The sequence below is a fragment of the Methanogenium sp. S4BF genome, assembly GCF_029633965.1.
Taxonomy (GTDB): Archaea; Halobacteriota; Methanomicrobia; order Methanomicrobiales; family Methanomicrobiaceae; genus Methanogenium.
This window is the reverse complement of sequence record NZ_CP091277.1, coordinates 576,717-634,387: the sequence shown is the minus strand read 5'-3', so window position 1 is coordinate 634,387 and position 57,671 is coordinate 576,717. Positions and strand designations below refer to the sequence as shown.

Genomic DNA, 57,671 nt, shown 5'->3' with positions numbered 1-57,671 from the left:
TTTCGCATAAATTTAATGATAACCTATTATGATGGCGGCATTTGATATGTCCTATTGTCAATCATTAGACAACACATTTATATAATGATGGATGTAATGAGAGCCTGAACACAAGGAGGAATAGTACCCACATGGTGTTGAACAAAACAACATACCCGGGAAATTCTCCGGCCATTTTGGGGGGAGGGGGATTATTAGTGAACAGCGATTCGCAAGAGAACATCACAAAAATCAGACCTGAATCAATTTAGTAATAGTAATAATGAGGGCAGGACAATGATTGAAATAAAAAATACGTCAACAGCGAATGTAAAAATTCCATTATTTAAGTTAATTATCACCCTGATTATAATTAGCTTAGCAGTACCAGCAATTGCATCAGCAGCATCGCATCCGAATCTCCTGTTTTCCGACATTACCGAAGTTCCCGGCTATCAGTATAGTTCAACTGCACCGTGGAACACATGGAAGGCAGTCATCATCAATTCAGCAGATGTGTCGCTCTCACGTGACTTCTCGGACCCAAACTGGGCAACCTACAACAGGATCTCATACCGGAGCGGGTTTGCAAGTGATCTCGCCCTTGCCTACCAGATAACAAAGGACCAGAAATACCTTGATAAAGCGCGTCAGGCACTTCTCAACCTCGATGTCGGGGATGCTCCGTATGACATGGACAGGGCAGTATCACTGAACGGTTATTCCCTTGCCTATGACTGGGCACAGCCGGGCCTCACTTCTGCGGATGACACAATCATACGTGACAAACTTGCGATACTTGCAGACCGTACGTACCGCGACCTGAATGGCGACGGAACGAAAAAGACCTATGTCACATTTGCTGACTACCATGGACAGGCATATCCAAGTGTTGCGATCGCAGGACTCGCACTTGAGGACTACACCAATCCAAACAACATTCCGTTAAATTCCGGCCCCGAGGACTGGATTAAAGCCGGAACAGATTATCTCTTCGTTAACGATGAACTTCACACATATAACAGGCCCCTCATATCGTTTGGATTTGATGAGGCATCAGGAAAGCACCTGCTTGGAGCATACAAGACATATGTGATTGATGATCTTCTCTGGTGGTTCCAGGTATACAGCAACCACTATGACAGGAATATACTCGATGACTATCCGGTGGCAAAAAAGATCGTAACGTCTGAACTCTGGGAGACCATGCCCAACGGATACATGAACAATTATGTAACGGCGGGAAATACACTTGAAACGTACCAAAGGGCCATTCTCAGTCTCCTGAATGATCAGGAGAAAGGAGAGGTGCTCAGATACCTTGACCAGACCAAAGGAGATAATCTCCTGCCGTATTCCAGGGAAAATGACCTTGCACCAACCAAACTGCTCTTCTGTGTCTATGGCAATTACAACAGCATCAGCCGCGACTCACCGGACTGGACCAGTCGCCTGGATGAAGATGCCATCTATCAGGTATTCAGGGAAGACTGGCAGGAAGATTCAGACTGGCTGTCGCTTGTCACCTTTAATGTGCAGACAAACAGCAACCGGGACATGGCACACCATGACCAGCTGAGCATTGAATATTACGGCAACGGAGATCTTCTCCTGGCAGACGCAGGCGAAACAAAGCATGTCCTTGACAACTATTACGGACAATATGGCGTCCACCACAACAGTATTGAAATCGAAGACCCGCAGACCCCATTTACGACATCCTCATGGGCAGACAGCCAGGCAAGAGGAGTATACAAAGGGTACGCAGCTGGCATCAGCACCCCGGTTACCGTTGAGACAGTCATTCAGACCCCATGGATGGAGGGGATCGCTGCCTCGGAAACCATTACAAAAGTGATTGGCGATACATGGTCGGCCTCCAAAAGTATTTCATCACCTATTGACTACAGCCGGACGATTATGTATCCTGAGGATGACTATTTCGTAGTTTTCGACCGGTTTGACGGAAGCGAGGAGTGGACATACCGGAACGTTTTCCGCCCGACCAGTCTCAGTATCACACCAACTGAGTCAGGTGTGATTGGTAATGTCAAAGGAGATCTCACGATAGGCGGAACAGCATACAACTGGCTATCACTTCCGTATAAGGATGAAACAACGACCGGCATTACAACAAACTCCCTGAAATGGGACACAACAAATCCATATGGAGACAAAGTTACTTTAACCATCTATTCCTCACCGGCATCAGAAGTAATTGTAACAAAGCATGCGGGGAGAATAGCAGGCTATGATTCTCCATCTGAGGTATATTCACCCGTCGTGTACCTGAAAGACGGATCAGAAACAGATCTGTACCGGATAACCGTTCTCACATCAGACTACCTGAACGAAGAAAAGAAGAGTTCTCAGGAAATACCTGTCAGTGGAAACGGGAATGCAATACGAGTCAGTGCAACAGCACATACTGATACTATCTATTCAGGAGCGGGAAGCAGCACCTTTGGAGCATTCTCGACAAATGCTGAGATGGCATTCATCAGGACACCTGCGTCATCATCGGATTACAGCTATACACTCATCAAAGGCACATACCTGAACAAAAATAGTGCACCCCTCATCGCGACCTCCGGAACGAATAGTGTTTCGCTCAATAAAGAAGGGAATTCAGTTGCCCTTGTGGTTGACGCAGCATCAACAGGTCAGGTCTCATTATACCAGCTAAACACAGACATAGGAAAGGTGCTGAAGGATGGTGCAATATATACCGGCTGGAAGCTTTCCGAAGACAAATCAGCCATAATCATCACAACAGCTCCCGGAAGTCATGAATACACATTCCTCACTTCCGGAGAAGTGATGCCCGTACCTACCATTACTGAAGCGGAATTCAGCGCAAGTCCGACAACAGGCACAGCACCACTTTCCGTTCAGTTCACCGATATCAGCACAAATGCAGTCTCCTCATCATGGAGCTTTGGAGACGGAGCACAATCAAGTGAACAGAACCCATCACACACCTATTCAGAACCAGGAACCTATACTGTAGTTTTGACAGCAACAGGTGAAAGTGGTTCAGATTCCGAAACAAAAACCGATTACATCACCGTAACATCCGGCGGTACAACCAATCCATCAGCGCCGGTTGCAGCGTTCACGACGGATGTTACATCCGGTCAGGCGCCCCTTAGCGTTCAGTTTACGGACACCAGTATAAACAGTCCCCAATTGTGGGCATGGAACTTTGGTGACGGGACAACTGCAGTCGAAGAAAACCCCGGACATATCTACACACAGCCAGGTACATACACCGTTACCCTGAAAGTCACAAATGATGACGGAACAGATACCGAGACAAAGACAGGTTACATATCTGTAACAGATGGTCAGGTACCATCTGTTACAGCTAAACCAACAGCAGCGTTCACTGCTGACAACGTTTACGGTCCGGCACCAATGCAGGTAACATTTACCGATCAAAGCGAGGGAGTGCCCACATCCTGGACTTGGTACTTTGGAGACGGAGAAACCTCATACGAACAGAACCCGGCACATTCCTACACAAAACCCGGCACATACTCAGTAACCCTCAGAGCGATCAACGCAGAGGGCATTGACTTTGAGGTTAAACAAGGATACATCACGGTTACCGATGAAGACACACCCGCTCCGGTCACAAACCCGCCGGTGGCAGGGTTCAGTGCTGATGTAGTATCCGGTACTGCACCCCTGGCAGTGACATTCACAGATGAAAGTTCAAACAGCCCGAATTCATGGTCGTGGAACTTTGGTGACGAATGGCTGGCAAATACCCAGAACCCGTCACATACCTACGCGCAGCCAGGCACATACACAGTCACCCTGAAAGTCACAAATGATGACGGAACGGATACCGAAACAAAGACAGGCTACATATCCGTCGCCCCCCAGCTCCCGGCCGAACCCGCGCAACTTGTAGCAGCGTTCACTGCTGACAGCGTAAGCGGACCTGCGCCCATGGAGGTAACATTTACCGATCAAAGCGAGGGTGTGCCCATGTCATGGACATGGTACTTTGGAGACGGGGAAACCTCATACGAACAGAACCCGGCACATTCCTACACAGAACCAGGCACATACTCAGTAACCCTCAGAGCGATTAATACTGAAGGCATTGACTTTGAGGTTAAACAGGGATACATTACGGTTACCGCTGAAGACACCCCCGCTCCGGTCACAAACCCGCCGGTGGCAGCATTCAGTGCAGATAAAGTATCGGGCATCCTCCCACTGAAGGTTACCTTCACGGATGAAAGTACGAACAACCCGGATTCATACGTATGGAGTTTTGGTGACGGGACAACTGCATATGAAGAAAGCCCTGAACATATCTATACACAAACAGGCACATACACCGTTACCCTTGAAGTAACAAATGCTGATGGAACGGATACGGAGACAAAGACAAACTACATATCCGTAACCGCTGCCCAGATATCTACCGGACCGGTAGCAGCGTTCACTGCTGACAACGTAAGCGGACCTGCGCCAATGCAGGTATCATTTACTGACCAAAGCCAGGGAGTACCCACGTCATGGACATGGTACTTTGGAGACGGGGAAACCTCATACGAACAGAACCCGGCACATTCATACACAGAACCAGGCACATACTCAGTAACCCTCAGAGCAATTAACACTGAAGGCATAGACTTTGAAGTTAAACAAGGATTCATCACTGTAACCAATGAGGAAATGCCCGTTCCGGTCACAAACCCCCCTGTGTCAGCATTCAGTGCGGATAAAGTATCGGGCATTGTTCCACTAAAGGTAACCTTCACGGATGAAAGCACAAACAGCCCTGATTCATATACATGGAACTTTGGTGACGGTACAACTGCGACAGAAGAAAACCCGGAACATGTTTATACTCAGCCAGGCACATACACGGTTGCCCTGAAGGTCACAAATACAGATGGAACAGATACGGAGACTAAGACAAGCTACATATCTGTAAATGCTGCACAGGTTCCTTCCGAAACAACAATTCCAGTGGCGGCGTTCACTGCTGACATCGTTCGTGGTCCTGCACCGCTGCAGGTGTTCTTTACCGATCAAAGTCAGGGAAACCCCACCTCATGGACATGGTACTTTGGAGACGGAATAACCACATCTGAAAAGTACACGGGACATACCTACGCAAAACCAGGTACATACTCTGTAACCCTGAGGGTGATCAATAAAGAAGGCATTGACTTTGAAACAAAAAAAGGATACATCACAGTTCTTTAGAGAATATATCCCCATTTTTTATTTCCCGTTCATTCATTTTTATTACCGGTGTTTTTCGACTCTCAAACAGAATTTTTCTATTCATAGACCCACTGAGATTCAATGTTCCTCTGGCAAACGCCCGCCAGGTACATGACCGGGCATGCAAACATTGTTTGCATGGGACCATTTTGGATTTCGGGAGTATATTAAGCGGTATTTTGAAAAAATGAAGATTCAGCTCATTCGGGTTTTTTAGCACCACCACCTATATATTTAAACAATATTGTACCATCATATGTTTGAATGAATATGGATGACGGATGCAATACGACAGAATTCTACTCAATCATTAAGACTGCAGCAATCATCGCCATAATTATTGCAATTGCGATAACAGGATATCTGTTTATTTTTACCGAAGAACAGCATTCATCACTATATATAATCCCTGAGTCATATCAGAATCAGGCAGTAACTGACAGAATATCTTTTACCTATGGGGTTACCTGTTCTGAACAAAAAGCCACGGATTACGAAATTCAAATAAATTTAAATGATAAAATCATGGCTACAGAACAATTCCAACTGGACAACAATGAAAACTATGAAAAAAATGAAGAGTTGCTTCTGACAGAAAATATATCATATCCTGCAAAGATACAGGTACTTCTCACCAATAAAAACAATATGAACACAGAAGAAGTCCATTTCTGGATTGAATGAATACCTAAACCATTCCCCCCTATTTTTTATCATTATGTGATAAAACGCAGCTCAGATATATGACCCCGTATGATCCTTGGACCATTTGTTCAGATTTGATCGAATCAGAGACATTTCGTTTTTTTCTCTTGCTGAGATTACCCGTCAAATGGGAAAATGTCACTCTCAAAGAGAAGCACGGGGGCCGTTGCAGATTACTAAGCGGAACGACCCTTCGATTCACAAGATATGATGCCATTTCCGAATAAACCAGTTACAGTCGACAAATAACATGCACCACGCTATTATCTCTCCGGCTTCTTCAGCCGGATAATATTTCGAGGCTGTTGATTCTGCAGCACAGTACAATCCCAAAATGATGAGCAGTGATATTTCTGCAGCAGAAGTACCGGACCATCAAATATCAGATATGCCCGAACCAGAATTCATAATCGGAGATTTCAATTGGTATTGAAGTTTTTAAAATAGTGATTTTTTTATTTGACCGCCATTTCTGTGATGTTCCTGTTTTGTTTTCATGAAGAAAAAACAGATCCAAAAATTTCTTCGAAGAATGACAGATAGCTGTTTACATTGATATTACGCATCTCTTTACGGTAACCTGCCTTTTCCACAGTCAGCTCATATGAACCCCGTCTCAGATACAAAGAAACATTGCCATATTCATTCGTAGTATAGGGCATATCATCAATAATTATCCGGGCTTTGTTAACCGGCTGACCCATCTCATCACGTACAACAATATTTATGGTCCCTTCTTTAAGGGAACCCGGGATTTCAACAGAGAGCTGCTTTTTTGCAAGACCAGGCCGAATAGTGATCGTTTTTGACTGCTGTGGTTCCAGATCAACAGCCACATAGATTATATTCTGATCAATATACTTATCCGTCTTTTTTATTTCACCATTATTATCAACAACATAGACATCCCGGTCCAGCATTGGCATTCGCACAACAAAAGTTACGCCCTCTACCGGGACAGCATTTTTATTCATAACAGTTATTGTCGCTTCATCCATCTCAAAGGAAGAATTATAGGCAATCTGCTGCAGATTGCTGAAATGATTGGCAATAACCTCCGGCTCAGTGAGTGTAAGGCCGGACTCCTTTGCATATGAAAGAATGTCCAGAAAATCCTGAGAATAAACAGGATTTTCCACATCTTTCGGCCGCATCAGAAAGAGCGCCATGTCATCGTTTGCAGAAACACTACGGATCACATTTTCCCAGTCATTAAAGAATTCCTGGCGGGTTTTCCGGCTTGACAGCATCTCCGTTCTGGGTTCAGATTCCGGCAGAATAACTGTTCCTGTTGGTTTTCCATTATACATTGCCATCTGGGGCTGACGCAATCCTTCACAGTACAGGATGTTGTTGTAAGGAGGGGAGACCCCAATAGAAATTATGTAAGGAATATTCCTTTCGCCATCAGTTGAGACGGAATTAAGAGTATTTTTAAGCCGTAAAACACCTGAAACGTCTGTATATTCTACATTCTGATCCCCTATTGCAAAGGTATCAAGCCTTCCGTATCTCATGGTATTACCACCACAGTCATAACCACAAAGGATCAGCGGAGTAATCCCATCGGGATACGGATGTAATGATATCCGGTTTTCATTTAGGATATGTTGTTTTGCAAGATCCTCACTCCCAACGGATATGTACTGCGTAATGTGAAGAGATGCACCTGGCTGTATTATTTCAAAATTGCCGACACTAAAGGAACTATAATCATATACCGTTGAACCTTTATATGAAATATAATTGGGATAAGGGGCAGTATCATCATATTTGATATATATACCTGAATCACCGCCTGAAAAATAAAATTCCTCATAAACATCATTGATATCTACTGCATCCTCTGAAGGGTATATGTCCTTTTCAATCCTGCTAAAGGATTTTTTCAGAACAAAAGTGGATGCGGGCATAAAGAGATTTGTTGAGAAATATGTTCTCATTATGGGTGCTTCACTTGTGGAAAGCCTGTCATTTGAAATAATAAATTCTCTTTTAATCGTTTCAGGAAGGAATGTATACACTACAGCAACCGATGACCAGGTGTTTATCCCACGATCGTCTTTAAGGACAGTGCGATAAATGAGTTGATTTTCAGATTCTTCACGGGTAAACTCCTCATCAAAGAAGGTATATGCCCCCAGATCATCACTATTTCCAAGCCAGGATATCCGGGCCATCTCATACATTGAACCTTCCTGAAGGCAATTCTGCGAAGGGGTTCCGAGATATTTTATCGTTGGTGTATCCTGATCAATAACCACTTTATATATTTTTGTCTGAATTTCGACATTAGACCCAACATCGTCAATTGAAACCAGATCGTTCGTAAAATAATTGCCGGCAGGATTGATTGATAGCTGCAGGAAAGCATATATTCCAAAATCTCTGCTCGAAAATATTTTATCCAGGTACATATCCGAATCAATAACCACCTCTTCATTGTCACTGTTGAGGTTATCGATCAATTTGTCAGAAATTAACACATATTTGGCACCGAACAGAGAATAGAAATCCATCACCTGATTTCCATTATTTTTGAAGTATATGCCTTTTAGGAGTTCGATAAAAGTACGGGTCTGTGTACCGGACGCAAGGCCATATGATGCGTCCATCTTTCCGCTGTACACAGGTACGGTACGATACCCGTATCCTGCGACTTTTTCATTCTGGTTGCCTGTTCCTGACAACCACTGCATTCCTTCGATGATATAATCGTCGCCGGAAATCGAAGGCAGATAATACCCATTCCCAACTACCGGTGTGACAATAATTACCGTAAAGATCAAAACAAACAACAGCGTGATTATCGCATGGCTGTTTTTGGTTTTCTTCCTTATAACCGGGATAATATACCAGAGACCCAAAACAGCAGCAACAGGGATTATCAGGAAGAGGTATGAGATTTCTCTGAGTGCGCCGGTAGCCCCCGTTATTCCTTCTGAAGCCTGCATCATTGCCGGTACAACAGTTGTCAGAACAACGGTTACCGCTAAACATTTACCCTTCAAATCAAGCCGGAAAAATCCGATGACACCAAGAATTGCATGCATCGGTCCAATCCAGAATGGGGTTGTCAAAAAGGAATGAGACATGCCTGATAAAGGAAGAAAAGCGTGTTTTCTCTCATTCTCGAATCGTGAATATTGCTGAAAAATCTGTTCCCCCACAAAAACCAGCAAACTTCCTACTGCAAAAACAAATGCTGACCAGATAATCACATACACAAACTGATGATTTATGAAGAGATTTTCATACAGCACAGAACTCAGATCGTCAGCAAAAAAGATATGGAATTTACCTGAAAGGAAATTACCCGGTGTCAAAAAGAGTGCAGACTTCGCTGCATACTGTTGATAGAGATGAGGAAAAAATTTTACCGCAATCCAGAAGAAAAGAAACGTGCTTGATGCCAATAAAAAAAGCGAACGGGAAAATTTCCTTGCAAATAGGCAATAAATCCAGAAAAAAGCAATAGAAAATATCATCAGGTAAATAAGAGTTCCCGTGTGGGTCAGCGCTATAGCAAATACCGCCAATGCCATAAGAAAAAGGTTTTTTAAATTAATTTCTTCAGAATATGTAGCATATATCGCAAACAATAAAAATGGCAGAACGAATGTTGACGGACGATAATTGTTCACGGTCAGTACAACATTTGGCATAGAAAATAAAAACAAAACTGCAAACAATCTCTGGGATTTCGTCTTGACAAAAAGCCCTGCATAGACGAAATATGAAATTGCGACAATTCCCAAAAACACCACACTAAAGATAAAGGCAGTGAAATCTGGTTCAAGATTGATCACCTTTGCAAGAACAGCAATAAACAACCATGAACCAAAGGGGTAATTAAACATATTATCCTCGAGAGCAGGATTCAATACCTGTTTCCCCAATTCGTCATAAAAATCGAACAGTGAATTCGTCCCATACATCTCCTGCACGTGAAAAATATGGGTATACGTATCTGTTCCAAAAGGACGGCCAAAATAGAAGGCAGGAATAAGATATCCAATTAGAAGGACTGCAATAAGAAAAAGCAACAATATAAAGAACGATCTGTCTTTTGCATAATATGCATGAATTCGCCCAAAGTAATCCATCTTTTTCAGCCAGTTTGAGCTTATTAACCCCATAATTACCGAATTTTATTCTTTATTTAGATTTTAGAAATTAATCGTCAGTCGCTCTTTCAAAACGTAAACCCAGTCCTTCTGTGATGCATGTTTCTCTACCACACCAATCTGATACCTCATCTATTATTGTAATATATTAATGTGATCCACAAAATTTTCCCGAAACCCAAATATTAAATAAATTATTATATCAGGAACGGATGAATAAAAGCATGAATGAGACCCTCGCTATAATATCAGGCATTAATACAAAAAAGTATTTATATGCACTCATTCTCATATCAATGACTGTATGCTGCTCGTTCCCATCAGCAGCATCGCATCCGAATCTCCTGTTTTCAGACATTACCGAAGTGCCCGGCTATCAGTATAGTTCATCTGCACCATGGAACACCTGGAATGCAGGCATTCTCCGATCTGCAGATGCATCACTCTCACGTGATTTCTCGAATCCAAACTGGGCGACCTATAACAGGGTATCATACCGAAGCGGATTTGCAGGTGATCTCGCCCTTGCCTACCAGATAACAAAGGACCAGAAATACCTTGATAAAGCGCGTCAGGCACTTCTCAACCTCGATGTCGGGGATGCTCCGTATGACATGGACAGGGCAGTATCACTGAACGGTTATTCCCTTGCCTATGACTGGGCACAGCCGGGCCTCACTTCTGCGGATGACACAATCATACGTGACAAACTTGCGATACTTGCAGACCGTACGTACCGCGACCTGAATGGCGACGGAACGAAAAAGACCTATGTCACATTTGCTGACTACCATGGACAGGCATATCCAGGTGTTGCGATCGCAGGACTCGCACTTGAGGACTACACCAATCCAAACAACATTCCGTTAAATTCCGGCCCCGAGGACTGGATTAAAGCCGGAACAGATTATCTCTTCGTTAACGATGAACTTCACACATATAACAGGCCCCTCATATCGTTTGGATTTGATGAGGCATCAGGAAAGCACCTGCTTGGAGCATACAAGACATATGTGATTGATGATCTTCTCTGGTGGTTCCAGGTATACAGCAACCACTATGACAGGAATATACTCGATGACTATCCGGTGGCAAAAAAGATCGTAACGTCTGAACTCTGGGAGACCATGCCCAACGGATACATGAACAATTATGTAACGGCGGGAAATACACTTGAAACGTACCAAAGGGCCATTCTCAGTCTCCTGAATGATCAGGAGAAAGGAGAGGTGCTCAGATACCTTGACCAGACCAAAGGAGATAATCTCCTGCCGTATTCCAGGGAAAATGACCTTGCACCAACCAAACTGCTCTTCTGTGTCTATGGCAATTACAACAGCATCAGCCGCGACTCACCGGACTGGACCAGTCGCCTGGATGAAGATGCCATCTATCAGGTATTCAGGGAAGACTGGCAGGAAGATTCAGACTGGCTGTCGCTTGTCACCTTTAATGTGCAGACAAACAGCAACCGGGACATGGCACACCATGACCAGCTGAGCATTGAATATTACGGCAACGGAGATCTTCTCCTGGCAGACGCAGGCGAAACAAAGCACGTCCTTGACACCTATTACGGACAATATGGCGTACACCACAACAGTATTGAAATCGAAGACCCGCAGACCCCGTTTACGACATCCTCGTGGGCAGACAGCCAGGCAAGAGGGATATATAAAGGAGATGCTGGCGGGATTGATACCCCGGTTACTGTTGAAACAGTGATTCAGACCCCATGGATGGAGGGGATCGCTGCCTCAGAAACGATCAGCACAGTGATTGACAATGACTGGTCAACAAGTGTTGCGCTCACGTCACCAATACAGTATACCCGGACGATTCTGTATCCCGATGATGATTATTTCGTGGTATTTGACAGTCTGACAAGTGATCAGGAGTGGATATACCGAAACGTATTGCGCCCGTCCAGTCTTGAAATTATACCGACAGAGGATAAAAACGGGGATAATGAATATGTGGAAGCAGAAATCGGACATGTCAAAGGGAGTCTTACAATAAACGGGGATTCATACAACTGGCTTTCTCTCCCTTATAAGCAGGAAACCGAAACCGGTATCAGAACGAATTCAATCAGCTGGGAAACATCAAATCCGTATAAAAATCAGGTTCTGCTGAGCATCTTTTCGGTTCCTTCATCAGAGATTATTATCACAAAGCATGTTGGCCGAATTGCAGGGTATGATGCTGCATCAGAGGTTTTTACACCAATTGTCTATCTGAGGAGTAGACCTGCAGAAGAACTCTCCCGCATCACTGTTCTCATGTCAGGATACCTGTATGAAGAACGGAAACAAGCGGTTGAACTTCCTGTCACCGGAACAGGAAATGCGTTGCAAATTAATTCAGCATCCAATACTGACACCATTTACTCCGGAAAAGGAGATGTATCTTTTGATGTATTTGAAACAGATGCAGCGATGCTGTTTTACCGCCAGCCAGCAAATTCAGCAGATTATTACTGTATGATCTCAGGAGGCACCTACCTCAGGATGAATGGGAGGGAACAGATCGCCATTTCGCAAACTGATCCCGGGATGGAAGCAACCGTTAATATTCCTCAGAATACAATCCGGCAGATAAACAGAGATGGAATGCCATATACCGGATTTGAAGAGACGAATAACGGATCTGCAGTCAAAATTTTTTCCGATAAAAATAATTCTGCATTTGAGATTCAGTCAAAGGGACAAACAGCTCACATCATTCTCCTGAATGAATTCACATCACCCGATTCATCTCAGACATTCTCCATCGCTGATGATATACCAGAAAAAACAACGGAAATATTTCCAGCTGAGCAAAAAACAGGAAGTATAGCCACCAGCCTTATGACAGGGATTATCGTTCTCACGGGCATCGGTTGGTGCGCCAGGAGAAACAAACGATAACACCCCCCCGATATGTTCGGTTTCGTAATTCTGCACAAACTATTAATCATAGCGAACCCACTCCATTCTATCGTATGAACGGCATGGAAGCAGTTATTGCAGGTGCAATTCAGGGAACCATTGAATGGCTCCCGATAAGCAGTGAAGCACAGACCATGCTCTATTTGCTTAATTCCCTCCACATGAATCCTCAAACGGCTCTTTCCTATGCATTTTATCTTCACTTCGGCACAATGATAGCAGTGATAATCCGTTTCAGGGAGGAGTTCATCCAGATTTTAAGAAACCTTCGCCTGGACTATAAACCAACAAGAATCATCCTGATCGCATCTCTTTCAACGGCTGTAACCGCCCTGCCCCTATATTTTTTATTAAAATCAATATCCCCCGGACAAAATTCATCCACCTTTACGCTTTTAATTGGGGGTATGCTGATCCTTACCGGCATAATTATGAAAGCCTCGGGAACCTCAGGAAAGAAGGAAATGGATCAAATGACTGACAAAGATACCATCATTACAGGTTTAGCTCAGGGGTTTGCCATTCTTCCGGGGATTTCACGGTCCGGCATTACCATGGCAGCGCTTCTTGCACAAAAAATAAATCAGGAAACAGCACTGGTGATCTCTTTTCTGATGAGTGTCCCTGCAGCATTATCAATTTTCCTCATTGATTTTGGGACGATTCGACTTATACCACTCCAGACTGCATTCATTTTAACTGTGTCATCCCTTTTTTTTGGTTACATATCAATGAATGTCCTCCTGAAGATAGCGAAACGGACACCATTCTGGATATTCTGTATCATCCTTGGTGCTGTTACGATCTTATTTGTCTTACTTCTGTAGAAATGAAATCAGAATATTCATTACAACAAGTCTCTCGGGCAGTCCTGGTGCATTGCTTATACAACCCGCTTTCGAAATTACCAGAAAATTCGCAATTTGATTAGATTGCCTTATTATATGCACATTTTAAGGACTAAATCCAAATATAATCCGCATTTTTAAATATATTAAATTGTATTTCGAATAAACAAAGAATCATCCAGCCACTGCCCGGCATAAATCTAAATAGTGATTTACAACATTCAGGGCTTGTTAGCAAACGGAGATTGGGTGAACAACAATGGCCAGCACATCCGGATATCTCTCATAAATTGATGTCCGCATATGTGCCCACGCCAGTAAGAGTCTTTCAAATGAAAGATCACCGGAAAGGCAGCACCAGGGAGGTTCCGGAATGCTGCCTGAATCTCTGTATGAAAATAACGGAGTGATTTAAATGGATGTTGGAGTCATTGGAACAGGAGTAATGGGGAAGAATCATGCCCGTGTGTATTCCGAACTGAAAAGTGTCGGAGATGTGATTGTCTATGACATAAACACCGAGGCAGCATCAGATATTGCAAAAAAAACGGGAACGAACGTCGCTGGCTCTTTGGATGATCTATTCAGACAGGTCGATGCAGTCAGCATTTGTGTTCCAACGGAATACCATTATGAAACGGCACTGAAAGCAGCAGCAGCCGGCGTACACATGCTGATAGAAAAACCGGTCTGCCTGACATCAGCAGAGGCAACAGCCCTTTGTGAGAAAATTCCCGATGAACTCGTTGTTGGTGTCGGTCATATCGAGCGGTTAAACCCAATTGTGGAGGAGATCAGGCGCATTGTAAAAGACCCGATATATGTGGAGATTAAACGCCATAATCCTGCATCCATGCGAATTACCGGAGGATCTGTTGTTGAAGATCTGATGATTCATGATATCGATATAATATTTAACAACTGTTGCTTCAGAGGAGCATACAATCTCTCATGTTCTGGCAATAATGATATCTGCGGTGCATTATTTGATTTTGAAAAGGTCCCGGTGTATCTTTCTGCGAGCAGGAAGGCATCGAAGAAAATCCGGATGATCTATATCGAAGAAGAAGATTTCACAATAGAAGGCGACTTCATGACCCAGGAAGTCTTTGTTCACCGGAAACCGGAGCGATATACCCATGAGAGTGAACGGTATGTTCAGGAGAATGTGATTGAAAAGGTCATGGTCAATAAGATCGAACCCCTGAAGATGGAACTTTCCACCTTTGTTCAGTGCGCAAAAGAAGGGAGGGAATTTCCCATAACACCGGCCCAGGCAATTCGGAATGTTCAGATTTGCGAGGAGATTAAGCAAAAATGTGCAAGAAAATCAGAAATACAACAGGATTCACGCCAGTGCATTGAAACAGAAGGTTCGCTGTAATACAGAATCACCCATGACAGAAACAAGACCCGAATAAATGAGTGATTGCACATTCACACACCCCTTTAGAGAGAGAAAAACCCTTGTCCTTTTTTTAAAATATTTTCCGAACATAGATCCATCAAGTCAAAAGTGGATTATATGGCTGTAAAAAAATAATGATATCTTTCACCACCTCACCTTCTCAAAATCAGAATGCAGACCAGACTTCAGATATATCTTCAGACATATCAGTCATGATTCGGTATAACGACGTTGATTGTCATCCAAAGGAAATGAACATACCAGGTAATAAACCAATTGCACCAAAACCTCCATATTAGCTAGAGAATGACAAAAAAATGAAAGAAAGGTTCTGGATAGGATATTTGCTTACATATTGTGACGAAAATGTGATTGATGTGAATGGTGACTATCCCTTCAGCCCCCTCAGTATACCGGCATCTGCCAGTGGATTTGTCCCATGATGTACGTTGATTACCCATCAAATCAGGAATCCCGGATGAGATGGGAATTCCTTAAAATCGATGCCCTCTCCGTCCGATACGTATGCCAATGAATTCATTGGTTCGCTTGCAATCGAGATAAGAAATGAGCACCCCATACTCTTCACAACACCAGGGGTTGCCATGGATGCAGTAATTCAGGAAAGGAGAAGCGGCCCCTATGTCTGTAACGACTCAGGTCCCTCATCTGGCTCTCCGGCAACATGTGCACCATTCCCTTAGCCCACACATAATCCAGTGAATAGTTCATTCCCTGGCATATTCCATATTGAATTCAATTCTGAATAAAACGGAGTTGAACCAACCCGGGCACCAGCAATAACCATTACCGGAAATTCCTATTCTATGCACCTTTGGTGGTGGAGATGTTCAGTCTGATTATGTGTGCAGTTATTTTTATCACTGGTTAATCGTCAGTGATTCCGCCATTGCGTCAGATGGATATACGGTGCCAACCGTTTTGCACGTCACACACCATTCTGCCACAGATTAGAAGTCAAAATGTCTCTTCCCCACCCAGTTTCACCGTTACAGAAAACAATAGCCACGAGTATACTCAAATGCAGAATAATATTCAGCCAAAAAAATACAAAAAAAGCCGAAATGGGCCACTCCCTCATTGGGTGAACTCTTCCTTAACTCGCGATTTATCCACTCGTTCCTGATACGAGAGATCTTTTCGTCCTTTGCCCTTCAGCAGGAATATAATGTATATCATGCCAACCAGAAGACCTGCAGGCACAGCAATAGTTGGGAATTCCGGGGCAGGAATTGCAGAGTAGGGGAGAATAGAGTCATCTTCAAAAAGAACTGCCCGTCCCGGCGCACTGACATTGGCCCCATGATATATGCTCCCGGAAGTTCCCCCTGTTGCCAAACCATCTTGGAATGGCGCTGCATATTCATTTTCAAATACAACATCTGCATCATGCCTGCTCCACGAAGCATCTTCAGATGCACCTAAACATTGCAGACCAGTATGGGAAACAGACATAGCAGGGCAATCTGCCCCGCAACACTGAACAAAAAACCCCACCTGAGCTTCAGTCGATTTGTCGCTCGGATATTTTATAACTGAGATTCCGTCATCAGGGATTTTATTCAGGTCACACCCGGAACCAATTTGAGAATGGATGTCTGTGATAGTATACCCCTGGCCTGCACTGGCGTATACAGCCATTACACCCACAATAGCCAAAATAAAGGGAATTATCCACAGGCTTCGTTTCATACCCTTTTTTCACCCCTACATTAGTCCAATTCAGGACTGATCTGATGAATTCTGCATACAGGGTCCGGACACACACCCCGTTATCTCAAGGGACGCACCATACATGCCAACCCCAACCAGCCCTTGACAGAAGTATCATTTTGGATATAAAATGAAACGCCCGGCGCTTGTGTTCAGCATTTTCATGACCGGATAGCCATTTTTTTTCGAGTAAGCCGGATTCAGTTTTGTAAAAAACCATGTACAGTTCCCACCATATTATTTGGATTTTCCAAACTGAGAGACATGAATTTAGAAGGGTTTTAGAAAAGCTCCAAATCAATAATCCATTTCAGGAATGGGATGCGGGAAGGAAATGCACTAATTGAGGACGTGAAACGACCGTGGATACGATCCCGTTGAAAACAAGCATCCGGAACCAGAATAATTATGAGATCATATCAGACCCAAAGGATGCAAACGGAACAGAAAGAAAGTCCGAATCTCCGGGGATTTTTCATCCCGGCTAAAGGGGTATGACTTCACCAGGATAGCAGATCATCATCCATATCATTTGGGAATCCACAGGAAGAAAGGCAGACACACCATATACCGTCCCGGGAACGATTCAATAATAATACAATCCTCCGGCATTGTAACGGAGAGACCAAAATTATGATAAAACTGTGAACATAGATGATTCATTCATTAATTGTGGTAAAAAATGGATAGGGTTCGTCAGGTATTACTCCTTTTTCAGAACACTGGCTGCAACCATTACACTCCCGACAAGGAATACCGGAATCATCATTGTTGGGAATTCAGGGACTGGTGGTGGGCACGGTGGCATCGGAACTTCAATGACTGCCGCCTGTCCGGTCATTTGACATGGTACAACAAGAACTGCCCCAATCATATCACATTCAGGAATAAACGAAGGGTCTGCATCATTGACTAATTGAAGTGCAACCGCGGTCTCCCAATCGGCATACCGGGCCGGGACCTTCTGACCAAGGATCATCCAGATAGCTGCCTGGACCTCTCCGGATGTTGCGTCCCCCTTGTTGTTAATAACCCAGTTTATCTTGTTCCACTTTTCGCTTACACCGATGGTGCTGCTAAGTTCAGCACAATACCAATAATCCTTGATTGAATCGGTCATTGTGTCGACACACCATCCGGGATAGACCATTCCATTGCTTTCCTCTGCAATAAGGCCTACAGAGTCTCCACCAATGTACACGTCAAAGTACGATCCACATACCGCACCCGGAGGATACGTACCGTCAATCATCACCTGTGTGCTGAATGGAAGCATCTCCCAATCAAGTGCAACAGCCGGTGCTACCAAACAGAGAGCAGCAACCAGCAATGCCACAATAATTTTTTTCATTTTCATACCTCACTCAAATTACATGTAAAACCGGCGGCATCCCACCATCAGGACCGTCGAACACAGCCTTACATATACACCCCCCGTTAACCAATTAGGATATATAGGAATATGCCTGACATAGCAGGCATAATTAGAAAATCGATCCCCCGGGCATGAACATTCCCTTCTGGGTGAAGGCTTTCTGCAGAAATTTTGTTGCCGGGGATATGAACATTATAAGAGCCAAAACACCTGAAAATATCGCATCCAACACAACACATACATAAAATACTTCGGAATGTCAGTTAGATGGTCATCCATTCCATACTGAAAATATCCGGTCTCATACAGATATATGAAACCAGATATTTCGATGAAATCTGAAGAGACGTCCCTTGGAAAATGATCAGAAATGCCCCTTTTGTTTCTTTCAGCCAACGGACCCCCAGCACCAAATACACAATAAATATATATAATCACATCAACGGACATAAAATGAATTTAAATACAATTCATGCCACAAAAATCATTTAATTGAATATTATAGGCACAAATGGCAGCATTATTTTTTGTAAGTCCAATAAAATACCTGAGAAGAACCAAGTGCCCAACATAGGTTTAAATATAATATCATATATCCAACACCTATGCCCAGCGAGCAGGAATTGCTTGATAGAATTCTGAACATACTCAAGTTCAAATCAAAGGGAATGACGATAACAGAGATATCCCATGTTACAAACATTCACCGAAATTCTATCGCAAAATATCTCCAGGTCCTCCTGGCATCAGGCAAAGTTGATGTACAGCTCATCGGCAATGCAAAAGTCTACACGCTATCTCGCCGATTGCCTATAAATTCGATGCTTCATTGCTCACCTGATTTAATCGTTCTCCTGAACCATGATCGAAAAATCATTCAGGTTAATGACAAATACCTGAAATACTTTGATCTTGACGAAAAAAATGTACTGAACAAAGAGATACCCAATCCTGCAATCCCGGTAATCAGTGAAGAAAATCTCCTCCCTCTTATCGACAATTCAATTGAAAACGGAGAGAAATCCTGCAGAGAAATTATGTATACCCACAGGGATACGAGCTACTATTTCCTCATTAAATATATACCATCGGTACTGGAGGACGGAGAGCACGGACTTATCATAATCATCAAAGATTTTACAGAAGAAAAGAGGATACGGGACGCCCTCACAGAAAATGAAGAAAAATTTAAGAATTTATTTCACAATGCAAATGACTCAATATTCCTCTACGACATTACGGATGACCAGCGCATCGGAAAATTAATTGAAGTAAATGATACTGCCTGCAAAAAACTTCAATATACAAGGGATGAATTCTTTCAGATGGAATTCGGGGAAATCTTTCATTCAGAATTCCACGGGCCGGACTGTTCAATCGAAACTGGCCTTGCAGAGAAATATCATTCAATTTATGGCGGAATACAGGTCAGAAAAGACGGTACACGATTGCCGGTTGAGGCCAGTGCCCATGTGTTTTCTCTGCATGATAAACTGGTTGTTCTCTATATTATCCGGGATGTATCCGAAAGAAAAAATGCGGAGAATAATTTAAAATTAAGTGAAAACCGGTACAGAGACATTGTTGAAGGACAGCAGGAGTTGATCTGCCGCATATCTCCGGATCACCAGATAAATTATGTTAACGACGCATTCTGCAGACATTTCACCATACAAAAAGACCCGCACATTATTAAATCGCTGGAATCACTGGATATACACCAGGACGATAAAGAGGCGATTCAGAAATGCATGAATCTGGCCGATATTGAAAGGCAATCAAAAATTATTGAATTCCGCATTCAGGGGCAGGGCAGGAAAACCAGATGGATCGAAAGCAGCATCTCACCCATACTTGATACAGAAGGGAATATCCATGAATTCCAGTTTGTTGGAAGAGATATCACCGAGGCAGTACTGGCAAAAAAAGCACTAAAACGCAATGAAGAAAATACACGATTTTTACTGAATTCAACGAATGATAATTCACTCCTCATTAATTTAAACGGACGCATATTGTCATTGAACAAATCATCATGCGAATACATCAGAAATTATTGTTCAGATGATTCACTCAATATCAAATCAATTACGGGCAGAAGCATTTTTGAGTTCATTCCCGAAGAGATTGCCCGAAATATCAGAGATGTTACCTCTGAAATTACTGTGTCAAAAATATCAGATTCGTTTGTAGACGAAATTGGCGGGAGGACATATGATTTTTCCCTCTCACCCATTGTGAATTCAGACGGAGAGGTCGAAAAAATTGCAGTTGTTAAAAGAGACATCACAGAGAGGCAGGAATATGAATCAAACTTAACGAGCACCATTTCCCGGTTAACAGACATTATCGATTTTCTGCCTGAAGCGACATTCGTGATTAACAGTGATTCCGAAGTAATTGCATGGAATAAGGCAATGGAACAATTGACGGGAGTACCCAAGGAGGAAATTATCGGCAGGGGCGACAATTCGTATTCAATTCCCTTTTACGGTGCAAAACGGGCAATGTTAATTGATTATGTAATCTCCCGCGATATGACGCAATACAACCCCCCCGATACGATATGGAAAGAAGGGAATTCATTAAATGCGGAGATCTGGTCGGCCCATATGAATAATAAAAAAGGGGCACACCTCTGGGTGAAAGCAACAGGACTGTTTGATAAGGAAGGAAACGTCATTGGTGCAATTGAATCCATACAGGATATGACACATAGAAAGAGGATGGAAGACGAATTGCTCCAAAGCGAAGTAAAATATCGTGATTTGATTGAGAAAACATGTGCAATTCTCCTGAAAACTGATATAACCGGCAAAATTTTGTTTGTAAATGAATACGGGGAAAACCTGCTTGGATATCAAAAGGGAGAACTAATAGAAAAAAACGCATTTGATACCATTTTCTCTGAACCAATGGAAAATAACCAGATATTTAAAGATATTATTGATAACCTTCTTGAAAACCCTGCACAATTCAGAGTTACGGAAAACAAATATACCGACAGAAATGGCGAAATCAAATGGATAGCCTGGACAAACAGTCCCATAATAGACGCAAAAGGTCACCTCACAGGGATCTCTGCAGTAGGTACAGATATTACTACCCGAAAAAAAAGCGAAATAAAAGAGAAAACATATATAAAAAATTTAGAATTCATTTCCAGATCTGCCATGAACTTTGCCAAACACCCAAACAATGAAAAAATATTTGATTACATTTCATCCGAACTTATTTCGCTTATTCCCGGCGGTGTGGCAGTAGTCACCTCCCATACAGAGAATCACGAGACATTAAAAATCAAATCAATTAAAGGTGAAATTGAGGGATACGAAAATATGCTAAGCACTATGCTCAACCAGAAGGTTTTGGATAAGCAATTCAGAATTCCTGACGATTATCGCCAATATCTGAATTCCAACAGGCTGATCCACCTCTCAGGCGGCCTGTATGATCTTTTTATGAAGAACTTCTCAGAAGATGTCTGCAAAACGATCAATGACGTCCTGGACCTCTATGAATGCTATATGATCGGCATATCAAGAGACAATACATTATTTGGGAGCATTTCATTTGCTGTACCACACCGGATTAACGATGAAATCACATCAATTATCGAAATTTTTGTTAATCAGGCATCAGTTACCCTTCAAAGATGCTGGTATGAAGAAGAGCTGGCTAAAAATACTGCCCCCGGAGATCCGGTAGAAAAAGAGATCAAAACGCAGCCTGAAGAGTCACAAAAAGATCTCAGAACAATTCTTGAAACTATCAGGAACAATCACATCATTGATATCCGGAAACAAAATGAAGAATTTGCATCCATATGCAATAAAAATCAGAACCGCCCGGTATTATCGGTCGACAGGAATGGGACAATTACCCGTGCAAATCCAAAAATTACTGAAATCCTTGGCGGTGACACTTCAATTATCGGGAAAGAAATATTGACATTCATCCCCACCCCTTCACACCACGAAATCAGGGACATTCAGAACATAATTCTAAACAATCCAAAAGAAGAGCCCATAGAGGTTTCAGTCCCCCTCATGTCACAGGGTGGTGCACCCGTTAACGTAACATGGAATCTGGAAAAAATTTTTGATCACACAGGTGATGTTTCAAATATTCTGTGGATTGGCAGTGAATATGACAGGTAAGGTACAAGTGTCAAACCAGGATTTTAGGAGGCCACAATGGCAGGATCTGACCAATCCAGCTGATGACGATAGTTTGAAAATAGAGTGAACGGGTGACAACTCCAAAACGTACCTGACATTCAAATCGAATCTGCACCACATAATGCCTTCCAATAAAGCCACACAGGTATGATAAACATATATGATAGATAGTAAAGTAAATCATTAAATACCATTACAACCGTATATCACCTAGCCATGAAAGAAAATCATGAAGGACTGACAAAGATTCTTGAAATTTTAAAGCAGAATCCACGGGGCATGTCAGTTACGCAGATTACCGAAATAATCGGGATGAACAGGATTACCGTTGGACATTATCTGGACATCCTCCGGACATCCGGGGAGGTCGATATGGAGACGTATGGGCAGTCCAAGGTATACTTCATCTCGCAGCGTGTGCCGATATCTGCGATGATGAATCTCTCTTCGGATTATGTAATTGTCCTGAATAATGCCCTGAAAATTGTTCAGGTAAACAGCAATACCATTTCCCTCCTTCATCGCAGGAAAGAAGATATTATCGATAAAAAGATTCAGGAGATTCTTCTCCCCCTCAACACAGGGATTGATCTCCAGCCAAAGATCGATCAGGCCCTGGAAGGAGAAGAAGTCGTAGAAGAAATCAGGATACTAAAAGATGAGGATGAACTGTTTTTTAAGATGAAAGTCATCCCAACCGTTTTTGCGGACGGTTCGCCCGGAATTACCATTATCCTTGAAGATATTACAGAATACCGTAGATCAATAAAAGCCCTTCAGGAAAGTGAGCAAAAATTCCGGGAGCTTCTTAAAAACATCAGTGAGCTATTGGTCAAGGTAGAACATATTGCAGAACTGAATGACCAAATCAGGAATCCATTGCAGGTAATCATCGGCATTACCGACCTTGAAAATGTCGAGATGACAGATCAAATCAAAGAACAGGCAAATGAGATTGATAAGATAATCCGGCAACTCAATATTGGAAATATCGAGGCAGAAAATATCAGGGCTTTCTTCAGGAAATATGCAGATGCGACGAATGATAATGAGGCAGTTTCTGATACTGATAAACAGAAAACAAAAATCAATAATTAATAAAAATTGTAAAATCACCCTACTTTTTCCACTATATATTTCATGTGACGAGATTTCCAAACCTAAAAATAATGTGCTATTATTTCAACGATTGATTTTGATTATCCGAACCCTTAACAATGTATTGATATTTTCCCGGGATACTGCTGCCTAAAGAAGGCATGTAAATGGGGTATGAAATTAAAGTGGATCAAAGGCATTCATTAGAATTTCTTCCAATTCAATTCTATAAATGTGCACCCACGGATTTCAGCTGCAAGATAGTGCAGATTTATATGATCGAAGAAACCACTCAGAAAATTCATGAATTGCCCCTTATTTAACAATATCACAGTTCTTCCATTTTTTTTCGAATGTGAAGGCAACATATATGTATTTCCTTAATGTATTCAGATTATGCTGCGGAATTATATTATCCCCATAATTCTGTTCTCCGGCTCTGCCATATTCTGGTTTCTCAACGATTTTTTAGAAGATCCGATATACTTCAGAATTTTTTTGTCATTACTCCTCATGGGAACAATATTTTGCGGCTATAAAATTATAACCGAGATAATTGCAAAAAAAGTAATAAAGGACAGAAAAACACAGTTTACATTTAATAAAGGGATTCTCATAATATCCGCCGCAATCTTCTTGGTTCTGATTATCCAGATTTGGGTTGAAAATACCGAATCCCTTGTGATATCATATGGTATTCTCGCTGCCGGCATTGCAATTGCGCTCCAGGATCTGTTCAGGAATTTTGTCGGTGGCATCATCATTGCTCTGACAAGTATCTACAAAATCGGAGACCGTATAGAGGTTGAAGGTTCCATTGGAGATATTATGGACATTGGTATTCTGAACACGACAATGATGGAGATTAAGGGATGGATTGATGCCGAACAGCCAACAGGACGCCTGATAATTCTTCCCAACTCAATCGTAATCTCAGGCAGGATATTCAATTATACAAAAGATCACGAATTCATCTGGGATGAAATCAGAATACCACTGACATATGAGAGCGACTGGAAAGCAGCAATCAACAATTTTCTGGAGATCGTAAAGGCAGAAACAGGGGAGATCACCCTACAGGCAGAGATTGAAGTGGAGAGGCTGGGTGAAAAATATTATCTTCCGAAAAAAGTCACGGAACCTGCAGTATATGTAAAACTGACCGATAACTGGGTCGAACTTGGCATACGATATGTAACAAACACAAAGACCAGAAGAATACTAAGTGATATATTGAACAGAAAAATCCTAGAAGATGTTGCGGCTGCAAAGACGTATTCTATTGCAAGTGAAAGCATGGAGATTCAGGGGAGACATACGGTTGAACTTCTCAGGAGTTAACCGGTTGAAATTTTATTATCAGCTCCGATTTCTGATAATTTAAGTACGAGGTTTTGAAACGGGCACAGAAACTCTTCGGAACAAATATTTTGCCATGTATGAACGTGATTTTCACCCCGATAATCAGAAAAGAAACTTTCATGCAGTCACTTTCATGCAGTCTTATAAGATCTCCATTTCTGCAAGGGCGGAAAAATATTTCTAAACCAGAATCAGACAGCTCCCGCCCTTCAGGCGCCCCTTTAGCATATCGACACCACCGGACACCCCCTGATTAAAGAGAAAAACCGAATGATTTCACCCCCTCATGCGAACCAACAATGTCCTTTCAAAACAAAATTCGGAAGTATGCGTTATTTTCCATGCACTCTGCAGGTCAACGGTGACAGATTGGCTTAATGAAGAATTACATGTAAATGAACAACCGCGTTCGGGGTGCAAACTGCCCTCCGGGTTCAGAGCATCACACCTTTTCCAGATGTATAATGATTACCCGTTTTACAGATAATGAATCTCAAATATAAACAGGTCAATCCCGCATATTCATTTCAGATATTCACAGTTATCAGAAATAACGACCAAAAGAAAAGAACCGGGGCCGAAACAACGACCCATGAAGCCTCAGGCGAGAGTTGAACTCGCGACCTCGTCCTTACCAAGGACGCGCTATGCCACTAAGCCACTGAGGCACTCATCATAAGAGTGTATTACAAGGTCGATTTCATACGTATAAAATAGTATTGAAATTGTTCTCAGAAACGGGTATTCATGACCCTACTTTAGGGGTCAAAATCCCTGCGTGCGCAGACATCCTGCCATTCTGCCACGAAATTACCATTAAAAACCAAAAGATTTAAGAGTAGAAAGACTGGCATTTGCGGCCTCCGGAGATCGTACTTCAAGGACAGGCTCCACCTTTCTCTGCTTCAGGATGCCCAGTACATTCTTCCAGTCAATACTCCCGCTTCCCACCGGAGAATGGCTGTCCTCTGCTGCATTGTTATCATGGATATGGCAGTGCGCAAACGGGAGACAAAGGAATGAATCAAGAGCCCCGGACATAAATGCATGCCCGACGTCCAGACAGATGTTGCAGTCATCAAAATACGGGTAGTCATCAGGGGTGCAGAAAAAAAAGTAGGGCCATTTTGGCATATTTTCAATAAAGATTGTGACACCGTTCTCATCAGCCCTGGTCAGGACATCATCAAGTGAAAGACGGAGGGCCTGAAGTGATGATACCCGGCCTCCAATCCATGCAGAATACCCAGGATGGATGACAACATTTGCATTCAGTTCACCTGCGATTGTCAGGGCTTCTGAGATTACCTCAACACTCGCGAGGCGAATCGGTTCAAGGGTACTTGCAATATTCACTCCCCGTGACGGAGCATGAATTGAATACCGGAAGGAAAACTGATCGGGAACCTCTGCAGACCGGCAGTAATGAGGGCCATCATCCATAATCTCTACAAAATCAGTCATTCCCGAAAGAGTTTCCAATGCCTCTTCAAGCGGCCGGTCGTGCAGACATGAGGTCGATATACCCATCATAGTGGAGTATTGTGAACCATTTATACTAAACTCATTCCCTCAGAACGGCGGTAAACAAAAACCTTCTTTATACTACACCAGTACACATTGCTCAATGGAATCTGGGTATTCAGGTAAGAGATAACGCCTTTATGCATATAAAGAATATATATGCATATCACCGATTCGGAGAGGGACAATGCCGGGCAAAGAAGGAACACCCCAGACCACCACTGCTGTAATTCTACACACCATACTCCCACAGGTAATACAGAACACTGATCACCTGATTATTTTCTGTACAGATGATACCGGAGAAATATTCCTGTGGAACCGGGCAGCAGAGATTTTAACCGGTTATTCTCATGCTGAGGTCCCCGATATGGCTACTCTGCTCAGGGTAGCGTATCCTGACAGCACGTATCGTGAAATAATTGCCTCTGTCAGAGATACATTCAGGAAAAAAAGTACTAAATCCGTTCATTATGAAACAAAAATTAAAACAAAAAATAAACAGATCCGCTATATCTCCTGGACAATTGAGCGAATTCCTGAAACCGTTCTGTCCCCGCAACTGTATGTAACTACCGGAACAGACGTAACCCACGCCCGGCAAAGCGAAAGCGATGCACTTCTTCTGAGTGAAATCGTCAATTCATCACACGATGCAATTGTTGGTATAAGCCCGGATGGGTCAATTCTGACATGGAACCGTGCCGCAGAGGAGATATTCGGATACGAGGCTACAGAAAGTATTGGAGAACCGTTTTCCCGTCATATCCCGGATGAGAAGAAGGATTTCTTTGCATCCATTCTCATGAATGTTACATCAGGGCAGGATTTCAGAGGGAATATCGCATGCCTTTCAAAGGCACAAAAAATGATTACCACCTCTATTACATTTTCACCAATATCCGGTGAGGAGGGCGCAGTTGAGGGCATCTCTGCAATCATCAGGGATATGACACAGGAGCTGTCAATGCAACAGACAATGAGGGGCTATATATCTGAAGCAACAATGCGCCTGAACCATCCTGCAGAACTGGTAGAAGGGAATATCACATCCCTGATTGAACGCATCAGAGAGGGAGATTTTGACGATGAAGATATTCTCATTGAACTGCAGGTGCAGCAGAAAGCACTCTCACAAATAAATCATAATCTCAGGGAACTCTCACAGGCGATAATCGGCCACTTCAAAGACACAGAAGAAGTGATATTACCAGATACCATTCAGTAAAGGAGCAGAGATAGTTGGTGATTAATCCCGGGGATCTGACATCAGAGCAGATAATACTTGTTCAGTCCGAGGCCCATCTCCTTAAAAAAGTGAATACAGATGTTGTACAGCGTATTACCGCAGATGGATTCCATGTGATTATGATCACCTCAAACCAGCCATCCATGATTCTCTCAAAGATGTATGCCCGTGCTGATATTAACCCTGAGAAGGTCTATTTTATCGACACCATAACGAATTATGCGTTGGGGAAAGACGAACAGGACACAAAGGATACACTCTTTATCAGTAACCCGGGCGATCTCACCGAAATTGGAATTGCACTTACAAAAGCGCTGAACAAATTTGAGAATGAAGATGTGTGCATTGTGCTTGACTCAATCAGCACCATGCTCATCTATGTATCATCAGCGAAAATATCAAAATTTCTTCATTATCTCACAAACAAAATCCGGCTGTCTGATATCCATGGTGTACTCTTTGCAGCAAAAAACGGGCTTGACCCGGGGTTTATGATACAGCTGACCACATTTGTGGATGAAATTATTGAAGAATAGGGATTACTCCCGCATATGCACATCCATCTGCGGGAACGGTATTTCGATTCCCTCCTCAGCAAACCTGCGTTCAATCTCAAAATTAATGTGATCTTTAATTTCCCATGACATATTGAACTTTTTTGCCCAGAGAACCATCATAAAATCCAGACTTGACGCCCCGAATTCCAGGAAATATACCGTGGGAACAGGATCCATCAGGATATACGGGGTACTCACTGCCGCATCATGGCAGATTTCAAGGAGGATCTCTTTTACCCGGTGTATATCACTCCCGTACGCAACAGAAACAGGAATCTTCACCTTCAGTTTGACATCCGGCATTGCATAATTGGTGACAACACTGTTCGCGATTTTTGAATTCGGAATGGTCAGCAACTGGTAATCAAGGGTCTTGATTCTCGTGCTTCTCGGCCCTACACTCTCCACATCCCCAAGGTACCCGTCAATCTTTATCCGGTCACCGATGGCAAAGGGTTTGTCAACGACAATGAGTGCACCGCCGAAGAAATTGGATATCAGATCCTGTGCCGCAAGAGCAACGGCCAGTCCGAAGACCCCTCCTGCGGCAATGAGCGGAGTAATATCAATATTCAGATATGAAAGGACGATGAGAATCGCGATAAACCAGATGATGTACCGGGCAGCAATTTCAAGAATGTCCATAATTTTATCGTCAAGTTCACTCTCTGTTTTGGCAGAAAGCCACTGACCATATAATTTTATGAAGTTCTCAACAAATATCGAGACAACCCAGGCACCCAGAAGTATGTACACCGAATTCAGAAATTTGCCTTCGACAATCCATGTATACCCCTCAGGGATGGTGATATATCCCATCGCAAGGAAAAATGAAAAAAAGAGTATTCCCGCAATAATTGGTTTTCCAAACGACATGACAAGGATATCATCAAACCGGGATTCGGTTAGATCAGCCCTCTGCCGGAGCCATTTAAACACCCGGGCAATGGTATAGGCTGCAATTATCCCAATAAAAATGATTCCCGCCGCAATCCATATCTCAGACATATGAGATAGTCTTTTTTGCAGGCAACTATAAAAATAATGATTAATATGGCAGATGGATCAGATATTCTCAAGGCTCTCAAAGAAGAGATCGACAAACCCTATACATTCATGCACATCTGCGGTACGCATGAGGCGGCAATTGCGCATGCAGGACTGCGAAGTATTCTGCCGGCTGGACTGAAGATTGTCATGGGGCCCGGATGCCCGGTGTGCATCACCCCTCAGGGTGAGATTGATGCCGCTATTGAACTGGCGGAAAAAGACTGTATCATTGCAACCTATGGGGACCTGATACGGGTGCCCGGCACAAAAGGCGCCCTTGAAGAATACGGGAAAGATGTCCGTGTTGTGCAGGGTGTCCATAAGGCTGTTGAAATAGCAGAGAAGACTGACCGGGAGGTTGTTTTTATCTCTGTCGGATTTGAGACGACTGCACCCACTGTCGCTGCCACGATTCTGCAGGAGCCACCGGAAAATTTCAGCATTCTCAGCTGTCACCGGTTCGTTCCGCCTGCAATGAAGTACCTCCTCGAACAGGGTGAGGCAAACCTGCACGGCTTCATGCTGCCCGGCCATGTCTGTGTGGTTGCCGGATACGAGGAGTATGAACAGTTTCCGGTGCCGCAGGTTGTCGCCGGATTTGAACCGGAGGATATTCTGCTCGGTCTTCTGATGCTTGTCAAACAGGTCAAAGAGGGCAGGGCAGAGGTTGAAAATGCATACCCGCGTGCAGTCTCCCGCGAAGGCAACCCAAAAGCGATGAGAATGATGTATGAAGTCTTTGAGCCCTGCGATGTGGAGTGGCGGGGATTCCCGGTTATTCCGGGTTCCGGTCTCAGGCTGAAGGATAAATATGCCATTTATGATGCCCAGAAGAAATTCGGCATCGAGATCAAACATGTTGAGAAACATTCGGCATGCATCTGTGACCGGGTGCTGCGCGGTGTGGCAGACCCTACCGACTGCAAACTCTTCGGAAAAGCCTGCACACCCCGCAAACCCGTCGGACCGTGCATGGTCAGCCATGAAGGCGCCTGCAAGATCTGGGCGCTCTATAACCAGAAAAAATACTAAAACCACTGTTTTTCCCCTCACAGAGGGAAATCCCTTAATATCATTGAGATGAATATTATGAGGCAGGTCCCGGTAGGGTAGTGGATATCCTGGAAGCCTCCGGAGCTTTCGACCCGGGTTCAAGTCCCGGCCGGGGCGTAATAAGGGAATGTTGAATTCCCTTTTTGTTTTCTATCATTTTCATCCCGGAGAAATTCTTTATTATTGTCAGTGCTGTTTTGTTGATACCGAGACATTCAGGTCATGGCAGGTGCCTGATTTTCGATGCCGGATTTCAGATTGTTTACCGGGCAAAAATCCCGGACCATCTGCCCACCCAATAATTATTTCAATCCCCATACCGAATACCGCCCTGAAGGTATATGGCAAACCCTCCTGCACAAAATCACCTCAAAGATACTCACAGCCCCTATCTCCTCCAGCACGCCGAAAACCCGGTTGTATGGTATCCCTGGTGCGAAGAGGCATTTTCCCGTGCACACACGGAGAATAAACCAATTTTTCTCTCCATTGGCTATTCGTCCTGCCACTGGTGCCATGTCATGGCCCATGAATCCTTTGAAGACACCGATGTTGCTGCCATACTGAACCGTTCATTTATCAGCATCAAGGTTGATCGGGAAGAACGGCCGGATATCGACGCAGTCTATATGGCATTTGCCCGGGCACTGACCGGAACGGGTGGCTGGCCGCTTTCGATTGTCATGACACCAGACAGGGAACCCTTTTTTGCAGCCACCTATATCCCGAAAACCGGAAGGTTCGGACGAAAGGGCCTTATCGACATCCTCGGGGAGATCGTAACCCTCTGGCAGAAGAATAATACCGGAGTACGCGATTCAGCCGGAAAGCTCAGGGCTGCGATGGAAAAACAGGCAGCCCATCCACCTGAAGGAACATTCGGAGGGGATGCAGTGCATACCGCATTCAGGGAGCTTTCCGGTTCATTTGATGAAGAATACGGCGGGTTTGGGACCACACCAAAATTCCCGTCTCCCCATACCATTGTATTCCTGCTGAAATACTGGAAATTCAGTGGAAACACGGATGCACGCAGAATGGCAGAGAAGACCCTCGATGCCATGATCACAGGAGGCATCTGTGACCATATCGGCGGTGGGTTCCACCGCTACTCAGTCACCCGTGACTGGCGAACGCCTCACTTTGAAAAGATGCTCTATGACCAGGCGATGATGCTGTATGCCTATACTGAGGGGTGGCGTGCCACGGAGAATAACGTCTATAAACGGGTCGCAGAAGACACCGCAGAGTATCTCATCACCAGAATGCAGGCTGAAGAGGGAGGATTTTTTTCTGCTGAAGATGCAGACAGTGACACCGTAGAAGGAGGTACCTATCTCTGGACATATGAAGAACTCCGGGAAGCGGCAGAGGAGTATACAGAAGAAGTCCTCTCGGTATTTGACATCAGTGAAAAAGAGAATCCAATAGAAGATATACACACCTTCCCCCGCGGCAGGCAGACACTGGCATTTGCATCACGGGATGCAGCCAACCTTTGGTACACCTCTGAAAACCGGACGGGTATCAGAAACAACCTTCTGAAGGTGCGGAGCCGCCGTCCACTCCCGTTCCGCGATGACAAGATACTCACCGACTGGAATGGGCTGTGCATCGGTGCGCTGGCCTATGCAGGTACATCACTGGGCCATCCGGAGTACATCCGGGCAGCAGAAAAGGCTGCTGGGACATTGCCGTACACGGAGGCAGGGAAACCAAAAGAACTGCTCCACAGCAGGTTTCAGGGGGTTTCATCCGGTGCAGCACTACTGGATGATTATGCATTTGTGCTCTGGGGCTATCTCATGCTCTACGAGGCAACCTTCGATGCAGTCTGGCTGGAGTGTGCACAAAATCTGACCGGGGTGCTGTCCGGACAATTCAAAAATACACACGGAGGATATTACATGACAGCAACCGGGGCAGAGACGCCGCTCATAAGGCAGAAGACTGCATATGACGGTGCGATGCCGTCCGGCAATTCCATGCTGGCCGTATCACTGGTCCTTTTTGCCCGCATAACAGCAGAGACAGCAAATGAGGAGGACGCAATCGGGATTCTGGGTGCTTTTACACCTGAAATTATGCGTGCACCGTCAGGGTACTGCCACCTCCTCTCTGCCTACCTGCATATGAACTCCGGTGAGGAATGCGTCATTGTCCCCGGACAGGAGGGAACAGCATCCCTTCTGCAGGCGCTTACCCACGGATATCAGCCGTTCAGGACCATTACCATAGCAGACAAAAGCTCTGCTATTACCGCAACCGCACCCTTCACCCGGACCATGAAGCAGAGAGAAAATAAAACAACCCTCTACATCTGCAGGGAAGGAACCTGTTCTGTGCCGTTCACCGATGTTGATGATATTGAGGATTATCCGCTCTCAGACCCGTTTTCCCCCTGCAGGGCTGCTCCAGAGCACTGACCGGCAGGTACAGTGATTTCCCAGATGGCATATCGCAAGGGTGGAAAAGGTGGCTTTCTCCGGCAGCACGGGAAGGTTTTCTATCCCTGCTGCGTCACCATTTCCCAGAGTAATATGCGGAGAGTAACGCTCGAATCCTGCTTTTTCCGCAAAATCCGGCACATAGCCAAGCGTAAACGAAGTCAGCTCCTCATTCTCCTCGCGGACAAATGATGCAGGAGTGCATTTTTCTTTTGATAAGGCAGCAAGCTGCGCCATAACACTGCGGTGAAGGACGAAGAGAGGGTCCTCTTTTGCAAGATTAATGCCGGACACAGCGTCACCGGATTCAGTGACAACCGTTACCGGCCCTTCAATTCCAATCTCCATGGGTAAAAGCCTGTTTGCCAGCTGTTCCAGAGGGACATTCAGTTGTGACAGACTACGCCCCGGGATGCATCCCATTGCAAGGGATACATGGGGAATCTGTTCGGCAATATCCAGCCGTATTGCATCATCCCCGGTCTTTTCAATGAGCATTCGGTTGATCTGTATAGCAGCTTCCATCACCTCAGGAGGGGGGAGGAGCACAATATCTACAGCATAATTCCGAAACAGTCCACCTGCAGCCATGACAGAGTATATGTACTGAGTTATTCAAGATACTTCTCAAACCGATCTGATGAAGCACCACATATCGGGCAGGCCTCCGGGGGGCTCGTACGTGCACAGAGATAGCCACATACCCGGCACCGGTATACCGGAAACGGGAGAGCACTCCCTCCTGTCAGGAGAGATGGTTTTGAAGTCTCAGCATCTTCAGGTTCACATTTTCCGGAAGGTGGCCGCCGGTCGGGGATAGAGGGAACAGGTGTTGTTCCCGCAGCCACATCCTTTGATACATACAGGGCACAGTAACAGGTGCCATAATCGATGAGATCCTGGTCCCGGTAATCACACGGACAGATAATATCGAGGTTGTCTTCACGTGGCCCTATACAGAGACGGCAGGGACAGGCAGCAAACCCATAGCGGTCTTCATTGATTAAAATGCCATGCACCAGCTCCTTGGCAAAGTCCTCATCAGGATTCAGGTGATACCCTGACGGTTCAGCCTGCTGTTTTATCCCGAGATACTTCCGTTCAATATCAAATCGCGTGATCATGCATTCAGCCCCAGTGCAGCGGCAATCTCATCCAGCCGGTCTCCGACAATGACCGTTTCTTTTTCTCCGATGACGATCGTCGGGAACGAACCCCGTGGGTTATAGGTCTTCACACGATCATACACCGCGGTAAACGTCTCCCCACTGAGAAGATCCACATCAACAAAGTCATACGCAATCCCTTTCTCTTCGAGAAAGGACTTTGTTCTCCTGCAGTGTCCGCATGTACTGAGAGAAAAGAGTGTGACAGGGATGGAGCCATCACCATCGACATGAGTGAATTCCATTAAAAGGCACCAAATCCTCACTTGAAGCTGATGCTATATATAAATACCCTTGTATGGAAGATTAAAAAAAGAACGGAGAATCATCGGCCGCCGGCACCGCCGCCACCGAATCCGCCGCCGCCCCCAAATCCACCACCGCCACCGCCGGAGGACGAGGGAGGGGTATAGCGGGCGACCGGAATAAATCCGATATACATCATATGGAAATGCGGCATGCCGGTCTCCCGGATATCAATAGAGAGAGATTCCATTGCTGCTTCCACTTTGTCACCCACCCCAAGGGCAGTGCCATAGACCAGCCACTCCCCCCACATGGAGATATCTGCTGGCGAATACCGCTGTATCATAGCAGAATCTGAAAGGAATGCACGGAAACCATCCCACTTCAGTTTCTCTGCATAATAGTCCTCCTTCCACCGCCCAAAGAGTGTCGTCGGGAATGCGGCCGCAATACCTCCCTGCACTACCATCACAATCCCCAGTATTGCAGCGGGTACGGAAAGTGAAGATGTAGCAGGCGATATAAAGAAGAGGAAGAACGAGAAGAGGCAGATCCCAAGACCAGCAGCAAAGAGCGGTACTATCCGCCCGCGTCCCTCTTCCAGATACCGTTCAGCAAGAGAAGTGTCCACCTCCGAGGTCAGTGCAGACAGTGAAGCATTCAGGGCAGCGATATTTGCCCCTCCGGACTCTGCTGCTACAGCAAAGGAACGGGTGTCAAGCACTCCCCCTGTCCCTGCATTTGACACGAAGTTTATCACCCGCTGTTCATAGACGTCATCTGAGACAGTCTTCAGGACCTCGATATTCACTCCGGAAGCATCATCATGCTCGGTCACACGGAGTATGCCCCGGCGGTGAAGATCCAGAATCGTCGCATAATATCCGTTCTCATCAAAGTCCACTGCATCTCCTTTGAAGATCAGGTTTACCTGCCAGGGTAAAAGAGAGGGGTCGGGAACAAAACTGATGTGTTCCGGAACAACCGCCTGCTTCTCCTGCCCGTGCCGCAGAAAGACTGCAATGAGAAATACCGGGGCTGCCACCACACCAATTCTTCCCAGAAGAAGCATCAGTGATGAAAGCAGTACGGGAATACTGTAGAAGAGTGCGGCAGCCTCCGTCTGCTGACGAACACCATCGGTCTTCACCGGAAACCCGTCAATGACATCCAGATATGCAGGGTCAAGAAGCATCTCGACTTCAATCAGCGCGTCCTCGCCTGCGGTTCCGGTGATATGATACTGCCGATCCACCATCACCGTCTCAAATGAGGCGGGACGGACCCAGATATCTTTGACATACTCACCAGGAATCGTGATATCGACCGAGCGGTAGGGAATATGCGCGGATGCAAGTTTCAGGTTAAAGTGGGCATCCTCGTCATCATACTGCAGAGGAGGATGAAGCCGGACGGTGTACTGAGCCTGATATTGCCCTGCAGGCAACCGTGTTTCACGGAATATCCCGACCTCGTTGTATTCTGCGAGTGATTCAATCAGAGAACGCTCTGCCTCCGCCCCTGTACCGGTGACAATGGAATTGCCCCTCCAGTCAATGGCATACCCGACCATGTCTGCAGGTCCCTCCACATCAACAAATTCAATATACGGTGACTGCTTCTGTTCGAATGCAAGGGTATCATCCCATGTCCGAAAGAGCATCCGGTAGGTACCCGAAGATGCCACATCATAGACATAGGTCTCGGTCAGGGTGCCGTCATTTTCCAGCACTGCGGTATAGGTATCTGCAACAAGGTCAGGCTCAAAGGAGAGGCCTGTTCCAAACGAAAAAAATATGGAGATACCTGCAAGAAGCAGGCAGACAACGACAATAACCCCGAGCTGATTTGTCTCTTTCACAAATCTCATTCCTTTCTAGAATGCGATCTTCGGGGCCTGTTCAATCTCTTCTTCAAATTTGAGGTACTCAAGTTTTGAGAAGTGGGCCACAGATGCAATAATGTTTGACGGAATCGTGTCGCACATCGTGTTGTACTGTTCAGAGATATTATTGTAGGTATAGCGCTGGCGGCCAATCTCATCTTCGATACTCCTGATTGAGGCCGTCAGTTCAGAGACTACCGAGGCGGTCTTCAGATCAGGATAGTTCTCAACCACCGCAAAGAGGCGGCCAAGTATCGAGCGGGACTGCGCCTCAATTTCATTGAGGTCACCGGGACCTGCATTCCCGACACCGGAGCGCATCTGCGTCACTTTCTCAAGGGTCTCTTTCTCAAATGATGCATAACTCTGCACTGCACCAAGGAGCTGGTTTATCATATCCAGCCGTTTCTTCATCGCAACACGAATTTGCCCCAGTGTTGCTTCTGACGAGTTCTTCAGGCTCTGGAACCGGTTATAGATGCCGACAAACCAGAGAACCAGTGCAATGAGAACAACAACCAGTATTCCGCCAATTATCCATCCAGTCATATTATCACGTGATAGGGAAAGATGTGCGGGCAGGCAATTTAAACTCTGCCTCTGTTAAAATATATTACCGTTTTTTCATGGATTCCCTGCGAAGTATCTCATCCTTTGCCTGCGCAACACTGTCTCTCACCGTCTCTGATTCATCACGGGAGAGACGGCGCAGGAACGGGAGGATACGCACATCACCCAGCCGGCCAAGTGCCCAGACTGCCTTGAACCTGACCCGCCAGTCTTCATCGTCCAGCAGTGCAATCAGGGGTTCAATGGCCCGGCTGTCATTCATCCGTCCGAGAGAATGGGCGGCCCCCCATCGCAGGGACGGGTTGTCAGAAGTCAGGTTTCCGACGAAATAGGCAAACATCTCTTCTCTCTTCTCATCCCTGCTCTTCATACAATCCTGAATGCATGCCCTGTTGCTTCAAACCTCCGGCAAAGACCTGAGACCAAACCATATAAAGAGGTTCAACCGATAAGGAGATGAGAGGGAGCAGTATGAAGTATTACAATCCTGAGACCGAGACAATGAAGAGGGACGGACTTGACGCCCTCATTGATGAACGGGTCAGGTACACGGTCCGTTATGCTGCAGACAATTCACCATTTTATCAGAAATGGTTCGTAAATAATCATATCGACCCGAATGCGATACGCGAACATGAGGATCTGCTTGAACTGCCGGTAATCAGCGGCAAAACCATCCGTACCCACCAGCCGCCGGTCACCGATCAATTCTGTTTTAAAAGTGCACCATGGGACGATATTTACACCATTCACGAAACCAGCGGCACGTCCGGGACACCCAAGGCCTTCTTTTTAATGTGGGACGACTGGCAGCGGTATGCGGAGAAATATGCACGCGCCTTTGTGTCACAAGGGTTTGGCCCGGGTGACCGGGTTGCCGTCTGCGCCAGTTACGGGATGAACGTGGGTGCAAATACGATGACACTTGCGGCCCACAAGGTCGGGTTTACGGTCATTCCCGAGGGAAAATGCACATTCCCCGTCCGGGTCATTCAGAGCTATCACCCGACCGCAATCGTCGGGAGTGTCTTCAAGCTTCTTCGCCTCGCGCACCGGATGGAGGCAGAGGGAATTGATCCCAAAGATTCAGGAATACAGAAACTCATCGTGGGCGGGGAGAGTTTTGCAGAGGAGGCACGGAGATACCTGGACGAAGTCTGGGGCATCCCATCATACAATACCTATGGAAGTACAGAAGGTACGATGTGCGGCGAGTGTACGGTCAGAAACGGTCTCCATGTGCCCGAAGATCTGGTGCACATGGACATCTATGATCCAAAACTCAGTGACTTTGTGCCCGATGGGAAGAGCGGGAGAATCGTGCTGACAACCCTCCTTCCGGAAGGAGCAAAGAGTGGGAATCTGCTCATCAACTACGACACCGAGGATGTAACCGAGGTAATCACACGGGAACCATGTCCCTGCGGACGGACCCATATGCGGGTCAAAAACCCGGTTCGTGAGGCAGAAACCATCCATATAAAAGACATCCCCATAAACCGGGTGGATATTGAAGAAGGGGTATTCCAGCGTGAGAATATGGAGTATCTCTCCGGCGAATATGAGGCATTTGTCTACAGCGATGAGGACAGCGGCACCGTTGCGATGCGGGTTAGCCTGGAATGCGACAATCCAGACGCCTGTGACAGACATCTGGTTGAAGAGAACTTTCTCTCAGCACTCTTTGAAAAAAACCCATCGCTCAGCCACATCTATACCGACGGAACACTGGAGATCATCTTTAATTATTCACCAAACGGTGATCTTGAACACTATCGTCTGAAAGGACGCCCGAAACGCCTTGTAGACAGAAGGAACTAAAATAGGTTCTTCAGTTATTCGTATAGGTACACATATCCACTATTATTCATTTTTTCTCCTCTCCAATCTCACCATTTTGTGGCAGTATATGCACATACCGTGGAACAGAACGGATGCCTGTCATTCATCACGTGATGGTTGCAGAACAGCGGGGAGAAGAGACAGGATGCTCCTCTGCCGTACTCATACGGGCATGAACAGGTATTGAAATACAGGGAGCTTCACGACAACGATTCATCCCGAAGAAGAGTAACCATAGTATCCCGACGCAACATGAAAAGCGCGGAGTCATAAAAATGGGTAAAAGAGGAGAAATCAGGCAAGGCCTGCAATACCATCAAAGTCAATCTGGTTGTTGAAGACAGTCAGGTATTCAGGTTTGCCGTTTTCTATCAGAACATAGACAAAGAACCGGTCATCGATGCTGACAATCTCAGAATACTCATTATCCTCGCGATTTTCAACAAAATAGGCAGGATATCCGCCTGCGGTCCCGGTGTACATCTTCATCTCAGGGGTCTCAAAGGTCATCTGCGAGGTCCACATCTGGTAATACCCGGCACCCTCAATACCCCTTGTGTCCTGAATTACAACCTGGCCCGTGACGGTTTCATCAGACTTCAGGGTATAATCAGCAGTCACCATGCTCCAGGATTCTCCATCGTAGTCCATCGTCGCCCCATCTTTCTCCCCCGTAATCCAGTTGCTGGTCATGGTCGGAAGATATTCCATCATGGCCGTATAATGAACCACTTCACCCCCCGTTGAACCCTGAGGAGATGACTGCGCCGTTGGTACAGCCGTCTGTACAGGTGTTGCTGTTTCACCACCTGCTGAAGAGTCATCCGTACATCCACACACACAACATACCAACAGGAGCACCATAATACACGCTGCCGGTTTCCATACAATCCGAATATCTCTCAGAATACTCACACTCCTTGCGGAACAAACAAAAATATGCAATACTGGGTAATTATTCTATCTGTCACCAGAACCACGCATCTTTTTTGTAGTACCCCCGCATACCTGAATCCATGACCGGACAGCGCCAATTTACCTATTATCCATCAGATTTCGGAATTATTCCTGCTGAAGTCTGCCATATGGACCTGATATTTGATATTTTTGATACCCGGACCGAGGTTCAGTCAGAGATAAAACTCAGGGCACATGACACACCGATTGAGACCCTGACACTGAATGCAAAAAACCTGGAGATACAGGCGGTATCAGGCCCGGGGCGGGAGATATCATACACCTATGACAGAGAAAAAAGCCTGCTGCAGATTCACTTCGCACAACCGATACCACCAGGCGAGACATTTGTTGTCCAGACATACACTGTCTGCCATCCTACATCGAATGTGCTGGAGGGGCTCTATTATGACACGACCCCGGATGGTGCACCGCCTCAGCAGATAACCCAGTGCCAGCAATGGGGATTCCAGCGTCTTGTGCCCTGCATCGATGATATGACGGCAAAATGCACCTATACCACCACCATCATCGCGGACAGCCGATACACCAATCTCATCAGCAATGGTGACATTTCGGTTCCCCGTCATCCGGTTGCAGACGGACGCGACAGCATCACCTATGACAACAGTGTAACGCCGATGGCGCCCTATCTCTTCTTCCTCGGTGTCGGTACGTACGAAACATTTTCCCGGCCGTTTGAATACCCGGACGGTACAGCCTTCACCCTTGAACTGCTTGGCCCGCCCGGAACAGACGCTGCACTCGCCAATAAAGCACTTGAAATTCTTGCAGACGGTGTCCTGTGGATCTATCTCTTTACCGGACCAGAATGGTATGCAACTCCGGAAATACGCAGGGAGATGTACCGCCTGTCAGGAGAGCGTGACCGCCTGATAGAGACCGGGGCACCCGAGGATGAGGTGTGGGCCATCCGCTCCCTCCTCTTAGAGATGAATGGCATGATCACCCCCGGATACCGGTATACGGGTACGGTCTACCGCGAAATCGGGATGCAGAACTCGGACTTCGGGGGCATGGAGAATGTGGGCAATACCACCATCACGACCAACCGCCTCCTGCCGTTTCCGGATGCGACCGACGGCGCATTTGAGTACCTGATGCGGGTCAAGGTGCATGAGTTCTACCACAACCTGAACGGTTCGGAAGTGACCGGGATAAATCCATTCGAGATCTGGCTGAATGAGGCAGTGACCGTGCATATCGAAAATGCCTACCATGCCTTTCATTTTGGCGAAGACTATACCCGGCTCGAGACCGTTCTCACCCTCCTCTCACCTGCGGGAGGCACGCTCTTCTTTGACGGCGGAGCGGGAGCCCTGCCCATTGAACCCGAAGGATTCAATGACCCGAATGAGCTTATTACCGGTGTCACCTATGTCAAGGCGCCGGAGTTTGTCAGGATGATCGAGATAATGACGGGAAAAGAGGCATTTGCAGAAGGGCTTGCCCGCTATCATGCCAGATACCGGCACAAAAACGCGTCACGGGATGACTGGATTCATGCAATCGAAGAGACATCCGGACAACATTTTGCTGATTTCGCAGAGAGCTGGCTGACGCAGACCGGCTACCCCGTCATCACTGCCGCACACCAATATGATGCCGCTAACCAGGAGCTGACACTCTCATTTCACCGGAAAGAGCGGTCCGATAAAAAAGAATGGGAGGTGCCGGTCACATATGCCATCTTCAGTCATTCAGGAGAAAAAAACGCATCCGGCTGTTTCCGGATGAATACGCCGAACCATACCATTGTCATTCCGGAAACGGATGCACCGGCATTCGTCTCCCTGAACCGCGAGGCTGCCTTCTACGGCAGGCTTGAGTATGAACCCGGCACGGAGGCACTCTGCCTGCAGGCGACACTGGATGATGACATCACCGGCCGCTTTATGGCATTCACGCGTCTTTGTGAAACAGAGATCATCCGCCTGATGGAAGACACCGGGGCACCGGTTAATAGTGCTCTCACCGACCTTATTGCAGACCTCTTCTCTGATGAAACGCTTCTTTCAGAGGCAGGCGGACTCTTTCTGACCATCTTTGACGCTGTCGGGGACGAGCGCTATGCCCACCGCTACGCTGACCTCTATCAGGCACGCAGACGGCTGATACAGGCCACTGCAGAACGGCACGGGACCCTTATAGCGGATGTGTACTCCGCTTATGCAGCAGAGGTCAACTGTCCGGACGGAATCGCAGGGGATGTCACCCGCCTAAAGCGGCGGCAGGTTAAAAACACCGCACTCCTTTTCCTCGCAGCCATGGACACGCCGGACGTGCACGACATCCTCATCCGCCAGTACCGGGAAGGGACGACGGCAACAGACAGGGTCACGGCATTTAGTCATATAATAAACAGTAGCTATGCTAAACGTTCAGCAATCATCCGCGACTTTTACGAAACGTCACGGAAGAATCCTGTTGCCTGGGAGACATATCTGGGCTCCCTTGCCGGCATTGCATCCGCTGCAGATATCGGATTCATACGCGATGCAGCCGCCTCTGAGAGTTTCAGCCTTGAGATGGCCAACGACCAGCGGGCACTCTTCGGCAGATTTGCCCAGAACAAAAAGATCTCCCTCGAGACACCGGAAGGGAGAACCCTGTTCGAAGAAATTCTCCTTACCCTTGCACCGGTCAACGAGTACAGCACCGCCACGATGCTTGCCGTATTCGGCAATCTGGACCGGATGAAAGAAGAACATCAGGCCCCGCTCATAGAAATTCTGCTGCATCTGCTGGATGCAACCAACCCACAGACAACACCCAGTGTCTATAACACTGCCCGAAGAATTGTTGCCGCATCCCCTGCGGCCACTGCCGTATGGGAGAGGAAAACAGGGAAGAAACTCCCGGATACGTACACATAATCCATGAAAATCCCCATTTTCCGGCACCGGGACACCGGTGCGTCTGGCAAACAATAAGTATTTCCCAAATGATAGGATGAGGTATGACCGATGAATGTACGGTTCTGGTTCCGCTCGATGTGCCGGAGTCAGCCAAAGCCACCTATATTGATAACTACCTGTTAGTCACCCAGGGCTCAGGCAACCTGATGCTCTTTGCCGGTGACCAGAAGGTGGAGCACCTGAACGATGATTTCTATGGCGAAGGCATCGCAGCAGATGACGCTGATCCTGAACATCTCTTCCGGATTGCACAGGAGAGCAGAATCGGTGTCTTTGCAACCCAGCTGGGCCTGATTAACCGGTATGCAATGGACTATCCGGACATCCCGTATCTCGTCAAGATGAACTCCAAGACCCATCTTGTCAAGACCTCCCAAAAAGACCCCTTTAGTCCGCAGATTTTTACTGTTCAGCAGGTTGTCGACCTGAGAAACCGCACAGGACTCGACATTGTCGGCATCGGGTATACCATTTATCTGGGCAGTGAGAAAGAGGCACGGATGCTGCGTGAAGCAGCACAGCTCATTGCAGAGGCGCACGCTCATGGCCTTTTGACCGTTCTCTGGATCTATCCCCGGGGCGCTGCTGTCGGTGACGAGAAAGATCCCCACCTCATTGCAGGAGCAACCGGAGTCGCAGCAACGCTGGGCAGTGACTTTGTGAAGGTCAATGCACCCAAAAAAGACGGTGTTTCTTCAGCAGAGATGCTCAGAGAGGCAACAATGGCTGCCGGCAGGACAAAGGTTGTCTGTGCAGGCGGATCCAGTGTCTCCGGAGAAGCATTCCTCAAACAGCTCTATGACCAACTCCACACCGGCGGATGTGCAGGGAATGCAACCGGGCGAAACATCCACCAGAAGCCCCTGGATGAAGCAGTGCGGATGTGCAATGCTGTCTCTGCACTCACGATTGATGGTGCCTCCGTTGATGACGCACTGGCAATCTATACCGGAACACAGGAATAATCAACTACCTTTTTTTAGATCCTCCATCGGGAGGACATTTCGCACATATTGTCCCTGCAAAAAGAGGTGCAGGAAGATGTGAGAGGCATTCTGACACCAGAGATGACGTCACAAAACTTTCTGCTTCCACCTTCACGAAAAAACAGGAAGAAACTCATTCATCCACTTCCAGACAGACAGGACAGTGATCAGACCCATATATCTCTGTCAGATGCGATGAAACAGCAACCCTGCCCACCAGTGCCTCATTGACAAAGAAATAATCAATCCGCCATCCGACATTCCGCTCCCGTGCCCGTGATTTCAGGTCCCACCACGAGTAATGCCCGCCATTCTTCTCAAAGAGGCGAAAAGTATCCGTAAACCCGGCGTCAATAAGCCGGTCAATCCAGGCACGCTCCTCCGGCAAAAAACCGGATATCTTTGCATTCTCCTTTGGGCGTGCCAGATCAAGCTCGGTATGGGCAGTATTCACATCACCGCAGATAATGACATTGCTGCCGCCATCCACCTCTGCCACCGCATCCCGGAGGCAGGCTTCATAGAAGTCCATCTTGTAGCTGAGGCGCTCAGCTGATGCCTTGCCATTCGGGAAATAAATGTTGTACAACAAAAAATCCGGGTGTTCGGTGACAAGAATCCGCCCCTCACCCCCGAACCCCGGCTCAGCAAAGTCTGTCCGCACAGACAGCACCTCATCGCGGGAAAATGTCGCGACCCCGCTATATCCCTTCTTTTCTGCCCAGGAGAAATACGAGAAATATCCTTTCGGATGACGCATATTTCCGGTCAGCTGATCCGGATGAGCCTTTGTCTCCTGCAGGCAGAGCACATCCGGCTGTTCACCAGTGAATACCTCCTGCAGGGTTCCTTTCCGTGCTACTGCCCGGATGCCGTTTACATTCCACGAAATGATCTTCATTCTCTGGTTCTCTCACTTATATCTGATAGTATATCTCAGCAGATCTGCCATGAAAAACGGCTCAGGACAGACCAATCATGACCTGACAAGCACGGTCTTTGACCGCAGGTAGGGGTCAAAGGCACCCGATCCGTTCTCTCTTCCCGTCCCGCTTGCTTTCATGCCCCCAAACGGCACATCCGGAGGAATTCTCAGGTGCTGGTTCACCCACACTATCCCTGCATCAAGCTGTGAGGAGGCCAGCATAGCGGTTTTAATATCATGGGTCCAGACCGAGGCACCCAGACCATAGCGAGTACTGTTTGCGATTCGGATGGCATCATCCAGACTTTCAGCGGAGATGACCGGCAACACCGGCCCGAACACTTCGGTGTTCAGAAGCACAGAGTCATCCGGGAGATCGGACACGATGGTTGGTTCATAGAAGAGACCTTTTTCGTAATGCGCACCATCCGGGATGCCGCCGCCGCAGAGAAGGGTGCCTTCACCGGCAGAGAGGCAGGCGTCCACCATCCGGCGGATGCCGTCCCGTGCCGGTGCATTGTTCAGCGGCCCCATGCCCACACCCGGCCGGCTGCCGTCTCCCACCGCAATACCTGCTGCCTTCTCACAGAGCATACGGGTAAACTGCTCTTTGACGGATGCATCAACGATCACGCGTTTTACTGCCGTGCAGGTCTGGCCGCAGTTGTAGAACCGGCCGGCAACAGCACCGGCCGCTGCCGCATGGAGATCGGCATCACGGCAGACAATCATCGCGTCACTGCCGCCCAGCTCCAGAGTGACCGGCACCCCGTTTCTCCCCGCAGCCTGAGACACCTCTTCTCCCGTCTTTGTGTCGCCGGTAAACGAAAGATGACCGAGGGAAGGGGTGGCCGCAAGAGCAGCCCCCGCCGAAGCTCCGGTACCGGTCACCACCTGAAGCACTCCTGCGGGAAGGCCTGCTGCCTCCAGAATATCTGCAATCCGCATCGTTGTAAGCGGCGTGGAGCTTGCCGGTTTCACCACAACAGCATTGCCTGCTACAAGTGGCGGGCACAATTTCCACGCAAATATAAGCACCGGCATATTCCACGGGATGATTGCACCGCAGACACCGACCGGTTCTTTGAGGACATAGGCAAGACCGTACGACGAGAGTGGCAGGCACTCCCCCCGGATAGACCCGGAAACCGAATGATAATACTCAAGGACATTTGCACATCCCTGTATCTCATTTCGTGCCTCATGCAGCGGTTTGCCCTGTTCTGCGGTCAGCAGGGCAGCAAGTGCATCCGTCTGCGCCCGGATGATTCGGGCACCCTCCCCAAGAATCTTCCCCCGTTCACGGGGGTCCCGCTTCGCCCATCCGGCCTGAGCAGCCTCAGCTGCGTCAACAGCAGCAGCCACGGCCGCTTTCCCTCCCGCAGGCACCTCACCAACCACGCCTCCGGTAGCCGGATTTACCACCCGGATCTGTTCACCTGAAGTGGTAATGCTGCGAATATCATCCTCTCTCATCGTTACCCCGTCCTGTATTACTGCCTGCTATTGCCACTGCTCTACAATAAAAAATTCCCAAAAACAGGGAAAATGCCATTAATCGATAAACGTCCCTTCGGGTTCGGCGTCCACGTCAAACTCATCCAGAAACGGCATCAGGCCTTTGATATACGGAATAACACGTGAACCTTCCCGGCGTTCAGCCACCTCAATGACGGTGATCATCAGGGGAAACTCCTGTAAACGGGCGGGAAACGTCGGATCATTCTCTGACCCGAATTTTATAAAGGAATGTGCCTGGATAAACGGACGATTAAATTCCTCTTCTCCCGCAAAATCCCTCAGATCAGCTTCATAGGTTGAGGTTTCTGCAAGGTCTTTCTCAAAGTAGACCACCGCTTCACCCCCAACCGCATCTGCAATCTCCGCAAGCTTCCGGATATCCGCCTTGCTTCCGACGGTTATTCCAAGACTCTGCATCTTTTCTGTTATACTGTCCCCGGCAATATCGTTCCATGACTGCTTCTTCATTGCATATCGTCTCCGTATGAACAGGTTAAACGGGATGGATACATGAATATACCTCTTCGGTTTTTTCCATTCAAAAAGGTTAAGTGCCCGGACACAGATTGGGAATACTATAAGGACGTGAAAAAAATGCCGGAATTTGGATCACCATTCTCAGGAATGAAAGCTGACAGGAAACTGACCGACGAAGAACTCATCCGTGCAATCCGCTTCATGGTGGCAGCAGAGTATGAGGCCATCCAGCTTTATGTCCAGCTTGCAGAGTCAACAGACAACAAACTTGCACAGGAAGTGCTCCGCGACATCGCAGACGAAGAGAAAGTGCATGCCGGTGAATTCCTCCGCCTGCTCCATCACCTCGCACCCGATGAAGAGGGCTTCTACAAAGAAGGATACGACGAAGTCGAAGAAGAGATTGAAAAACAGAAATAATCCATTTTTCCTTTTTACCGTTCGGGCAGTTCTTCAAACCGGCAGACAGAGATGTCAAGATATTCACGGCTGATATCAGAGCCGATGAAGCGCCGCCCGTGGGAAACGGCAGCAATGCCAGTGGTCGAGCTGCCGCTAAAGGGGTCCACCACCAGATCTCCGGGGTTTGTTGCCGCAAGGACAATACGGTTCAAAAGGGAGAGCGGTTTTTGAGTCGGATGTTTCCCGTGGGCCTTCTCCCGCTTGCGCGGCGCCGGCAGCGACCAGACGGAACGCATCTGTTTCCCGTCTTTTTTGAGCGTATCTGCCTCATGCCACTCCCCCCCTTTCATATCCTGATAATTGAATGTATGGCGGGCGTCAGGTGATTTCCGTGCCCATATGATCGTCTCGTGGCTTGCCGTGAAATACCGCCCCGAGAGGTTTGGTGGTGCATTCGGCTTGAACCAGCAGATGTCATTTAAAATATGAAATCCCGCGCTCTGCAGGGCATAGCCGCATGCATATATAGAATGGTAGGTCCCTGAGACCCACAGGGTCCCTTCATCTTTCAATACACGCCGGCAGGCAGCAATCCAGTCCTGATGAAAGGAAAAATCGTCTGCAAACCCGTTGGAGGCATCCCATTCACCCTTGTCCACCGATACCTGCCTCCCGGCCTGGCAGGTAAACCCGCCGTTGGAGAGATTGTACGGGGGGTCAGCAAAGATCATATCCACGGATGATGCCGGCATACTCCGCAGCAGATCCCTGCAGTCAGCGCAGTACAGTGCAGCCCCCTCCCGCTGGTAATACGGGGTGAGCGACGTGAGATCCATATATATTTATGTTCTGTATACTGCCATAAAAACGTGCACGAACAGGAGAGACTCCCCTGAGGAAACCATACAGGAGGTCCACCCGGAAACCTTCTTCCTTCTCCACCGGTTTCGCAACGCTGATGTAGTTTATCGGGAATACTTACGGTGCTATGAATGAGTGCTATGCAGGCAATGTACAGGACATGATGAAACTGATGGCGGCCACCATTTCATCAACTGCCGACTCACTCTCAAATGAGGGTGTCGGCCAGTTCATCGATGAACTGCTCGGTGCCAAACGGATTTATGTGATGGGGGCGGGCAGATCAGGCCTCGTCGCAAAGGCATTTGCCATGCGGTTAATGCATCTCGGGATGCATTCCTATGTCGTCGGTGAGACGATCACCCCCGCCATGAAAGAGGGGGACACCATTGTGGCCTACTCAGGGTCAGGGGAAACCAAATCCATCGCTGAACTCTGTGAGACCGCCAAATCCATCGGCGGACGGCTCTGCCTGGTGACATCAAATAAGGACTCACGCATCGGACGGATTGCCGACTGTGTTGCAGTGATAGAAAGCCACCGTGATAATGTCAAAGACGAATCGGCTGAGTATGAAGTGAGGCAGATGCGTGGAGAACACCGCTCCTTTGCACCACTGGGCACCATCTTTGAGACGACAGCCATGGTATTCTCCGATGCCATCGTTTCGTCTATCATGGAGATTACCCAGTGCGAAGAAAAAGACCTCAAAGGCAGGCATGCAAACATCGAATAGGTGAAGAGATGGCCACATATACAGGGCGGATTTCACAGCGCGTACGGGATGTCGAGATGTCAGGAATACGGAAATTTTTCCAGTCTGCATCACCCGATGCCATCAATCTCGGCATCGGCCAGCCGGATCTCCCGACACCGGAGCATATCAAAGAGGCAGGAATAGCGGCAATACGAAACAACCATACCGGCTATACCTTTAACTACGGCCTGCCCGAACTGCGCGAGGCAATATGCAGCAAACTTGCACGGGAAAACGGCATATCCCACACCCCCGGCGAGGTTATCGTCACTGCCGGTGCCGGTGAGGCACTCTTTGTGGCAATCACCACACTGGTCAGGGAGGGAGAACGGGTGCTCTTCCAGGACCCCGGATTTGTCTCCTATGAAGCATGCACCGTGCTTGCCGGCGGCCGGCCGGAAGGGGTCCCCCTGACACCGGACCTTCGCCTTGACGTAGAGGCGTGCAAGGAGCAGATGGACGGTGCCCGTGTCTTTGTGCTCAACTCACCGGGCAATCCGACCGGCACCGTGGAGGATGAAGAGACCATCCGTGCCATCGTTGAGTACGGCAACGACCATGGTGTCACCATCATCTCGGATGAGGTCTATGAACACTTTGTCTATGACAAAACACATTACAGCGCTGCCCGGTATGGAGATGACGTCATCACCATCAATGCCACCAGCAAAACCTATTCCATGACCGGATGGCGCCTTGGATTTATGGCAGGCCCCGGAGAGGTCATAGAAGAGGCCATCAAGGTGCACCAGAACTGCCAGACCTGCGCCACCTCCATCTCCCAGTATGCAGCACTTGCAGCATACACCGGTGACAATGCCTGTGTCACTGCGATGCGGGATGAATACCGGGTACGCCGGGATATGCTTTACAACGGCCTCTCAGACTGCGGATTTGTGTTCCCCAAACCGGACGGCGCATTCTATATGTTCGTTCCGATGGAGCCTGAGACCTTCCGCGCCATCATCGATGCAGGCGTCGTCATCATCCCGGGGGACGCATTCGGCGAACGGTCTGCCGGATACGCGAGGTTCAGCTATGCGGCCTCACGAAACGATATCAAATCAGCACTCGAACGCATTCAGACAATTTAGAAGGACAGTGAAGATACTATGGTAAAAGAACTCCTCAAACAACTCTCAGATGCCCACGGACTCTCCAGCTATGAAGGTTCCGTCCGTGAAATTATCCGGACCGAACTGGCAGGTCATGTGGACGAATTTACCGAAGACGCCATGGGCAACCTCGTTGCCATCCGGCGCGGGGGTGACTTTAAGGTCATGGTGGCGTCCCACATGGACGAGATCGGCCTGATGGTGCAGTATATTGACGATGAAGGATTCATCCGGTTTGTCCCCATCGGCGGATGGTTTGGACCGGTACTCTATACCCAGCGCGTCATCCTCCACGGAAAGAAGGGGCCTGTCGCCGGAGTCATCGGGGCAAAGCCACCCCACCTGCTCTCTCCTGAGGACCGGAAGAAAGAAGTGAAGATCGAAGATTTCTTCATCGATATCGGGGCCACATCCGCTGAAGACGTCGCAAACCTGGGCATTGAAATAGGCACACCGGTCACCATTGACCGGGAGTTCACCGAACTTGCCAACAACCGGGTCACCGGCAAGGCGCTCGACAACCGTGTCGGTGTCGCACTCCTCATCAAGGCACTCAAAGAGACCACCAGTCCCCACACTATCTACGGCGTCTTCACCGTGCAGGAAGAACTCGGCCTGAAAGGGGCAAAGGTCAGTGCATTCACTCTTGACCCCGACTGTGCGATTGCCACTGACGTGACCATCCCCGGCGACCACCCCGGCGTCACCAAGAAAGAAGCAAGCCCGGTGATGGGAAAAGGGCCGGTGCTGGTTCTTGTCAGTGCACAGGGCCGTGGCCTGATGGCCGACTGGAAACTCGCCGGCTGGCTGCGTGATGCAGCAGAAGAGGCAGAGATTCCCTACCAGCTGGAAGTCGGCACCGGCGGCAATACGGACGCCACCATCATCCACCTCGTGAGAGGCGGCATTCCAAGCATTCCCCTCTCGATTCCCGCCCGCTACATCCATTCCCCGGTAGAGGTCGTTGACATTGGTGACGTGGAGGCAGGGGTCAGCCTCCTCCTTGCAGCACTGAAACAGGACAGCCCGTTTGCCTGAAATCAGCATATTATTTCTTCTTTTTTTGGCGCATCCCCATTGACCTGATCTCCGGTATTCACCTTTTTTGGGTCTTCGCCATTCTGTATGGGTTAAAAAATATAGCTCATCTCTGTTCCGATGAGGTAATTATTTCTCGGGAATTGAAAGGCAAGGGAGGGTTTCCCCCCCTCCCTTGCTCCAAATCTGATCAACAAGAAAGAGCGAAATAAAAAATCATTTCTTCTCCACCCCCTGACAACGGGTACAGCACCACATCCCGCACATTCATTTTCACACCGCCCCCGCAGGAGAGTAATATCCTGCAGGCGCCCAACCGGTAGCACAATGCATCATGACCTTGCACAGGCGCGCTCACTGCCGGAAGGCTGCTTCTGCATCGCCGTTGCACCATACACCGATCTGGTGCCCGCAGTCATACAAATTCTGCAGGAAGAGCGGCGAAAGACCCTGTATGTCAGCGGGAACTACCCTCCCGTCCTGACCGCAGTCGACCGGAAACATGCACGGTTCAGTGTCCGGAGGGCGCTCACCGCCTACCAGTACCTCACCATCCTCTCAGAGGCCTATGAATCATGCATCATCATCGAGCATGACCGCTCGGTCTATACCGACGCACCGGAGACGGCCGAACCTGTTGGCCGGCTCTGCAGGGAGAAGGCAGAGGATGCAGCCGTCCTTCTGATCGCCCGGAAGTGGGATGCATATATTGCCGCGATGGCGCCTGCGGCACACTCTGTTGTGCATGTGCCGGAGAAAGAGACATGGCCTGCAGCAGTGCACGAACGCAGTAAAAAAAAGGAAACAGCTGATACCGGCAGGCGCAGTGCACAGCGGCACCTCTGGGACGGGGACTGGCAGTGACACCCACAGAACCGTGGATCTTTGACATCGTACCCTCTCCCGGGAGAATCACCCTCTGGACAAAGACCGGCGGGTGCAGAGAGTCCCTCACCCGCGAGTTCCGGCCGCCGTTCTACTGTGCACTTCCCGATGAGACAGCCCACTGGGAGATGGTGGACGCCCTCACCGAGGAGTATGGTGCATCCCCGTGCACATTCCGGACCATCTACGGGAACGAGGAGGGCTACCGCATCTATGCTCCGCGGGATGTCGCAGAGGCCATCGAACGCCAGACACAGTTCCGTGCCGCCCTCTATAATGTCGATCTGCGAAAAGAACAGCTCTACTGTGCAGCCAAAGGATGTATGCCGTGCAGTACCGGAAGAGAAAGCCCGTTTACCGCAGATACCGCCCATCCCCTCACCACCATCACCATATGCCCTGCCGGGCGACCGGAGACCGCACGCACCCTTACCGATGTGCAGGTAACCGGCCGCCGCAGCCATCTGCTTCGCGGCAGTGAAACGGCTGTCGTCCATGATCTCTTCACGGTCATCACCGATGAAGACCCTGACCTGCTGCTCTTCCACGGCATTGACCGGTGGGCTGAACGAATACTTGTGGCAGCAGAGAAGGCAGGCATTCCCTGTGCTTTGAGCAGAACCGGCCGGTACCGGAGACTGCGGGAAATGTCCTACACCAGTTACGGCCAGATGCGGCACCGCCCGCCGGCGCTCATCCCGGAGGGAAGAGTGCTCATCGATACTGATGCGAGCTTTATGTACCGCACCGGGGGGCTTGCAGGAGTGCTTCTGGCATCACGCCTCACGGGCATTCCGCCCAACCTGACCAGCCGGTTTACGCCGGGCACCATCATCTCCTCCTACGAATGCTCTGAGGCCCTCAAGCGGGGCATCGCCGTGCCGTTCCGCAAAAATGATGCAGAGGCCACCCGCAGCTGCAGGGACGTGCGGCTGGACGACCGCGGCGGGCTGATTCTCCAGCCGGTGCCCGGCCTGTACGGACCAGCCACCCAGATTGACTTCACATCATTTTACCCGTCCATCATCGTGAACTACAACATATCCCCCGAAACACTGGCAGATCCCAAAAGGCCGGGTTTTCTGCCATCAGTGATCGCACCCCTGCTGGATTTCAGAATTGCAATGAAAGCGAAAAAGCACGAAGACCCCCGGTATGCAGGCATGGACGCCGTCCTCAAATGGATGCTGGTCACCTGTTTCGGGTACACCGGGTACAAGAATGCCCGGTTCGGACGCATTGAAATGCATGAGATGATAACTGCCATCTCTGCAGATATCCTCGGGTCGGTGAAACGGATGGCAGAGGAGATGGGATACACGGTCCTGCACGGCATCGTTGACTGCCTCTGGGTGCAGGGCGGGGATGCCGCAGACTTAAAAAAACGCATCGAAGAGGTGACCGGCATTCCCACAGAACGGGAAGATTATGACTGGCTGGTCTTCCTCCCGCAAAACGACGGCACCGGGTCATACACCAACTACTTCGGGCGCCTCACAGACGGCACCATGAAAATCCGGGGTGTCATGGCACAGCGGCGGGATACCCCTCCGTATGTCCGTGCGATGCAGGAGGCCTGCTTCTCCCTGATGGCAGATGCCGCCTCACCGGATGAACTGGCGGAGTGCGAAGAGAAGGTGACGGCACTCTACCGCTCGTACCGTGACACCATGACAGACGCTCCGCCCTCCTCGTTTGTGATACACCGCCGGCTGAGTAAGACGGCATACCAGAACCACTCCATCTCTGCTGCGGTTGTCCGGATGTATCGCGCCGAAGGAGTGACTCCGGAACCGGGGATGGATGTACAATATCTGGTGCAGGACGCCGGTAAAAAGATGGTTGTACCCGGGTGGAGAGCAGAGAGCCCGGATTACTCCTACTATGCCACTCTGCTGGAGAAGGCATGGAGAGAGGTGAGGTTTCCGTTTCAGTAGGATAACAGTGCTCTGTAGAAATGCCGCAAAACGAGAGAAAACGTGTTTTCGTGTGGAAAATGTGCATAGTGAAAATTGGATGTGATAAAACCCGGGCCGGATGAACATCAGAAACGAGGACTATACTATATACTCCATATCTGTTTTTGTACCCCTCCTTCTTACCCTCTCCGACCCCCTGTTTCGGGGAATCGGGAGGGGAAAGGACGTATTTTCCGCTCATTTTTACTGCCTGAAAAACAGGGTCGCAATGTCATTTATTTGCTGAAAATATGGCGGAGTGCGAAGTACTGAACGGTCGCTATTGACAGATAGTTTGAAGGATCTATAAACCATCTCCGGTTGAGAACTGCCCACCCGGGCTTCGGTGTGGTTACAATTTTCTGGGCTAAATGTCCCGGATAATCTCAATTTAGTAGCCAATAGACCTTTATTCGGATATTTGTCCCAAAAGAGTGTGAGTCGGAAGCGATAACTGCAGTGGTGAGAATACAGCACCGCATCTTCGACGGCTGGACGCACTGATGAAACTCTGCGATGAACCAGAAGTGCGGGTGAGGGATTATTATCACACTTTATTCGCATTGAATTCCAGATCAATCCTTTCATTTCTCCATGAGATTCATTCCTGCAGCATCTCTCCAGGGAGCTATACGCATGAAAAAAGAATGGTTTTCATACCAGCGCATTAGTCAAACAGCGGCTCCGGAACCGGCCAGTAGCCGCCACCATACCGTTCGCCGCCATAGGGAAGGCTGATCGCGCCATAGACCGTCTCCGGGTGCTCCAGACCGCTTATCACCAGCTTTGTGCGGGAAACCGTGTAGAGCACATCATCCATATACAGGGACCGCAGGACAGAGTCAGGGGCACCCCAGTAATACCCGGACTGTGGATCGGCATTGTGGGTCACCGTTCCCTTCAGAACAAAGCCTGTCTCCGGTGTCAGACTATAGACATAGGCCCCCTGCCAGTAGCGTGTCGAATACGCATCATACGGGCTGCCGGTGACCGGCACTTTCACGATTTCATGCACCGGAAGAACGAGAATATTCCGCGATGCATCAAAGAGAAATGCCTTGTGATCGTGCAGTGCCTCTGAGTCCGTGCCCGGAAGGCCAATTTCTACTTTGCCAACCTCCTTCGGGTGGTTCACATCTGCGACATCAAAGAGCGCCATCTTCAGCCCGCCGGTGGTAAACCCTCCCCACTCATTTGCAACGGTCTCCTTGCCGATGCCGATGATATGGGTGGCATCATACGGATGCAGGTAGTCGGAGTAGCCGGGGATCTTCAGTTCGCCCAGAACCGCAGGTGTCGTTGGGTCGGTAAGGTCGATGACAAAGAACGGGTCCATCTGTTTGAAGGTGACCAGGTACAGCCGGTCCCCGATAAACCGGGCCGCATAGATTCGCTCATCCGGAGCAAGATACTCCAGTTTTCCCTTCATCGTCAGGCCGGAATCAAGGACATAGACATTGTTGTACTGCACCCAGGTATCCCGTGTCCAGTCATTCACCGTCGTGGCGACCCTAAGGTTGCCTTTGTATTCATCCAGGGAAAACTGGTTCAGCAGTCTGCCGGGGAAGGTGCCGGTGGCCGCATAGGATATTTCACCCTTCTCTACAGAGAACCGGTGTACCACGGATTGTTCACGGGGTTCTGCAGGTGCCTGCCCGAACCTGTCCCAGACTCCTCCGGAATATGGCTGCTGCCAGATATACGCGATGTAGATATTGTCAACAGAAGCGTAGAGCGTGGACCCATATCCCAGCAGGAATGACTCCGCATCGGTGACCGACCCGTCACGAATATCAAAGGAGGTTATCGTGGTAAACTGGAAGGAATACCCCGGCATATCCGGCACAGATACCGGCGGTTGTGCAATGAGTGTGTCACCGTCACGCACCTCAGGCATCAGCAACACATCCCCATGCCGGACGAGCGATTCACGGGTGAAAAGGAAGACATCGTCCCCTTTCATGCGTCCGTCATAATACGTGCCGGCCACCGTCAGATCACGGATGATTTTCGGCTCTTTCCGGTCGCTGATATCATACACATACACATGCGTCACATCCCGGGCATACGGGACGGGTGCCACACTCTTATCGGGGTGAATAAAATCGGTTTCACGGACCGATGAAAAGACCGCAAGCCGGTCGCCCGAGAGAAAGAGTGCTGAGGGAGTCCCGGAAAGCGGTGTTTCAGAAATAATGCCTGCACCAAGGGGCGGGTAGGCATCCACAATCACCAGTCTGCCGCCGGTGACCAGATAGATATATTTCCCGTCATTTTTGATGAAATCGGCTTCATCTACTCCTCCCACCTGGACATTCGTGGAGGAATATACCTCTGCCCCACCTGAACCGGACGACGCACTTTTCAAAGCCTGCGGGAGCTGCGCCGGTACCGGCACCGGCGTCATTGCATTGTCCAATGATGCCTCCTCATAAACAACACGGGTATTGCCATCCATGATGCCCATAAAACCGGTCGAATACCCGTTTTCCCCCTGCGGCATGCTGTCCAGGTATGCAGCCAGTCCTGATGCAGACGTAAATACCTGCATCCCGGTTCCATTCTCTGTTTCAGAAGGCTGTTCGGCAAGAATCCCCGCGCCGATGATGACACAGATGACGACGATCCCGGCACCCAAGATGCCCCGGATTATATTTTGTTTCATGTGATCCTCCACACTCCAATTACGCTTGAATGTGGTTCTATTGGAGAATAGAGATTAATTAAGTATCTTTGACTTCGAATAATTTTGAACATATCTTTGCATGACAGAAATGTCCGGGACTCATGGGGGGGTTATGCAAAGAAATGCCCGGTTATAAATTCAGAAGTTACAGTTCAAGTTCAATAATCTCAGCATCAGGAGCGTTTTTCCGGATACTCGCAATACCCTTCATGCACGACGCTTTGGAGGAATACCCCTGCCCGATTGCAATGGTCTGGCCATTTGCTGCCTTCAGGCGGAACCGGTACTCCCCCGAACGGTCCTTGTAAATTTCAAATTTCCCATGAGGCATGTAACCACTACCCCAAATACGGAACGCCAGTATATAAAAGTTCGCTGAACTCTTCCCGTACCGAGCAGTCGGAATCATTTTTCCTGAGGATTGTCATCATGCCGGTGAGAAGAGAGCGCCCGGCGTGCCGCAGACCTGACCCCCGAATCTTCATCATTCGTCATCATCTCAAGAGCAGACATGCACGCTTCACACTCAATCTTTCCGAGTGCCTCTGCGACTGCTCTTCTTACCGGCACAGCAGTATCGTCACAGAGATTCATCAGAGAAAGGGCGGCAGACGGATGACCAATATCTCCCAATGCCTTCACCGCTTCCATGCGGATCCATTTATCGCCGATTGCAAGCATCCGGATAAGAGGCTCTGCTGCAAGAGGGTCCCTTCGTTTGCCAAGGGACCGTATTGCCATGAAACGGACATCCGGTTCAGGATCATCTTCCGCTGCCCGGATAAGATGAGGCACCACCACATCACCACCACAGGTGCCCAGGGCCTCAGCTGCCCGCACACGATATGAGATGCCGTCCTCTGTGAGTTGCCGGATTAAGATACGGGCATTCTCATCTCTCCGCCGTTCCCGTTCTGCATACACCCGATATACCGGGTCATCGCACCCTGTCATACTGCCTGCCACCCATCTGCTCAGATACGACATCCTGTAACCTTCACATAGCATAAAGATTATCAGGATACCGCCGATTATGTGATGCATGAAAAAATCCATCAGCCCGGTTCCGCTCCTTTACCCCAGCCCGGTGCTTCTCATCTGCACGTATGGAAGCGACGGACGTCCGGATGCAATGGCCGCCTCATGGGCCGGTGTATGCTGTTCAGAACCTCCCTGCATCTCACTGGGTATACGAAAGACACGGCAGACATGGGAGAACATCAAAGACCGCGGGGAATTTATGGTCTGCATTCCGTCTGAGACACTTGTCGAAGAGACAGATTTTTTTGGCATTGCTTCAGGGAAAAATCTGGATAAATTTTCTAAAACCGGTATGACACCGGTGAAAAGCGAGATCATTGAGGCCCCGTACATTGAGGAATGCCCCATTGCAATTGCCTGCAGGGTGCGCAACCTGATGCACATCGGTTCACACACGCTCATTGTGGGTGAAATACTCTCGATACTCGCAGATGAAGAGGCCTGTGGGGAGGACGGCACGCCGGATATGGATTTAATCCGTCCGCTTCTGTACGATTCACAGAAGAAGACATACTATACCGTCGGAGAACCGTC

41 protein-coding genes and 2 tRNA genes (1 of these 43 only partly in view) are annotated in these 57,671 nt (G+C 47.9%); 23 read left to right on the top strand and 20 right to left on the bottom strand.

Features of this window, described 5'->3' with window-relative positions; all coding sequences use genetic code 11:
• Positions 1–276: 276 nt before the first annotated feature.
• Both L1S32_RS03080 and L1S32_RS03075 read left to right on the top strand, forming a co-directional pair.
• Entirely contained in the window at positions 277–5,211 is a 4,935-nt protein-coding gene (locus L1S32_RS03080) for a PKD domain-containing protein (RefSeq protein WP_278156035.1), read from the top strand.
• A 285-nt stretch (positions 5,212–5,496) separates the two neighbouring features.
• Positions 5,497–5,916 carry a hypothetical protein gene (locus L1S32_RS03075; RefSeq protein ID WP_278156033.1) on the top strand — a complete coding sequence of 140 codons (420 nt, stop codon included), beginning with the start codon at positions 5,497–5,499 and terminating at the stop codon, positions 5,914–5,916.
• 515 nt (positions 5,917–6,431) lie between these two features.
• Here L1S32_RS03075 and L1S32_RS03070 read toward each other — a convergent pair.
• Complete coding sequence (locus L1S32_RS03070) at positions 6,432–10,043, bottom strand: hypothetical protein (protein ID WP_278156032.1); 3,612 nt, start codon at positions 10,041–10,043, stop codon at positions 6,432–6,434.
• Between the two features lie 317 nt (positions 10,044–10,360).
• Between L1S32_RS03070 and L1S32_RS03065 the strand changes: the two genes are divergently transcribed.
• From L1S32_RS03065 to L1S32_RS03055, 3 genes are all read left to right on the top strand, one after another.
• Positions 10,361–12,973 (top strand): hypothetical protein, encoded by a 2,613-nt coding sequence (locus L1S32_RS03065; RefSeq protein WP_278156031.1) that lies wholly within the window; start codon positions 10,361–10,363, stop codon positions 12,971–12,973.
• Between the two features lie 74 nt (positions 12,974–13,047).
• Positions 13,048–13,821, top strand: a complete 774-nt coding sequence (locus L1S32_RS03060) for an undecaprenyl-diphosphate phosphatase (protein ID WP_278156029.1) — start codon at positions 13,048–13,050, stop codon at positions 13,819–13,821.
• 436 nt (positions 13,822–14,257) lie between these two features.
• The gene (locus tag L1S32_RS03055; protein ID WP_278156027.1) at positions 14,258–15,226 is read left to right on the top strand and encodes a Gfo/Idh/MocA family oxidoreductase; all 969 of its coding nucleotides are present in this window, start codon (positions 14,258–14,260) and stop codon (positions 15,224–15,226) included.
• A 1,122-nt stretch (positions 15,227–16,348) separates the two neighbouring features.
• Here the strand turns inward: L1S32_RS03055 and L1S32_RS03050 are convergent.
• Both L1S32_RS03050 and L1S32_RS03045 read right to left on the bottom strand, forming a co-directional pair.
• Positions 16,349–16,963, bottom strand: coding sequence for a hypothetical protein (locus tag L1S32_RS03050; RefSeq protein ID WP_278156025.1), 615 nt, complete (start codon positions 16,961–16,963; stop codon positions 16,349–16,351).
• A 724-nt stretch (positions 16,964–17,687) separates the two neighbouring features.
• Positions 17,688–18,335: a hypothetical protein gene (locus tag L1S32_RS03045; RefSeq protein ID WP_278156024.1), complete on the bottom strand. Its 648-nt coding sequence runs from the start codon at positions 18,333–18,335 to the stop codon at positions 17,688–17,690.
• A gap of 629 nt (positions 18,336–18,964) precedes the next feature.
• On the opposite strand from L1S32_RS03045, the gene L1S32_RS03040 reads away from it, so the two are divergent.
• The 3 genes from L1S32_RS03040 to L1S32_RS03030 all read left to right on the top strand — a co-directional run bounded on the left by L1S32_RS03040 (position 18,965) and on the right by L1S32_RS03030 (position 24,979).
• Positions 18,965–22,519, top strand: a complete 3,555-nt coding sequence (locus tag L1S32_RS03040) for a PAS domain S-box protein (protein ID WP_278156021.1) — start codon at positions 18,965–18,967, stop codon at positions 22,517–22,519.
• 237 nt (positions 22,520–22,756) lie between these two features.
• Positions 22,757–23,638 (top strand): PAS domain-containing protein, encoded by an 882-nt coding sequence (locus tag L1S32_RS03035; protein ID WP_278156019.1) that lies wholly within the window; start codon positions 22,757–22,759, stop codon positions 23,636–23,638.
• Positions 23,639–24,034: 396 nt separating this feature from the next.
• Positions 24,035–24,979 carry a mechanosensitive ion channel domain-containing protein gene (locus tag L1S32_RS03030; protein ID WP_278156018.1) on the top strand — a complete coding sequence of 315 codons (945 nt, stop codon included), beginning with the start codon at positions 24,035–24,037 and terminating at the stop codon, positions 24,977–24,979.
• A gap of 617 nt (positions 24,980–25,596) precedes the next feature.
• Here L1S32_RS03030 and L1S32_RS03025 read toward each other — a convergent pair.
• Together L1S32_RS03025 and L1S32_RS03020 are read right to left on the bottom strand one after the other, a co-directional pair.
• Positions 25,597–25,668: transfer RNA gene (locus L1S32_RS03025), tRNA-Thr, on the bottom strand.
• 148 nt (positions 25,669–25,816) lie between these two features.
• Positions 25,817–26,464 (bottom strand): sugar phosphate isomerase/epimerase family protein, encoded by a 648-nt coding sequence (locus L1S32_RS03020; RefSeq protein WP_278156016.1) that lies wholly within the window; start codon positions 26,462–26,464, stop codon positions 25,817–25,819.
• 247 nt (positions 26,465–26,711) lie between these two features.
• Here L1S32_RS03020 and L1S32_RS03015 point away from each other — a divergent pair, with 247 nt between their 5' ends.
• Together L1S32_RS03015 and L1S32_RS03010 are read left to right on the top strand one after the other, a co-directional pair.
• The gene (locus L1S32_RS03015) at positions 26,712–27,752 is read left to right on the top strand and encodes a PAS domain-containing protein (protein WP_278156014.1); all 1,041 of its coding nucleotides are present in this window, start codon (positions 26,712–26,714) and stop codon (positions 27,750–27,752) included.
• Positions 27,753–27,766: 14 nt separating this feature from the next.
• Positions 27,767–28,309 carry a hypothetical protein gene (locus L1S32_RS03010; protein ID WP_278156013.1) on the top strand — a complete coding sequence of 181 codons (543 nt, stop codon included), beginning with the start codon at positions 27,767–27,769 and terminating at the stop codon, positions 28,307–28,309.
• Positions 28,310–28,312: 3 nt separating this feature from the next.
• Here the strand turns inward: L1S32_RS03010 and L1S32_RS03005 are convergent, their stop codons facing one another.
• Positions 28,313–29,338, bottom strand: a complete 1,026-nt coding sequence (locus L1S32_RS03005; RefSeq protein WP_278156012.1) for a mechanosensitive ion channel family protein — start codon at positions 29,336–29,338, stop codon at positions 28,313–28,315.
• A 45-nt stretch (positions 29,339–29,383) separates the two neighbouring features.
• Between L1S32_RS03005 and hypD the strand changes: the two genes are divergently transcribed.
• The 3 genes from hypD (at position 29,384) to L1S32_RS02990 (ending at position 32,859) form a co-directional block, all read left to right on the top strand.
• The gene (gene hypD, locus L1S32_RS03000) at positions 29,384–30,412 is read left to right on the top strand and encodes a hydrogenase formation protein HypD (RefSeq protein WP_278156010.1); all 1,029 of its coding nucleotides are present in this window, start codon (positions 29,384–29,386) and stop codon (positions 30,410–30,412) included.
• Positions 30,413–30,478: 66 nt separating this feature from the next.
• Positions 30,479–30,550, top strand: a tRNA-Arg gene (locus L1S32_RS02995).
• A gap of 224 nt (positions 30,551–30,774) precedes the next feature.
• Complete coding sequence (locus tag L1S32_RS02990) at positions 30,775–32,859, top strand: thioredoxin domain-containing protein (RefSeq protein ID WP_278156008.1); 2,085 nt, start codon at positions 30,775–30,777, stop codon at positions 32,857–32,859.
• On the opposite strand, the gene L1S32_RS02985 is transcribed toward L1S32_RS02990, so the two are convergent.
• The 6 genes from L1S32_RS02985 to L1S32_RS02960 all read right to left on the bottom strand — a co-directional run bounded on the left by L1S32_RS02985 (position 32,818) and on the right by L1S32_RS02960 (position 37,117).
• Positions 32,818–33,471 carry a hypothetical protein gene (locus L1S32_RS02985; RefSeq protein ID WP_278156006.1) on the bottom strand — a complete coding sequence of 218 codons (654 nt, stop codon included), beginning with the start codon at positions 33,469–33,471 and terminating at the stop codon, positions 32,818–32,820. The genes L1S32_RS02990 and L1S32_RS02985 overlap by 42 nt on opposite strands.
• 20 nt (positions 33,472–33,491) lie before the next feature.
• Positions 33,492–34,004 carry a ferredoxin-thioredoxin reductase catalytic domain-containing protein gene (locus L1S32_RS02980; RefSeq protein WP_278156004.1) on the bottom strand — a complete coding sequence of 171 codons (513 nt, stop codon included), beginning with the start codon at positions 34,002–34,004 and terminating at the stop codon, positions 33,492–33,494.
• Positions 34,001–34,291, bottom strand: a complete 291-nt coding sequence (locus L1S32_RS02975; protein ID WP_278156003.1) for a glutaredoxin family protein — start codon at positions 34,289–34,291, stop codon at positions 34,001–34,003. The genes L1S32_RS02980 and L1S32_RS02975 overlap by 4 nt, the downstream gene beginning before the upstream one ends.
• Before the next feature lie 80 nt (positions 34,292–34,371).
• Entirely contained in the window at positions 34,372–36,162 is a 1,791-nt protein-coding gene (locus tag L1S32_RS02970; protein WP_278156002.1) for a DUF2207 domain-containing protein, read from the bottom strand.
• Between the two features lie 6 nt (positions 36,163–36,168).
• Positions 36,169–36,726, bottom strand: a complete 558-nt coding sequence (locus L1S32_RS02965; protein WP_278156001.1) for a LemA family protein — start codon at positions 36,724–36,726, stop codon at positions 36,169–36,171.
• Positions 36,727–36,790: 64 nt separating this feature from the next.
• On the bottom strand, positions 36,791–37,117 hold the full coding sequence (locus L1S32_RS02960; protein WP_278156000.1) for a HEAT repeat domain-containing protein: 327 nt from the start codon (positions 37,115–37,117) through the stop codon (positions 36,791–36,793).
• 101 nt (positions 37,118–37,218) lie between these two features.
• On the opposite strand from L1S32_RS02960, the gene ftsA reads away from it, so the two are divergent.
• Positions 37,219–38,568: a coenzyme F390 synthetase gene (gene ftsA, locus L1S32_RS02955; protein WP_278155998.1), complete on the top strand. Its 1,350-nt coding sequence runs from the start codon at positions 37,219–37,221 to the stop codon at positions 38,566–38,568.
• Between the two features lie 315 nt (positions 38,569–38,883).
• Here ftsA and L1S32_RS02950 read toward each other — a convergent pair whose 3' ends face one another.
• Positions 38,884–39,429, bottom strand: coding sequence for a hypothetical protein (locus L1S32_RS02950; RefSeq protein ID WP_278155996.1), 546 nt, complete (start codon positions 39,427–39,429; stop codon positions 38,884–38,886).
• Positions 39,430–39,605: 176 nt separating this feature from the next.
• Between L1S32_RS02950 and L1S32_RS02945 the strand changes: the two genes are divergently transcribed.
• Complete coding sequence (locus L1S32_RS02945; protein WP_278155995.1) at positions 39,606–42,443, top strand: M1 family metallopeptidase; 2,838 nt, start codon at positions 39,606–39,608, stop codon at positions 42,441–42,443.
• Between the two features lie 83 nt (positions 42,444–42,526).
• Positions 42,527–43,450: an aldolase gene (locus tag L1S32_RS02940; RefSeq protein ID WP_278155993.1), complete on the top strand. Its 924-nt coding sequence runs from the start codon at positions 42,527–42,529 to the stop codon at positions 43,448–43,450.
• A gap of 154 nt (positions 43,451–43,604) precedes the next feature.
• On the opposite strand, the gene L1S32_RS02935 is transcribed toward L1S32_RS02940, so the two are convergent.
• The 3 genes from L1S32_RS02935 to L1S32_RS02925 all read right to left on the bottom strand — a co-directional run bounded on the left by L1S32_RS02935 (position 43,605) and on the right by L1S32_RS02925 (position 46,385).
• Positions 43,605–44,372 carry an exodeoxyribonuclease III gene (locus L1S32_RS02935; RefSeq protein WP_278155991.1) on the bottom strand — a complete coding sequence of 256 codons (768 nt, stop codon included), beginning with the start codon at positions 44,370–44,372 and terminating at the stop codon, positions 43,605–43,607.
• A gap of 75 nt (positions 44,373–44,447) precedes the next feature.
• On the bottom strand, positions 44,448–45,872 hold the full coding sequence (locus L1S32_RS02930; protein ID WP_278155990.1) for an aldehyde dehydrogenase family protein: 1,425 nt from the start codon (positions 45,870–45,872) through the stop codon (positions 44,448–44,450).
• Between the two features lie 78 nt (positions 45,873–45,950).
• Entirely contained in the window at positions 45,951–46,385 is a 435-nt protein-coding gene (locus tag L1S32_RS02925) for a hypothetical protein (protein WP_278155988.1), read from the bottom strand.
• A gap of 156 nt (positions 46,386–46,541) precedes the next feature.
• Between L1S32_RS02925 and L1S32_RS02920 the strand changes: the two genes are divergently transcribed.
• Entirely contained in the window at positions 46,542–46,814 is a 273-nt protein-coding gene (locus tag L1S32_RS02920) for a ferritin family protein (RefSeq protein WP_278155986.1), read from the top strand.
• A gap of 14 nt (positions 46,815–46,828) precedes the next feature.
• Here the strand turns inward: L1S32_RS02920 and L1S32_RS02915 are convergent, their stop codons facing one another.
• Positions 46,829–47,632, bottom strand: a complete 804-nt coding sequence (locus tag L1S32_RS02915; protein WP_278155985.1) for a site-specific DNA-methyltransferase — start codon at positions 47,630–47,632, stop codon at positions 46,829–46,831.
• A 152-nt stretch (positions 47,633–47,784) separates the two neighbouring features.
• Between L1S32_RS02915 and hxlB the strand changes: the two genes are divergently transcribed.
• The 5 genes from hxlB (at position 47,785) to L1S32_RS02890 (ending at position 53,389) form a co-directional block, all read left to right on the top strand.
• Positions 47,785–48,393, top strand: a complete 609-nt coding sequence (gene hxlB, locus L1S32_RS02910) for a 6-phospho-3-hexuloisomerase (protein WP_278155983.1) — start codon at positions 47,785–47,787, stop codon at positions 48,391–48,393.
• An 8-nt stretch (positions 48,394–48,401) separates the two neighbouring features.
• The gene (locus L1S32_RS02905; RefSeq protein WP_278155981.1) at positions 48,402–49,508 is read left to right on the top strand and encodes a pyridoxal phosphate-dependent aminotransferase; all 1,107 of its coding nucleotides are present in this window, start codon (positions 48,402–48,404) and stop codon (positions 49,506–49,508) included.
• 18 nt (positions 49,509–49,526) lie between these two features.
• The gene (locus L1S32_RS02900) at positions 49,527–50,567 is read left to right on the top strand and encodes a M42 family metallopeptidase (protein WP_278155979.1); all 1,041 of its coding nucleotides are present in this window, start codon (positions 49,527–49,529) and stop codon (positions 50,565–50,567) included.
• 327 nt (positions 50,568–50,894) lie between these two features.
• Positions 50,895–51,431, top strand: a complete 537-nt coding sequence (locus tag L1S32_RS02895) for a hypothetical protein (RefSeq protein ID WP_278155977.1) — start codon at positions 50,895–50,897, stop codon at positions 51,429–51,431.
• Positions 51,428–53,389, top strand: a complete 1,962-nt coding sequence (locus L1S32_RS02890; protein ID WP_278155975.1) for a type B DNA-directed DNA polymerase — start codon at positions 51,428–51,430, stop codon at positions 53,387–53,389. The genes L1S32_RS02895 and L1S32_RS02890 overlap by 4 nt, the downstream gene beginning before the upstream one ends.
• Positions 53,390–54,077: 688 nt before the next feature.
• On the opposite strand, the gene L1S32_RS02885 is transcribed toward L1S32_RS02890, so the two are convergent.
• The 3 genes from L1S32_RS02885 to L1S32_RS02875 all read right to left on the bottom strand — a co-directional run bounded on the left by L1S32_RS02885 (position 54,078) and on the right by L1S32_RS02875 (position 57,050).
• Positions 54,078–56,075, bottom strand: a complete 1,998-nt coding sequence (locus L1S32_RS02885; protein ID WP_278155973.1) for a beta-propeller domain-containing protein — start codon at positions 56,073–56,075, stop codon at positions 54,078–54,080.
• Between the two features lie 166 nt (positions 56,076–56,241).
• Entirely contained in the window at positions 56,242–56,427 is a 186-nt protein-coding gene (locus tag L1S32_RS02880; protein WP_062398771.1) for a YegP family protein, read from the bottom strand.
• Positions 56,428–56,501: 74 nt separating this feature from the next.
• Positions 56,502–57,050 (bottom strand): HEAT repeat domain-containing protein, encoded by a 549-nt coding sequence (locus L1S32_RS02875; protein WP_278155969.1) that lies wholly within the window; start codon positions 57,048–57,050, stop codon positions 56,502–56,504.
• 88 nt (positions 57,051–57,138) lie between these two features.
• Between L1S32_RS02875 and L1S32_RS02870 the strand changes: the two genes are divergently transcribed.
• On the top strand, positions 57,139–57,671 hold the 5' portion of the coding sequence (locus L1S32_RS02870; protein ID WP_278155966.1) for a flavin reductase family protein. The gene runs 55 nt beyond the window's last position; 533 of the gene's 588 nt are visible here — the first part of the coding sequence; its start codon is at positions 57,139–57,141; its stop codon lies beyond the right edge, outside the window.

Excerpts from the sequence above, each read along its gene's own strand:
- L1S32_RS02920 (WP_278155986.1), top strand. The coding sequence starts at position 46,542 with ATGAAAGCTGACAGGAAACTGACCGACGAAGAACTCATCCGTGCAATC.
- L1S32_RS02940 (WP_278155993.1), top strand. The coding sequence starts at position 42,527 with ATGACCGATGAATGTACGGTTCTGGTTCCGCTCGATGTGCCGGAGTCA.
- L1S32_RS02980 (WP_278156004.1), bottom strand. The coding sequence starts at position 34,004 with ATGATCACGCGATTTGATATTGAACGGAAGTATCTCGGGATAAAACAG.
- L1S32_RS02900 (WP_278155979.1), top strand. The coding sequence starts at position 49,527 with ATGGTAAAAGAACTCCTCAAACAACTCTCAGATGCCCACGGACTCTCC.
- L1S32_RS03045 (WP_278156024.1), bottom strand. The coding sequence starts at position 18,335 with ATGAAAAAAATTATTGTGGCATTGCTGGTTGCTGCTCTCTGTTTGGTA.
- L1S32_RS02990 (WP_278156008.1), top strand. The coding sequence starts at position 30,775 with ATGGCAAACCCTCCTGCACAAAATCACCTCAAAGATACTCACAGCCCC.
- L1S32_RS02930 (WP_278155990.1), bottom strand. The coding sequence starts at position 45,872 with ATGAGAGAGGATGATATTCGCAGCATTACCACTTCAGGTGAACAGATC.
- L1S32_RS02915 (WP_278155985.1), bottom strand. The coding sequence starts at position 47,632 with ATGGATCTCACGTCGCTCACCCCGTATTACCAGCGGGAGGGGGCTGCA.
- L1S32_RS03070 (WP_278156032.1), bottom strand. The coding sequence starts at position 10,043 with ATGGATTACTTTGGGCGAATTCATGCATATTATGCAAAAGACAGATCG.
- L1S32_RS03055 (WP_278156027.1), top strand. The coding sequence starts at position 14,258 with ATGGATGTTGGAGTCATTGGAACAGGAGTAATGGGGAAGAATCATGCC.
- L1S32_RS02895 (WP_278155977.1), top strand. The coding sequence starts at position 50,895 with ATGCATCATGACCTTGCACAGGCGCGCTCACTGCCGGAAGGCTGCTTC.
- L1S32_RS02925 (WP_278155988.1), bottom strand. The coding sequence starts at position 46,385 with ATGAAGAAGCAGTCATGGAACGATATTGCCGGGGACAGTATAACAGAA.
- L1S32_RS02985 (WP_278156006.1), bottom strand. The coding sequence starts at position 33,471 with ATGGCTGCAGGTGGACTGTTTCGGAATTATGCTGTAGATATTGTGCTC.
- L1S32_RS02885 (WP_278155973.1), bottom strand. The coding sequence starts at position 56,075 with ATGAAACAAAATATAATCCGGGGCATCTTGGGTGCCGGGATCGTCGTC.
- L1S32_RS03060 (WP_278156029.1), top strand. The coding sequence starts at position 13,048 with ATGAACGGCATGGAAGCAGTTATTGCAGGTGCAATTCAGGGAACCATT.
- L1S32_RS02945 (WP_278155995.1), top strand. The coding sequence starts at position 39,606 with ATGACCGGACAGCGCCAATTTACCTATTATCCATCAGATTTCGGAATT.
- L1S32_RS03020 (WP_278156016.1), bottom strand. The coding sequence starts at position 26,464 with ATGACTGATTTTGTAGAGATTATGGATGATGGCCCTCATTACTGCCGG.
- L1S32_RS03035 (WP_278156019.1), top strand. The coding sequence starts at position 22,757 with ATGAAAGAAAATCATGAAGGACTGACAAAGATTCTTGAAATTTTAAAG.
- L1S32_RS03065 (WP_278156031.1), top strand. The coding sequence starts at position 10,361 with ATGACTGTATGCTGCTCGTTCCCATCAGCAGCATCGCATCCGAATCTC.
- L1S32_RS03015 (WP_278156014.1), top strand. The coding sequence starts at position 26,712 with ATGCCGGGCAAAGAAGGAACACCCCAGACCACCACTGCTGTAATTCTA.
- L1S32_RS02880 (WP_062398771.1), bottom strand. The coding sequence starts at position 56,427 with ATGCCTCATGGGAAATTTGAAATTTACAAGGACCGTTCGGGGGAGTAC.
- L1S32_RS02970 (WP_278156002.1), bottom strand. The coding sequence starts at position 36,162 with ATGAGATTTGTGAAAGAGACAAATCAGCTCGGGGTTATTGTCGTTGTC.
- L1S32_RS03080 (WP_278156035.1), top strand. The coding sequence starts at position 277 with ATGATTGAAATAAAAAATACGTCAACAGCGAATGTAAAAATTCCATTA.
- L1S32_RS03050 (WP_278156025.1), bottom strand. The coding sequence starts at position 16,963 with ATGAAACGAAGCCTGTGGATAATTCCCTTTATTTTGGCTATTGTGGGT.
- hxlB (WP_278155983.1), top strand. The coding sequence starts at position 47,785 with ATGAATGAGTGCTATGCAGGCAATGTACAGGACATGATGAAACTGATG.
- L1S32_RS03040 (WP_278156021.1), top strand. The coding sequence starts at position 18,965 with ATGCCCAGCGAGCAGGAATTGCTTGATAGAATTCTGAACATACTCAAG.
- L1S32_RS02935 (WP_278155991.1), bottom strand. The coding sequence starts at position 44,372 with ATGAAGATCATTTCGTGGAATGTAAACGGCATCCGGGCAGTAGCACGG.
- L1S32_RS02960 (WP_278156000.1), bottom strand. The coding sequence starts at position 37,117 with ATGAAGAGCAGGGATGAGAAGAGAGAAGAGATGTTTGCCTATTTCGTC.
- L1S32_RS03030 (WP_278156018.1), top strand. The coding sequence starts at position 24,035 with ATGCTGCGGAATTATATTATCCCCATAATTCTGTTCTCCGGCTCTGCC.
- ftsA (WP_278155998.1), top strand. The coding sequence starts at position 37,219 with ATGAAGTATTACAATCCTGAGACCGAGACAATGAAGAGGGACGGACTT.
- hypD (WP_278156010.1), top strand. The coding sequence starts at position 29,384 with ATGGCAGATGGATCAGATATTCTCAAGGCTCTCAAAGAAGAGATCGAC.
- L1S32_RS02905 (WP_278155981.1), top strand. The coding sequence starts at position 48,402 with ATGGCCACATATACAGGGCGGATTTCACAGCGCGTACGGGATGTCGAG.
- L1S32_RS02965 (WP_278156001.1), bottom strand. The coding sequence starts at position 36,726 with ATGACTGGATGGATAATTGGCGGAATACTGGTTGTTGTTCTCATTGCA.
- L1S32_RS02875 (WP_278155969.1), bottom strand. The coding sequence starts at position 57,050 with ATGACAGGGTGCGATGACCCGGTATATCGGGTGTATGCAGAACGGGAA.
- L1S32_RS02975 (WP_278156003.1), bottom strand. The coding sequence starts at position 34,291 with ATGGAATTCACTCATGTCGATGGTGATGGCTCCATCCCTGTCACACTC.
- L1S32_RS03005 (WP_278156012.1), bottom strand. The coding sequence starts at position 29,338 with ATGTCTGAGATATGGATTGCGGCGGGAATCATTTTTATTGGGATAATT.
- L1S32_RS03075 (WP_278156033.1), top strand. The coding sequence starts at position 5,497 with ATGAATATGGATGACGGATGCAATACGACAGAATTCTACTCAATCATT.